Origin of the sequence: Pseudomonas sp. 24 E 13 (assembly GCF_900004715.1) — a bacterium.
GTDB lineage: Bacteria > Pseudomonadota > Gammaproteobacteria > Pseudomonadales > Pseudomonadaceae > Aquipseudomonas > Aquipseudomonas orientalis_A.
Genome location: NZ_CVTO01000117.1, coordinates 1181 through 58851, shown reverse-complemented (window position 1 = coordinate 58851; position 57671 = coordinate 1181). Strand labels below are relative to the sequence as shown.

General features: G+C 57.0%; 49 protein-coding genes and 1 pseudogene (1 of these 50 cut by a window edge). 20 read left to right on the top strand and 30 right to left on the bottom strand.

The genetic code is table 11. The features are described 5' to 3' along the window. From lpxD to rpsB, 11 genes are all read right to left on the bottom strand, one after another. Window positions 1–734, bottom strand: partial view of a UDP-3-O-(3-hydroxymyristoyl)glucosamine N-acyltransferase gene (gene lpxD / locus BFP90_RS13470; protein ID WP_065896975.1) — the 5' portion only. It extends 322 nt beyond the left edge of the window; only the first 734 of its 1056 coding nucleotides appear in the window; the start codon lies at window positions 732–734; the stop codon falls past the left edge of the window. Window positions 735–737: 3 nt separating this feature from the next. Beyond that, window positions 738–1241, bottom strand: coding sequence for an OmpH family outer membrane protein (locus tag BFP90_RS13465; RefSeq protein WP_003189173.1), 504 nt, complete (start codon window positions 1239–1241; stop codon window positions 738–740). Window positions 1242–1286: 45 nt separating this feature from the next. Beyond that, on the bottom strand, window positions 1287–3674 hold the full coding sequence (bamA, locus tag BFP90_RS13460; protein WP_065893371.1) for an outer membrane protein assembly factor BamA: 2388 nt from the start codon (window positions 3672–3674) through the stop codon (window positions 1287–1289). A gap of 74 nt (window positions 3675–3748) precedes the next feature. Next, complete coding sequence (gene rseP, locus BFP90_RS13455; protein ID WP_065896973.1) at window positions 3749–5101, bottom strand: sigma E protease regulator RseP; 1353 nt, start codon at window positions 5099–5101, stop codon at window positions 3749–3751. Window positions 5102–5139: 38 nt separating this feature from the next. After that, entirely contained in the window at window positions 5140–6345 is a 1206-nt protein-coding gene (gene ispC, locus BFP90_RS13450; protein WP_065896972.1) for a 1-deoxy-D-xylulose-5-phosphate reductoisomerase, read from the bottom strand. Continuing rightward, window positions 6342–7148, bottom strand: a complete 807-nt coding sequence (locus BFP90_RS13445; protein WP_065896970.1) for a phosphatidate cytidylyltransferase — start codon at window positions 7146–7148, stop codon at window positions 6342–6344. The genes ispC and BFP90_RS13445 overlap by 4 nt, the downstream gene beginning before the upstream one ends. Beyond that, complete coding sequence (gene uppS, locus BFP90_RS13440) at window positions 7149–7904, bottom strand: polyprenyl diphosphate synthase (protein ID WP_017137143.1); 756 nt, start codon at window positions 7902–7904, stop codon at window positions 7149–7151. 17 nt (window positions 7905–7921) lie between these two features. Next, a complete protein-coding gene (gene frr, locus BFP90_RS13435) occupies window positions 7922–8479 on the bottom strand; it encodes a ribosome recycling factor (RefSeq protein ID WP_065886088.1) in 558 nt (185 codons plus the stop codon). After that, entirely contained in the window at window positions 8476–9219 is a 744-nt protein-coding gene (pyrH, locus tag BFP90_RS13430) for a UMP kinase (protein ID WP_003172271.1), read from the bottom strand. The genes frr and pyrH overlap by 4 nt, the downstream gene beginning before the upstream one ends. A 212-nt stretch (window positions 9220–9431) precedes the next feature. Then, complete coding sequence (gene tsf, locus BFP90_RS13425; protein ID WP_065886087.1) at window positions 9432–10295, bottom strand: translation elongation factor Ts; 864 nt, start codon at window positions 10293–10295, stop codon at window positions 9432–9434. A 204-nt stretch (window positions 10296–10499) separates the two neighbouring features. Continuing rightward, the gene (gene rpsB, locus BFP90_RS13420) at window positions 10500–11237 is read right to left on the bottom strand and encodes a 30S ribosomal protein S2 (RefSeq protein ID WP_003219330.1); all 738 of its coding nucleotides are present in this window, start codon (window positions 11235–11237) and stop codon (window positions 10500–10502) included. A 387-nt stretch (window positions 11238–11624) separates the two neighbouring features. On the opposite strand from rpsB, the gene map reads away from it, so the two are divergent. The 4 genes from map to BFP90_RS13400 all read left to right on the top strand — a co-directional run bounded on the left by map (window position 11625) and on the right by BFP90_RS13400 (window position 17381). Next, window positions 11625–12407, top strand: coding sequence for a type I methionyl aminopeptidase (gene map / locus BFP90_RS13415; protein ID WP_065893367.1), 783 nt, complete (start codon window positions 11625–11627; stop codon window positions 12405–12407). A gap of 63 nt (window positions 12408–12470) precedes the next feature. Further along, window positions 12471–15173: a [protein-PII] uridylyltransferase gene (locus BFP90_RS13410; protein ID WP_065896968.1), complete on the top strand. Its 2703-nt coding sequence runs from the start codon at window positions 12471–12473 to the stop codon at window positions 15171–15173. A gap of 138 nt (window positions 15174–15311) precedes the next feature. Then, the gene (dapC, locus tag BFP90_RS13405) at window positions 15312–16511 is read left to right on the top strand and encodes a succinyldiaminopimelate transaminase (RefSeq protein ID WP_065896966.1); all 1200 of its coding nucleotides are present in this window, start codon (window positions 15312–15314) and stop codon (window positions 16509–16511) included. A gap of 303 nt (window positions 16512–16814) precedes the next feature. Further along, window positions 16815–17381: an acyl-homoserine-lactone synthase gene (locus BFP90_RS13400; protein WP_065896965.1), complete on the top strand. Its 567-nt coding sequence runs from the start codon at window positions 16815–16817 to the stop codon at window positions 17379–17381. Window positions 17382–17532: 151 nt separating this feature from the next. Here the strand turns inward: BFP90_RS13400 and leuS are convergent, their stop codons facing one another. The 13 genes from leuS to BFP90_RS13335 all read right to left on the bottom strand — a co-directional run bounded on the left by leuS (window position 17533) and on the right by BFP90_RS13335 (window position 33523). After that, window positions 17533–20322, bottom strand: a complete 2790-nt coding sequence (leuS, locus tag BFP90_RS13395; protein ID WP_065896963.1) for a leucine--tRNA ligase — start codon at window positions 20320–20322, stop codon at window positions 17533–17535. Between the two features lie 91 nt (window positions 20323–20413). Beyond that, complete coding sequence (locus tag BFP90_RS13390; protein ID WP_065896961.1) at window positions 20414–21778, bottom strand: glutamate-cysteine ligase family protein; 1365 nt, start codon at window positions 21776–21778, stop codon at window positions 20414–20416. A gap of 18 nt (window positions 21779–21796) precedes the next feature. After that, window positions 21797–23008, bottom strand: a complete 1212-nt coding sequence (locus BFP90_RS13385) for an aminotransferase class V-fold PLP-dependent enzyme (protein WP_083203244.1) — start codon at window positions 23006–23008, stop codon at window positions 21797–21799. A 45-nt stretch (window positions 23009–23053) separates the two neighbouring features. Further along, a complete protein-coding gene (locus BFP90_RS13380) occupies window positions 23054–24262 on the bottom strand; it encodes a hypothetical protein (protein WP_065896959.1) in 1209 nt (402 codons plus the stop codon). After that, on the bottom strand, window positions 24252–25040 hold the full coding sequence (locus BFP90_RS13375; protein WP_163003342.1) for a gamma-glutamyl-gamma-aminobutyrate hydrolase family protein: 789 nt from the start codon (window positions 25038–25040) through the stop codon (window positions 24252–24254). The genes BFP90_RS13380 and BFP90_RS13375 overlap by 11 nt, the downstream gene beginning before the upstream one ends. A 68-nt stretch (window positions 25041–25108) precedes the next feature. Beyond that, window positions 25109–26068 (bottom strand): ATP-grasp domain-containing protein, encoded by a 960-nt coding sequence (locus BFP90_RS13370; RefSeq protein WP_083203243.1) that lies wholly within the window; start codon window positions 26066–26068, stop codon window positions 25109–25111. A gap of 71 nt (window positions 26069–26139) precedes the next feature. Further along, window positions 26140–26769 (bottom strand): glutathione S-transferase family protein, encoded by a 630-nt coding sequence (locus tag BFP90_RS13365; RefSeq protein ID WP_065893610.1) that lies wholly within the window; start codon window positions 26767–26769, stop codon window positions 26140–26142. An 11-nt stretch (window positions 26770–26780) separates the two neighbouring features. Continuing rightward, entirely contained in the window at window positions 26781–27659 is an 879-nt protein-coding gene (locus tag BFP90_RS13360) for a nuclear transport factor 2 family protein (RefSeq protein ID WP_065896957.1), read from the bottom strand. Between the two features lie 5 nt (window positions 27660–27664). Then, the gene (locus BFP90_RS13355) at window positions 27665–28033 is read right to left on the bottom strand and encodes a hypothetical protein (protein WP_065893358.1); all 369 of its coding nucleotides are present in this window, start codon (window positions 28031–28033) and stop codon (window positions 27665–27667) included. Window positions 28034–28042: 9 nt separating this feature from the next. Next, window positions 28043–29437 carry a cytochrome P450 gene (locus BFP90_RS13350; protein ID WP_205928376.1) on the bottom strand — a complete coding sequence of 465 codons (1395 nt, stop codon included), beginning with the start codon at window positions 29435–29437 and terminating at the stop codon, window positions 28043–28045. Beyond that, window positions 29434–30624, bottom strand: coding sequence for a cupin-like domain-containing protein (locus BFP90_RS13345; protein ID WP_130138517.1), 1191 nt, complete (start codon window positions 30622–30624; stop codon window positions 29434–29436). The genes BFP90_RS13350 and BFP90_RS13345 overlap by 4 nt, the downstream gene beginning before the upstream one ends. Then, on the bottom strand, window positions 30614–32569 hold the full coding sequence (locus BFP90_RS13340; RefSeq protein ID WP_083203240.1) for a hypothetical protein: 1956 nt from the start codon (window positions 32567–32569) through the stop codon (window positions 30614–30616). Before BFP90_RS13340 ends, BFP90_RS13345 begins: the two co-directional genes overlap by 11 nt. Before the next feature lie 36 nt (window positions 32570–32605). Then, the gene (locus BFP90_RS13335) at window positions 32606–33523 is read right to left on the bottom strand and encodes a radical SAM protein (RefSeq protein ID WP_205928375.1); all 918 of its coding nucleotides are present in this window, start codon (window positions 33521–33523) and stop codon (window positions 32606–32608) included. Window positions 33524–33894: 371 nt separating this feature from the next. On the opposite strand from BFP90_RS13335, the gene BFP90_RS13330 reads away from it, so the two are divergent. From BFP90_RS13330 to BFP90_RS13315, 4 genes and pseudogenes are all read left to right on the top strand, one after another. Continuing rightward, entirely contained in the window at window positions 33895–34602 is a 708-nt protein-coding gene (locus BFP90_RS13330; protein WP_083203239.1) for an autoinducer binding domain-containing protein, read from the top strand. A gap of 199 nt (window positions 34603–34801) precedes the next feature. Beyond that, window positions 34802–35018 (top strand): annotated as a pseudogene (locus BFP90_RS13325) (succinyldiaminopimelate transaminase); the annotation flags it as partial. 126 nt (window positions 35019–35144) lie between these two features. After that, complete coding sequence (locus BFP90_RS13320; RefSeq protein WP_065896956.1) at window positions 35145–35867, top strand: M12 family metallopeptidase; 723 nt, start codon at window positions 35145–35147, stop codon at window positions 35865–35867. Window positions 35868–36040: 173 nt separating this feature from the next. After that, window positions 36041–36784: a M12 family metallopeptidase gene (locus BFP90_RS13315; RefSeq protein WP_065893352.1), complete on the top strand. Its 744-nt coding sequence runs from the start codon at window positions 36041–36043 to the stop codon at window positions 36782–36784. Here the strand turns inward: BFP90_RS13315 and BFP90_RS13310 are convergent. Then, window positions 36777–38420 carry a Na+/H+ antiporter gene (locus BFP90_RS13310; protein WP_065893351.1) on the bottom strand — a complete coding sequence of 548 codons (1644 nt, stop codon included), beginning with the start codon at window positions 38418–38420 and terminating at the stop codon, window positions 36777–36779. The genes BFP90_RS13315 and BFP90_RS13310 overlap by 8 nt on opposite strands. Window positions 38421–38688: 268 nt before the next feature. Here BFP90_RS13310 and BFP90_RS13305 point away from each other — a divergent pair, with 268 nt between their 5' ends. The 4 genes from BFP90_RS13305 to BFP90_RS13290 all read left to right on the top strand — a co-directional run bounded on the left by BFP90_RS13305 (window position 38689) and on the right by BFP90_RS13290 (window position 41747). Continuing rightward, window positions 38689–38997, top strand: a complete 309-nt coding sequence (locus tag BFP90_RS13305) for an arsenate reductase (RefSeq protein ID WP_232790536.1) — start codon at window positions 38689–38691, stop codon at window positions 38995–38997. Between the two features lie 31 nt (window positions 38998–39028). Further along, window positions 39029–40063 carry a 2,3,4,5-tetrahydropyridine-2,6-dicarboxylate N-succinyltransferase gene (dapD, locus tag BFP90_RS13300; RefSeq protein ID WP_065896954.1) on the top strand — a complete coding sequence of 345 codons (1035 nt, stop codon included), beginning with the start codon at window positions 39029–39031 and terminating at the stop codon, window positions 40061–40063. A gap of 68 nt (window positions 40064–40131) precedes the next feature. Next, window positions 40132–41337 (top strand): aminotransferase class V-fold PLP-dependent enzyme, encoded by a 1206-nt coding sequence (locus tag BFP90_RS13295; RefSeq protein WP_065893350.1) that lies wholly within the window; start codon window positions 40132–40134, stop codon window positions 41335–41337. Next, a complete protein-coding gene (locus BFP90_RS13290) occupies window positions 41334–41747 on the top strand; it encodes a SufE family protein (RefSeq protein ID WP_065896952.1) in 414 nt (137 codons plus the stop codon). Before BFP90_RS13295 ends, BFP90_RS13290 begins: the two co-directional genes overlap by 4 nt. Before the next feature lie 54 nt (window positions 41748–41801). Here BFP90_RS13290 and tcdA read toward each other — a convergent pair whose 3' ends face one another. Next, complete coding sequence (gene tcdA / locus BFP90_RS13285) at window positions 41802–42611, bottom strand: tRNA cyclic N6-threonylcarbamoyladenosine(37) synthase TcdA (RefSeq protein ID WP_370671696.1); 810 nt, start codon at window positions 42609–42611, stop codon at window positions 41802–41804. A 217-nt stretch (window positions 42612–42828) separates the two neighbouring features. On the opposite strand from tcdA, the gene BFP90_RS13280 reads away from it, so the two are divergent. The 4 genes from BFP90_RS13280 to BFP90_RS13265 all read left to right on the top strand — a co-directional run bounded on the left by BFP90_RS13280 (window position 42829) and on the right by BFP90_RS13265 (window position 48035). After that, the gene (locus BFP90_RS13280; protein WP_065896949.1) at window positions 42829–45420 is read left to right on the top strand and encodes a glycosyltransferase; all 2592 of its coding nucleotides are present in this window, start codon (window positions 42829–42831) and stop codon (window positions 45418–45420) included. 223 nt (window positions 45421–45643) lie between these two features. Beyond that, on the top strand, window positions 45644–46795 hold the full coding sequence (gene dapE / locus BFP90_RS13275; protein ID WP_065886077.1) for a succinyl-diaminopimelate desuccinylase: 1152 nt from the start codon (window positions 45644–45646) through the stop codon (window positions 46793–46795). Further along, window positions 46795–47604 (top strand): putative RNA methyltransferase, encoded by an 810-nt coding sequence (locus BFP90_RS13270; RefSeq protein WP_065896947.1) that lies wholly within the window; start codon window positions 46795–46797, stop codon window positions 47602–47604. The genes dapE and BFP90_RS13270 overlap by 1 nt, the downstream gene beginning before the upstream one ends. A 53-nt stretch (window positions 47605–47657) precedes the next feature. Continuing rightward, complete coding sequence (locus BFP90_RS13265; protein ID WP_065893346.1) at window positions 47658–48035, top strand: hypothetical protein; 378 nt, start codon at window positions 47658–47660, stop codon at window positions 48033–48035. A 130-nt stretch (window positions 48036–48165) separates the two neighbouring features. Here BFP90_RS13265 and BFP90_RS13260 read toward each other — a convergent pair whose 3' ends face one another. After that, complete coding sequence (locus BFP90_RS13260; protein ID WP_065886074.1) at window positions 48166–48375, bottom strand: cold-shock protein; 210 nt, start codon at window positions 48373–48375, stop codon at window positions 48166–48168. Between the two features lie 179 nt (window positions 48376–48554). Between BFP90_RS13260 and plsB the strand changes: the two genes are divergently transcribed. The 3 genes from plsB to BFP90_RS13245 are packed head-to-tail and all read left to right on the top strand — an operon-like array spanning window position 48555 to window position 52224. Then, a complete protein-coding gene (gene plsB / locus BFP90_RS13255; RefSeq protein ID WP_065896945.1) occupies window positions 48555–51059 on the top strand; it encodes a glycerol-3-phosphate 1-O-acyltransferase PlsB in 2505 nt (834 codons plus the stop codon). 51 nt (window positions 51060–51110) lie between these two features. Continuing rightward, the gene (locus BFP90_RS13250) at window positions 51111–51512 is read left to right on the top strand and encodes a YbaY family lipoprotein (RefSeq protein WP_065896943.1); all 402 of its coding nucleotides are present in this window, start codon (window positions 51111–51113) and stop codon (window positions 51510–51512) included. A 22-nt stretch (window positions 51513–51534) separates the two neighbouring features. Beyond that, window positions 51535–52224, top strand: a complete 690-nt coding sequence (locus BFP90_RS13245) for a DUF4197 domain-containing protein (protein WP_065886071.1) — start codon at window positions 51535–51537, stop codon at window positions 52222–52224. Window positions 52225–52286: 62 nt separating this feature from the next. On the opposite strand, the gene BFP90_RS13240 is transcribed toward BFP90_RS13245, so the two are convergent. The 3 genes from BFP90_RS13240 to BFP90_RS13230 form a co-directional block, all read right to left on the bottom strand. Continuing rightward, window positions 52287–52508, bottom strand: a complete 222-nt coding sequence (locus BFP90_RS13240) for a hypothetical protein (protein ID WP_065893343.1) — start codon at window positions 52506–52508, stop codon at window positions 52287–52289. A gap of 128 nt (window positions 52509–52636) precedes the next feature. Next, window positions 52637–55696 (bottom strand): efflux RND transporter permease subunit, encoded by a 3060-nt coding sequence (locus tag BFP90_RS13235; RefSeq protein ID WP_065896940.1) that lies wholly within the window; start codon window positions 55694–55696, stop codon window positions 52637–52639. Window positions 55697–55702: 6 nt separating this feature from the next. Further along, entirely contained in the window at window positions 55703–56803 is a 1101-nt protein-coding gene (locus BFP90_RS13230; RefSeq protein ID WP_065896938.1) for an efflux RND transporter periplasmic adaptor subunit, read from the bottom strand. A 93-nt stretch (window positions 56804–56896) separates the two neighbouring features. Here BFP90_RS13230 and BFP90_RS13225 point away from each other — a divergent pair, with 93 nt between their 5' ends. Then, window positions 56897–57532 carry a TetR/AcrR family transcriptional regulator gene (locus BFP90_RS13225; protein WP_065896936.1) on the top strand — a complete coding sequence of 212 codons (636 nt, stop codon included), beginning with the start codon at window positions 56897–56899 and terminating at the stop codon, window positions 57530–57532. Window positions 57533–57671: the final 139 nt, after the last annotated feature.

The following is a 57671-nucleotide window of genomic DNA, read 5'->3' as shown; positions in this document are numbered from 1 at the left end:
CCAATCTGCACGTTGTGAGCGATATGGATCTGGTTGTCGAGCTTCACGCCGTTGCCTATGACCGTATCGGCCAAGGCTCCACGATCAACGGCAGTATTCACGCCGATTTCCACGTCATCGCCGATCAATACGCCGCCGACGTGGGCAACCTTGTGCCAAATACCTTTGGAATTGGCAAAACCAAAACCTTCACCACCGATCACAGCGCCCGACTGCAGAACCACCCGCTCACCGATACGCACGTCGTGGTAAAGGGTCACGCGAGGAGCAAGCCAGCCATCGACACCGATTTCACAACGCGCGCCGATAAAGCAATGAGCGCCGACCGTTACACCCGCGCCAATACGTGCGCCGTTCTCGATCACCGCAAAGGCACCAATGCTGGCCGAGGGATCAACCTGGGCATCATCGGCGATCACCGCAGACGGATGAATACCAGCGCTGGCCTTGGATTTTGGAGCGAACAGGTGCGACGCCCGGGCAAAAGCCAGGTAAGGGTCAGCCACCACCAGCGCGTCCCCAGTAAACCCTTCGGCATCGACGGCCGTAAGCAACACGGCGCCGGCTTGGCAGTCGACCAGATACTTACGGTATTGGGGCTTCGCCAGGAAGCTCAACTGAGCTGGGCCAGCCTCCTGCAAGGTGGCTAGCCCAGTGATTTCTTTCTCCGGGGAGCCACACAAGGTGGCCCCCAGGAACTCGGCCAACTCGCCGAGCTTGATAGTCGCAGTCATGGTTTACTTCAGCTGGTTCATGCGCTCGATCACCTGGCGGGTGATGTCGTATTGAGGCTTGACGTCAATCACGGCGCCACGTTCGAACACCAAGTCAAAGGCACCCTTCTTGATGACTTCTTCCACGGCGCTGTCGAGCTTGGGCTTGAGCTGCTTGAGCATTTCACGGTCGGCAACCGCCTTGGCTTCGTTCAGCTCCTTGGACTGGAACTGGTAGTCACGGGCCTTTTGCTTGAACTCAAGCTCCAGACGCTCACGCTCGCCTTGCTGCATCTTGTCGCCACCGGCAACCAGACGGTCCTGGATGCCCTTGGCGCTGCTTTCCAGGGTTTTGAGCTTGGTCAGTTGCGGACCGAATTTCTTCTCGGCATCCACGGCGTAACGCTTGGCCGCGTCAGATTCCAGAAGGGCCATCTGATAGTTCAGCACGGCAATTTTCATTTCGGCGAAGGCCGGGGTGGTTACCAGCACAGTGGCCAGCAGGACCAATTGAGTCAACTTACGCACGATGTACTCCTACAGAATCCGTTGTCGTTATCTTAGGTCAGACGCTTAGAACGTCTGGCCAAGGGAGAATTGGAAAATCTGGGTTTCAGCGTTATCCGGTTTCTTGATCGGCATGGCCAGAGCAAAGCTCAATGGGCCCAGCGCGGTCACCCAGGTCACACCCACACCCACGGAGCTCGCCAGATTGCTGAGACTCACGTCGTTACACTGGGTGTTGGACCGCGAACCGTTCGGGTTGGTGATCTGCTCACATTTGGAGTCGAACACGTTACCCACATCCCAGAAGACCGAAGTACGCAGGGAACGTTGATCTTTCACGAATGGCAGCGGGAACAGAATTTCTGCACCGCCCTGGATCAGAACGTTACCGCCAAATGGCAGCGGCTTGTTGTCGGAGTCCACTCGCGTGCCCTGGTTACCCGTAAAGTCCTGGCCACGGCTCGGCGTACCACGCGGACCCAGGGTGCTGTCCTTGAAGCCACGTACCGAGTTGAAACCACCCGCGTAATAGTTTTCATAGAACGGCAAGCCATCGGTCGAACCATAACCGTCGCCATAGCCCAGCTCGGTGTGCAGGCGCATGGTGTAGTTGTCGCTCAACGGCTGGAACAACTGGCCGCGATAATCGAGTTTGAAGAACGACAGGTCGCTGCCCGGCGTGGTGACTTCCGCGGTCAGGCTCTGGGAATGGCCACGGGTTGCCAGTACGCCCTTGTTCAGGGTCGACTCGGACCAGCCGGCAGACGCCTTGAAGTTCAGGAACTTGTCGCCTTCACGGCGGGTGAAGTCGAAGATCTCGTCCACGGTGTACACACCGGTCTTGATCTCATCCTGCTGCGCGGTCAGGCCGAAGGTGAGACGCGAGGTCTCGCTGATCGGGTAACCCACGTTCACACCGGCGCCGAGGCTGTCGATCGCGTAGCTTGCAACGTCAACGTCGAGGTCTTTGTAGTCGGTGGTGCGATAGAAGGCGTTGTAGCCCAGGCTCACACCGTCTGCAGTCCAGTAGGGGTCGGTATAGCCGAAGTTGTATCGGCTCTGGTATTCGCTTCGGGTCAGGCCGATGGAGACACGGTTACCGGTACCGAGGAAGTTGTTTTGGGTGATGGAACCGCCCAGGATCAAACCGGCGCTCTGTGCGAAACCGACGCTGGCGGTAATCGAGCCCGAGGCTTGTTCTTCAACGGCGTAGTTCACGTCGACCTGGTCATCCACACCCGGTACGGCCGGGGTTTCAACGTTGACTTCCTTGAAGAAGCCCAGGCGCTCGAGTCGGGTCTTGGATTGGTCGATCAGGTAAGTCGACGCCCAGCCACCTTCCATCTGACGCATTTCACGACGCAGCACTTCGTCCGAGGACTTGGTATTGCCACGGAAGTTGATGCGATTGACGTAGGCACGCTTGCCCGGATCCACGACGAACGTGATGTCCACGGTGTGGTCTTCATCGTTCGGGGTCGGCACGCCGTTGACGTTGGCGAAGGTGTAGCCTTCGTTACCGAGGCGACGGGTGATCAGCTCAGACGTGGTGGTCATCAGCTTGCGCGAGAACACCTGGTCCTTCTGGACGAGCAACAGGGACTTGACCTGGTCTTCAGGTACTTTCAAGTCACCGCTGAGCTTGACGTCACGAACCTTGTACTTCTCGCCTTCGTTGACGTTGACAGTGATGTAGACGTGCTTCTTGTCCGGGGTGATGGACACCTGGGTCGATGCGATGTCCATATTGATGTAGCCACGGTCCAGGTAGTAGGAGCGCAGGCGTTCCAGGTCGCCGGACAATTTCTCACGGGCGTACTTGTCATCATTCTTGAAGAATGACAACCAGTTGGTGGTCTTCAGTTCGAACAGGCCGATCAGGTCTTCATCAGCGAACTTGGTGTTGCCCACCACGTTGATGTGCTGGATGGCCGCCACGGTGCCTTCGTTGATGTTGACCTTCAGGCCTACCCGGTTACGCGGCTGCGGAATCACTTCCGTGTCCACGCTCGCCGAGTAGCGGCCCTGGGCAACGTACTGGCGTTGCAGTTCGTTACGCACACCTTCAAGGGTGGCGCGCTGGAAGATCTCGCCCTCGGCCAGGCCCGACTGCTTCAACCCTTTCATCAGGTCTTCAGTGGAGATGGCCTTGTTGCCCTCGATCGTGATACTCGCAACCGAAGGCCGCTCGACGACGGTGATGACCAGGACATTGCCTTCGCGACCCAGTTGGATATCTTGAAAGAACCCGGTTTTGAACAGCGCACGAGTGGATTCCACCAGGCGACGATCATCAGCCTGTTCCCCGACGTTCAACGGCAAGGCACCAAAGACGCTACCCGCGGAAACCCGCTGGAGGCCGTTGACGCGAATATCGGAGATGGTGAAGGACTCGGCGTGAACTTCGGCGATCATCAATACGGTGAGAACCGCAGTTAGCAGCAGACGTTTCATGAAGTCCTTTCTTATTCCAACTGGCAATAAACAAACTGCCGCAAAATGCGGCAGATTCGCAATTCAGCGAAGCGTTACAGTCGTCCCAGATCGTTGACCAGAGCTAACAACATCACTCCGACCACCAAACTGATACCGATCTGTATCCCCCAACCCTGCACCCGATCCGACAAGGGGCGACCACGCACCCACTCGACCAGATAAAACAGCAGATGCCCCCCATCCAATACAGGAATGGGCAGCAAATTCAGAACTCCAAGGCTGATACTCAGATAAGCCAGGAAATTCAGGAAATCCGCGACACCCGACTGGGCAGAAGCGCCCGCCACTTTAGCAATGGTTATCGGTCCACTCAAGTTTTTTACCGAGAGCTCGCCGAACAACATTTTCTTGAGGGATTCGAGGGTCAGCACGCTCATGGTCCAAGTGCGCCTGGCACCCTCGCCAATCGCGGCCAACGGCCCGAAGCTGACCTCTCTCACCATCGATGGCGGCCAATCGACACCTTTGACCCCGGCACCCAGGTAACCCCCGGCGGCCTTGGCCTCCCCACGAACCGACAAGGTCACAGGGACGTCGATTTGAGCACCTTCACGCTCAACTTTCAGCACAATTTTGGTATCAGGACGTACACGCACCAGGTCGACCACTTGCTGCCAGTCACCCAGTGCCTGGCCATCAAGGGCCAACAGCCGATCACCGGTTTTAAGGCCTGCGGCCTGCGCCGGCCCCTTCGGATCCAACTCGGCCAGTACCGGCGGCAGCGCCGGACGCCAGGGACGAATGCCCAGGGATTTGATCGGATCCGGCTCGTCAGCACCTTGCAGCCAACGGTCCAACGCCAGCTCACGCGGGCTTTCGGCGCTGGAGTCCTGCTCGCGCACCACCACATTGACGGTACCGCTTTCACCCAGTCGACGCACCAGCTGCAAATTGACCGCGCCCCAACCGGTGGTGGGTTCGCCATCAATGGAAACAATTTCCTGCCCTGCCACCAGCCCGGCCTTGGCTGCAATACTGCCTGACTCGACCGCGCCGATGACCGGGCGCACCTGCTGGCTGCCCATCATGGCGAGCACCCAGAAAAACACCATCGCCAACAGGAAGTTGGCAATCGGCCCGGCGGCCACGATGGCGATACGCTGACGAACGGTCTTGCGGTTGAAGGATTGGTCCAACTGATCCGCAGGCACTTCGCCTTCTCGCTCGTCGAGCATCTTCACGTAGCCACCCAACGGGATGGCTGCGATCACGAACTCGGTACCACGACGATCATGCCAGCGAACCAGCGGCATGCCGAAACCGACGGAAAAGCGCAATACCTTGACGCCGCAACGACGCGCCACCCAGAAGTGGCCGAATTCGTGGAAGGTAACCAGCACACCCAGAGCAACCAGGGTGCCGACAATCATGTAGAGCGCACTCATCTAATTTCTCCGCATTTCAATCCGATGCCTGAAGGCGCTCACCCGCCCACAGCCTGACGCGCGTTGCGGTCCAGCCATTGCTCAGCCAGGGCCCGGGCCTTGGTATCCGCTTCGAACACGGCCCCCAGATCATTCACAGCCACTACGGGCTCAAGATTCAGAACATCCTCGATGATACTCGCGATCTGCGGAAAGCGGATGCGCCGTTCGAGAAACGCCGCCACGGCGACTTCATTGGCTGCATTAAGCATGGCTGGCGCGCTGTTACCCGCCTCGGCCGCCTGCCGGGCCAGACGCAGGCACGGGAAACGCTGCTCGTCCGGTGCTTGAAAATCCAGGCGCGCAATCGCAAACAGGTCCAACGGCGCCACACCGGAGTCAATCCGTTCCGGCCACGCCAGGGCATTGGCGATCGGCGTGCGCATATCGGGGTTACCCAATTGCGCCAGCACCGAGCCGTCAACGTAATCGACCAGGGAATGAATCACACTTTGCGGGTGAATCACCACTTCCACCTGGTCAGGCCGCGCATCGAACAACCAGCACGCCTCGATCAGCTCCAGCCCCTTGTTCATCATGCTTGCCGAATCCACGGAGATTTTGCGCCCCATGGACCAATTCGGATGCGCACACGCCTGGTCCGGCGATACATACTCCAGCTCATCCAGCGGCGTTTGCCGGAAGGGGCCACCGGAAGCCGTGAGCAAAATCCGGCGCACACCCACCTGACTCAAGCCACGGGCAAAATCGGCGGGCATGCACTGGAAGATCGCATTGTGCTCACTGTCTAGGGGCAACAGGACCGCACCGCTCTTGCGCACGGCCTGCATGAAGAGCGCACCGGACATGACCAGGGCTTCTTTATTGGCCAGCAGGATCTTTTTGCCCGCATCGACTGCGGCCAGCGTGGGACGCAAACCCGCTGCCCCGACTATTGCCGCCACCACCGTATCCACTTCGGCATCCGCCGACACCTGGCACAGCCCTTCCTCACCCACCAACACTTGGGTGGCAAGGCCGGCCGCGCGCAGATCATCCTGCAGGCCACGCGCAGCAGTTGCCTGCGGCACCACCGCAAAACGCGGCGAGTGGCGCACGCACAGCGCCAGCAGCTCGCTGATACGCGTGAAGCCAGTCAGGGCAAACACTTGATAGCGATCGGGATGACGGGCGATGACATCCAGGCTGCTCAGCCCGACCGAGCCCGTCGCGCCCAGCACCGTGACCTGTTGCAGGCGGCTCACGAAGCGATCATCCACAGCAACACGGCAAAGATCGGCAACGCAGCGGTGAGACTATCGATACGGTCCAGCACGCCACCGTGACCCGGCAACAGGTTACTGCTGTCCTTGATCCCGGCCTGACGCTTGAACATGCTTTCGGTGAGGTCACCCACCACCGAAATGAATACGACCACGGCAGTGCCCAGCAAGGCCAGGAAGATCTGCTTCACCGACCAGTCACGCAGCACACCGACCCCCAACGCAATCAGCAGCGTAAACGCCAGACCGCCGTATACGCCTTCCCAGCTCTTGCCCGGGCTGACGGCCGGCGCCAGCTTACGCTTGCCAAAGGCACGGCCGGAAAAGTAGGCGCCGATGTCAGCGCCCCAGACCAGCACCATGACGGCCAGGATCAATTCGTTGCCGTTCGGGAAACGCTTGATTTCCACCAGTCCTTGCCAGGCCGGCAGCAGGATCAGCAAACCAATTACCAGCTTGCACGCGACACTGGACCACTGGCCGCTGGTCCGTGGATAGGTGAGCACCAGGAACGTCGCCGTGGCCCACCACAGTACCGCCGCCCCCAGCACCCAGGGCGCGATATCGGGCAGGATGTACATCAGGAACAGCAACAGCGCAACGATGGCGGCGTACGCGATACGTGGCAATTGGTCGCTGAACCCCGCCAGACGCGCCCACTCCCATGCTCCGAGCGTGACGACCAGGCCGATGAACAGCGCAAAACCGGAACCTTCAAGCAGGAAAAAACCGCACAAGGCAATCGGCAGCAGGATCAGTGCCGTGATGATTCGTTGTTTAAGCATTTAAACCCGGGCTCCAGCTTCGATCTGCTCGCTCGTTTTACCGAAGCGACGCTGACGGGAAGCGAAATCGGCCAGCGCATTGCGCATGGCATCGTGTTTGAAGTCCGGCCAGAACAGGTCGGAGAAGTACAGCTCGGTATAGGCCAGCTGCCACAGCAGGAAATTGCTGATGCGGTGCTCACCACCGGTACGAATGCACAAGTCCGGCAACGGCAGGTCGCCGGTCACCAGGCAGGTTTGCAACAGTTCGGGCGTAATGTCGTCGGGACGCAGATGACCGGCCTGCACTTCGCGGGCCAGTCGCTGCGCAGCCTGGGCAATGTCCCACTGGCCGCCGTAATTGGCTGCGATCTGCAGCACAAAACGGTTGCTGCCGGCAGTGATGGCCTCGGCTTCACGCATGGCCGCCTGCAACTCCGGGTGGAAGCGGGAGCGGTCACCAATGATACGCAGGCTGATGTTGTTGTCATTGAGGCGCTTGGCCTCGCGACGCAGCGCCTTGAAGAACAGGTCCATCAAGGCGCTGACCTCTTCGGCGGGCCGTTGCCAGTTCTCACTGGAAAAGGCAAACAGCGTCAGCACTTCAACCTTGGCTTCGGCACACACTTCGATGACAGCGCGCACCGCATCGACACCCGCTTTATGCCCGGCAACACCCGGCATAAAGCGTTTTTTCGCCCAGCGATTATTCCCATCCATGATGATCGCGACATGGCGCGGCACCACAGAGGGCACAGTCTGCTTGGTCTTTTCCATGAAGGCGTCCTGACCCCTTATACGGCCATCAGGTCCTTTTCTTTTTCCTCGGTGGCCTTGGTGATCTGGGCCTCCGCATCCTTGGTCAGCTTATCGATATCGGCGACGGCGCGACGCTCTTCGTCTTCGCTGATTTCCTTGTCCTTGACCAGCTTCTTCAGATCACCCAAGGCATCGCGACGGATATTGCGCACGGCCACGCGTGCATCTTCAGCCGCGCTGCGCGCCTGCTTGGTGAAGCCCTTGCGGGTTTCTTCGGTCAGGGCAGGCATGGAAATCAGCAGCAACTCGCCCAGGTTGGTCGGGTTGAGGTTCAGGCCGGCGCTCTGGATGGCTTTGTCGACAGCACCGAGCATGTTGCGCTCGAACGCTACGACTTGCAGGGTGCGCGAGTCTTTTACGGTGATGTTGGCCACCTGGGTGATGGACGTGTCCGTGCCGTAGTACGGCACCATCACGCTGCCCAGGATGCTCGGGTGCGCCTTGCCGGTACGAATCTGGCCGAACGCGTGGTTCAGAGACTCCAGGGATTTGTGCATACGCTCTTGAGCGTCTTTCTTGATTTCGTTGATCATTGTTGGCCTTCCTCGATCAGAGTCCCTTCCGCGCCGCCGTGTACGATATTCAGCAGGGCGCCGGGCTTGTTCATGTTAAATACGCGCAGCGGCATCTTGTGGTCGCGGCACAGGCAGATAGCCGTCAGGTCCATCACACCCAGCTTGCGATCCAGCACTTCATCGTAGGTCAGATGATCGAACTTCTCGGCATGCGGGTCTTTGAATGGATCTGCAGTGTATACGCCATCCACCTTGGTCGCCTTCAGCACCACGTCGGCGTCGATTTCGATAGCGCGCAGGCACGCGGCCGAATCGGTGGTAAAGAACGGGTTGCCGGTGCCTGCGGCAAAAATCACCACTTCCTTGGCGTTCAGGTGGCGCATGGCTTTGCGGCGATCGTAGTGATCGGTCACGCCGACCATGGAAATCGCCGACATCACGATGGCCGAGATGTTGGCGCGCTCCAGGGCGTCGCGCATGGCCAGGGCGTTCATCACAGTGGCCAGCATGCCCATGTGGTCGCCGGTGACCCGATCCATGCCGGCAGCACTCAGCGCCGCACCGCGGAACAGGTTGCCACCGCCGATCACCAGGCCCACCTGAACACCGATACCGACCAATTGGCCGACTTCGAGCGCCATGCGGTCAAGCACCTTGGGGTCGATCCCGAACTCTTCCGAGCCCATCAGGGCCTCGCCGCTGAGCTTGAGTAGAATGCGTTTATAGCGAGCCTGATAACCACTGCCCTGCTGAGCCATTGCGAATCTCTCCTGCGGCGTATGTTCTAAAAAATTCTTGGCGAGCCGTTTACGGCTTGCGTTCACTCTAGCTGGACGCTATCACAGCGCCATCGGAACACGGCTTTGTAAGCCAGTTCCGAGGGGAAGCCAAATAAAATTAGCGTTCCCATTTGAAAAGAGGCTGCGCGCGTGAGCGGGCAGCCTCTTTCGGGCGACAGTTGAAAACTGTCTTATTGCTTGGCGGCAGCCAGCTGGGCAGCAACTTCTTCAGCGAAGTTGTCGACCGGCTTCTCGATACCGTCGCCTACTTTGAAGTAGGTGAAGGAAACGATTTCAGCACCGGCTTTCTTGGCCAGTTCGCCCACCTTGATTTCAGGGTTCTTGACGAACGCCTGCTCAACCAGGCTTGCTTCAGCCAGGAACTTGCTGATACGGCCCTTGACCATATTTTCAACAATGTTTTCCGGCTTGCCTTTGATTTTTTCTTCGTTCAGCTGCAGGAACACAGCTTTTTCACGCTCGATCGCTTCGGCAGACACTTCCGAAGGCAGCAGGAACTCAGGGTTGCTTGCAGCAACGTGCATGGCGATGTCTTTAGCCAGCTCAACGTCGCCGCCTTTCAGAACAACCGCTACACCGATTTTGTTGCCGTGCAGGTAACCACCAACAACATCACCTTCCACACGGGTCAGGCGACGGATGTTGACGTTTTCGCCAACCTTGCCGACCAGTACCAGGCGTGCAGCTTCCTGAGCTTCGATCAGCGGAGCGACGTCAGTCAGCTTGTCGGCGAACGCTTTATCAACGCTGGCAGCAACAAATGCCTTGAAGTCGTCCTGCAGAGCCAGGAAGTCGGTCTGCGAGTTCACTTCCAGCAGAACGGCGGATTTGCCGTCTTCTTTCAGAGCGATAGCGCCTTCAGCAGCTACGTTGCCTGCTTTCTTGGCAGCCTTGATCGCGCCGGAAGCACGCATGTCATCAATGGCTTTTTCAATGTCGCCGTCAGCCTTTTCCAGGGCTTTCTTGCAATCCATCATGCCTTCGCCGGTACGCTCACGCAGTTCTTTAACCAACGCTGCAGTAATTGCTGCCATTTTCAAATTCCTCTTGGATAGGTTTTCAACCATTCCACCCGATCGAACGGGGGATCAATTCTTCCCGAACCACCGTTGTAGGCCGCTGCACGTTACAGTTGCCATGTTGCGCTGCCACAAGTGGGCGCCGACAAACGGTTTTCGAGGTGGCAAAAAGGGGGCCAAGCCCCCTTTTTGCTTACTGAGTCAACGCCAGGGCGTCAGTTACTCAGCGGCAGCTACCGGAGCTTCTTCAACGAACTGCTCGGTACCACCAGCAACGTGGTTGCGACCACGGATTACAGCGTCAGCCATCGAACCCATGTACAGCTGGATAGCGCGGATTGCGTCATCGTTGCCTGGGATGATGTAGTCAACGCCTTCCGGGCTGCTGTTGGTATCGACTACGCCGATAACCGGGATGCCCAGCTTGTTGGCTTCGGTGATCGCGATGCGCTCGTGATCAACGTCGATAACGAACAGTGCGTCAGGCAGACCGCCCATGTCCTTGATACCACCCAGGGAACGATCGAGCTTTTCCAGGTCGCGAGTGCGCATCAGCGCCTCTTTCTTGGTCAGCTTGGCGAAAGTACCGTCTTCGGCTTGCACTTCAAGGTCACGCAGACGCTTGATGGAAGCACGGATGGTTTTGAAGTTGGTCAGCATGCCGCCCAACCAGCGGTGATCGACGTACGGCGAACCGCAACGTGCTGCTTCTTCAGCAACGATCTTGCCAGCGGAACGCTTGGTGCCGACGAACAGAATCTTGTTTTTGCCCTGAGCCAGGCGCTCTACGAAGGTCAGCGCTTCGTTGAACATTGGCAGGGTTTTTTCAAGGTTGATAATGTGGATCTTGTTACGTGCGCCGAAAATGTACTTACCCATTTTCGGGTTCCAGTAACGGGTCTGGTGACCGAAGTGCACACCGGCCTTCAGCATATCGCGCATGTTGACTTGGGACATGATAGTTCCTTAATAAGTCGGGTTTGGCCTCCACGTATCCCAATGACCAACCAGCGGCTTCAAGGCCTCCGGCACCCAGGTCATCGTGTCGACACGTGTGTGGATTTAAGCTCTGCGGGGTATCCCCGGAAAGCGGCGCATTTTATACCACAGCATCGACAAAAACGGAACACGCATTCACGTTTGCCGCGCGACGCGCTCACGTAACCCCTTGAATAGAGCCGACCTACCCCTACCTTATAGAGAGAAGCGATCATCAGAGGCTCATGATTTGACGCCATCGTCTGCTAGAATCGCGTTTTTTGTGGCTTGTGCGAATTCCGCAACCTTTTGTCGCACGCCCGTCAACCGAATTGATTTCAGCGTATTGCGCTAGAGAGAGCCTGTATGACCGTGAGTTTGAAAACCGCCGAAGACATCGCCGGCATGCGCATTGCCGGAAAACTGGCTGCCGACGTGCTGGAAATGATCGCCGAGCACGTCAAGCCCGGCGTCACCACCGAGACACTGAACCAGATCTGCCACGACTATATAGTCAACGTGCAAGGCGCCATCCCTGCGCCGCTGAACTACAAGGGCTTCCCCAAGTCGATCTGCACCTCGGTCAACCACGTGGTCTGCCACGGGATTCCGGGTGACAAGCCGCTGAAGGATGGCGACACCCTGAACATCGACGTCACCGTGATCAAGGACCGTTACTTCGGCGACACCAGCCGCATGTTCCATGTCGGCACCGTGGCGCCGTGGGCCGAGCGCCTGTCCCAGGTGACCCAGGAATGCATGTACAAGGCCATCGAGATCGTCAAGCCTGGCTGCCGCCTGGGCGATATCGGCGAAGTGATCCAGAAGCACGCCGAAAAGAACGGTTTCTCGGTGGTACGCGAATTCTGCGGCCACGGCATCGGCACTGTGTTCCACGAAGAACCGCAGATCCTGCACTACGGCCGCGCCGGCACAGGCATGGAACTCAAGGCGGGCATGACCTTCACCATCGAGCCGATGATCAACCAGGGCAAGGCCGATACCAAGGTGCTGGGTGACGGCTGGACCGCCATCACCAAGGACCGCAAGCTCTCGGCGCAGTGGGAACACACCTTGCTGGTCACCGAGACCGGCTACGAGATCTTTACCCTGCGCGCCGATGACACGATTCCACGCGTATCGGCGTAAAGGCCGGGCAGGTTTTCCCAACGGTGTAATGACTGACTGACAGATAGAAAGGAAAGCCGATCGATGCCCCAGGTGGATCCAGAACTCTTCGACCGTGGCCAGTTCCAGGCCGAACTGGCGTTGAAGGCAAGCCCCATCGCTGCGTTCAAGAAGGCGATCCGCCAGGCGCGCGACGTGCTCGACGCGCGCTTTCGCAGTGGCCGCGACATACGCCGACTGATCGAGGACCGTGCCTGGTTCGTCGATAATATCCTGCAAAAAGCCTGGGAACAGTTCGACTGGAGCACCGAGGCGGATATCGCCCTGGTGGCGGTCGGCGGCTACGGGCGCGGCGAGCTGCACCCCTACTCCGACATCGACCTGCTGATCCTGCTGGACAGCGCCGACCATGAGATATTTCGCGATTCCATCGAGCGCTTTCTGACCCTGTTGTGGGACATCGGCCTGGAAGTCGGCCAGAGCGTGCGCTCGGTCGAAGAGTGCGCCGAAGAGGCCCGCGCCGACTTGACGGTCGTCACCAACCTGATGGAAAGCCGTACCATATGTGGTCCCGAGCGCCTGCGCCAGCGCATGCTCGAGGTCACCAGCACCGCGCACATGTGGCCAAGCAAGGAGTTTTTCCTGGCCAAGCGCGCCGAGCAAAAGGCACGGCACCACAAATACAACGACACCGAATACAACCTGGAACCCAACGTCAAGGGTTCGCCGGGCGGGCTGCGCGATATCCAGACGATTTTGTGGGTGGCCCGTCGTCAGTACGGCACCCTGAACCTGCGCGCCCTGGCCGGCGAGGGTTTTCTGGTGGAGAGCGAAAACACCCTGCTGGCCTCGTCCCAGGAGTTCCTGTGGAAGGTGCGCTACGCCCTGCACATGCTTGCCGGGCGCTCCGAAGACCGCCTGCTGTTCGACCATCAGCGCTCCATCGCCACCCTGCTGGGTTTTGAAGGCGAAGATGCGAAGACCAGCATCGAAAGCTTCATGCAGCAGTATTACCGGGTGGTGATGAGCATCGCCCAGCTCAGCGACCTGATCATCCAGCACTTCGAAGAAGTGATCCTGGCGCCCGAAGACGAAGCGCCGCCGCAGCCGATCAACGCACGCTTCCAGCTGCATGATGGCTATATCGAGGCGCGCAACGACAACGTGTTCCGCCGCACGCCGTTCGCCATGCTGGAAATCTTCGTGTTGATGGCCCAGCAGCCGGAAATCAAAGGCGTGCGCGCCGACACCATCCGCCTGCTGCGGGAAAACCGTCATCTGATCGACGACGCGTTTCGTCACGACATCCGCAACACCAGCCTGTTTATCGAACTGTTCAAGTGCAAGATCGGCATCCACCGCAACCTGCGGCGGATGAACCGCTACGGCATCCTCGGGCGCTACCTGCCGGAGTTCGGCTTTATCGTCGGGCAGATGCAGCATGACCTGTTCCACATCTACACCGTGGACGCGCACACCCTGAACCTGATCAAGCATTTGCGTAAGTTGCAGTACACCCAAGTGTCAGAGAAATTCCCGCTGGCCAGCAAGCTCATGGCCAAGCTGCCCAAGCCGGAACTGATTTACCTGGCCGGCCTCTACCACGACATCGGCAAGGGTCGACATGGCGATCACTCGGAGATCGGCGCGGTCGATGCCGAAGCGTTCTGCCAGCGCCACCAGTTGCCGGTGTGGGACAGCCGCCTGATCGTCTGGCTGGTGCAGAACCACCTGGTCATGTCGACCACGGCCCAGCGCAAGGACTTGTCCGACCCGCAAGTCATCCACGACTTCGCGCAGATCGTGGGCGATGAGACCCACCTCGACTACCTCTACGTGCTGACCGTTTCCGACATCAACGCCACCAACCCCACGCTCTGGAATTCCTGGCGCGCCAGCCTGTTGCGCCAGCTCTATACCGAGACCAAGCGCGCCCTGCGCCGCGGCCTGGAAAACCCGGTGGACCGCGAAGAGCAGATCCGCCGCACCCAAAGCGCGGCGCTGGATATCCTGGTGCGCGGCGGCAACGACCCGGATGACGTCGAACAACTATGGTCGCAACTGGGTGACGATTACTTCCTGCGCCACACCGCCGGCGACGTCGCCTGGCACACCGACGCCATCCTTCAGCAGCCGGCCGACGGTGGCCCACTGGTACTGATCAAGGAAACCACCCAGCGCGAATTCGAAGGCGGCACGCAGATCTTCATCTACGCGCCGGACCAGCACGACTTCTTCGCCGTGACCGTGGCGGCCATGGACCAGCTCAACCTGAACATTCACGACGCCCGGGTGATCACCTCCAGCAGCCAGTTCACCCTCGACACCTATATTGTGCTCGACACCGATGGCGACTCGATTGGCGATAACCCGCTGCGCGTGAAGAAGATCCGCGAAGGCCTGACCGAAGCCCTGCGCAACCCGGATGATTATCCAACCATCATCCAGCGCCGCGTACCGCGCCAGCTCAAGCACTTTGCCTTTGCACCCCAGGTGACTATTTCCAACGACGCCCAGCGCCCGGTCACTTTGCTGGAGCTCAGCGCGCCGGATCGCCCGGGCCTGCTGGCACGGATTGGCGGGATTTTCCTGGAGTTCGACCTGTCGCTGCAAAACGCCAAGATCGCGACCCTCGGCGAGCGCGTGGAAGACGTGTTCTTCATCACCGACGCCGATAACCAGCCGCTGTCCGACCCTGAGCTGTGCCGCCGCTTGCAGGAAGCGATCGTGGAGCAATTGAGCGTGACCCAGGAACCCGGCGTCGAGCTGACACGCTTGACCCTATGAACATCGGCTCTGTGGGAGGGGGCTTGCTCCCGATAGCAGTGGATCAGATAACAATCAGCTGACTGACACACCGCAATCGGGAGCAAGCCCCCTCCCACATTTAATTTTCGCCGGCAACTGAATTTGACGAGACTTTCGATGAACAACGCCCTGAACCAGCTGCAGCCCTACCCGTTCGAGAAACTGCGCGCACTGCTCGGCAGCGTCAAACCAAACCCGGACAAACGCCCGATTGCGCTGTCCATCGGCGAGCCCAAGCACAAATCTCCGACGTTTGTCGCTGAGGCGCTGAGTAACAACCTCGATCAGATGGCCGTGTACCCGACCACGCTGGGTATCCCCGCACTGCGCGAAGCGATTGGGGCCTGGTGCGAGCGCCGCTTCAACGTCCCGCACGGCTGGCTGGACCCGGCGCGCAACATCCTGCCGGTCAACGGTACGCGAGAGGCGTTGTTTGCCTTTACCCAGACCGTGGTCAATCGCGGTGACGACGCGCTGGTGGTGAGCCCGAACCCGTTCTACCAGATCTACGAAGGCGCCGCGTTCCTCGCAGGGGCCAAGCCGCATTACCTGGCATGCCTGGACACTAATGGTTTCAACCCGGACTTCGATGCCGTGTCACCGGACATCTGGAAACGTTGCCAGATCCTGTTCCTGTGCTCCCCAGGCAACCCGACCGGTGCGCTGATTCCGCTGGACACCCTGAAAAAGCTGATCGCCCTGGCCGACGAGCACGACTTCGTGATTGCCGCCGACGAATGCTACAGCGAGCTGTACTTTGACGAACAAACCCCGCCGCCGGGCCTGCTCAGCGCCTGCGTTGAACTGGGTCGCCAGGACTTCAAGCGTTGCGTGGTGTTCCACAGCCTGTCCAAGCGTTCCAACCTGCCGGGCCTGCGCTCCGGGTTTGTGGCTGGCGACGCGGATATCCTCAAGGCCTTCCTGCTGTACCGCACCTACCACGGCTGCGCGATGCCGGTGCAAACCCAACTGGCCAGCATCGCCGCCTGGCAGGACGAGGCCCACGTGCTGGCCAACCGTGACCTGTATCGCGAAAAATTCGACGCCGTGCTGGCGATCCTCAAGCCGGTGCTGGATGTGCAAAGCCCGGACGGTGGCTTTTATCTGTGGCCGAATGTGAATGGCGACGATGCAGCGTTTTGCCGCGATTTGTTCGTGGAAGAACACGTGACGGTGGTACCGGGCTCGTATCTGTCGCGTGAAGTGGACGGTTTCAACCCGGGCGCGGGGCGCGTGCGCCTGGCGCTGGTTGCGCCGCTGGCGGAGTGTGTGGAAGCGGCTGAACGGATTCGTGCCTTTATTCAGCGTCGCCGATAATGGCCAGGGGGGGGCACTTCAAGTGACCCGAATTCGCTTCACTCACATTCAGATCCACCCACACGTGTGCTGAAACGTTTTCTCTCATCCGGTGATGACGAATCAGGCTGTATAACCGCAATTGCTGAGGGGGCAATTTTCGCTCGTACGGGAGAGGCTCGGCATAGGAGACTTCTCCTCAAACAGAAGACATTGGGTTGTGTCCAACGCAGGAAACGTTCGCCCACCTACCGATAATGGTAGCCACCCGGACCGCTTATCCACTATAAAATCGCGCGATACTCTAAATGCCAAGGATGGATGATGCGTATTATTTCTGGAAATGGCGGAGCATTAGGCACCGCGCTCAAACAAGATATTGCTTCTTACCGCTATAAAGTATTCGTGGAAAAACTCGGCTGGCCATTGGATTGCCCTAATCAACTGGAGTTGGACGAGTTTGACCGGGATGACACGTTCTATATCACGGCCAAAGATGAGGCAGGCAAAATCGTTGGCACCGCGCGCCTCCTGCCGACGACCAGTCCCTATCTTTTATCAGAGATTTTCCCGTACTTGTTAGGCGCAACCCAACCGCCGTCACAAAAACATGTGTGGGAGCTTTCCAGATTTGCGGCAGTGGCGCTCGAAAAGGACACTGACGCGCTTAGCACCTACTCCTCCTCCCATTCAATGTCTCTGCTGCTTGCAGCCATTGAATACGCCAAGTCTCTGGGAGCTCGCCAACTGCTGACCGTTTCGCCGAGCGCTATAGCAAGACTACTGCTTAAAAAGAACTTCAGCATTCGTCGACTCGGCCCTTCCAGCATCAGCGAAGGCGTTAGCATCATGGCCCTGGAAATCGACCTGGCTGCGACGCGCCGCCATTAAGCGGGTACTTGCCAGGGCCGGATGCCGGCTATATCAGCGGCGCCAGCCTTCCCGCCGACAGTGGCTTTGACGCCTGATCCACGCAGCCGAAAACAACGCCGGACCCGCCGCGATTACTGGGCCAGACGTTGTTTTTAACAGGCGCTTCGCCTTATTCGGCGCCCGAAGAGCACACGATGTTGACGATACGATCCGGGACGAAGATGAACTTATCCACGCGCCCCCCCGACAGCCAGCGCTGTACTGTTGCATCCAGCAATACCAGTGACTTTACCGCGTCTTCGCTCATACCGCGCCGAAGCATGATGCGGGTCCGCAGCTTTCCGTTGATGGACACCGGGCACTCGAATTCAGCCTCATACAGCAAGCTTTCATCGGCGGTTGGATAACCGGCGTCCAGAATGGATACCTTGTGACCAAGGGCCTCAGACCACAACTCCTCGGTAATGAATGGAGCATAGGGATGCAGCAACTTGAGCAACAGCTCCAACACTTCCCGCTTATGGCAGTGCAATGCGCTGAGCTGATTCACGCAGATCATCAACGCTGCAATAGCGGTGTTGTAGGATATCTCATGGGTCGCTCGGCGCACCTTGGCGATGGCCGTGTGCAGCACCTTGAGCTCTTCGCCAGTGGCAGCGAGGTCCTGCACGATGGCAGCACCGTGCTCATCCTGAAAAAGCCGCCATATCTTCTGCAAGAACTTGTGCGGCCCATCAATGGATTGCGTCGACCAGATGGCGGTCTGATCAATCGGACCGAGAAACATCTCGTGGAGGCGGAAGGTGTCGGCCCCATACACATCGATCAAGTCATCCGGGTTGACTACGTTGTATTTGGACTTGGACATCTTTTCCGATAAACGATCACACAGAAAGGTACCGTTCGAATAGATAAACTCGCCCTGGGTATATGTCTGACGCCATGAACGAAGCGCCTCGACATCAACCTGGTTCTTGTCATTTACAAAGCTGATATCCACATACAGCGGCTGGAGATCGCGCGCTCCCTTGAGATCGGCGGACACGAACTCATGGGTCGATTTGTCTCGGTAAATGATCGCCGAAACCCCAAGAATCATGCCTTGGCACAGGACTCTCTTGAACGGCTCATCAAATGTGATGAGACCGCGGTCCTTAAGAAAGTGAGTCCAGAAACGCGAGTAAAGCAGATGGCCATTAGCATGCTCGGCACCGCCCACATAGAGATCCACGGACTGCCAATAAGCCAACGCAGCCTTCGAAACGGGTTCGTTGGTATTGGACGGATCCATATACCTGAGAAAGTACCAACTGGATCCGGCCCAACCCGGCATCGTGGTCGTTTCATACTTATGACCGCCATAACGCCAGCTACTGGCGCGCTCCAACGGCGGCTCACCCTCACTGGTCGGCAAGAAGGCCTCGACATCGGGCAACGTTACGGGCAGGTCCTCCTCAGGCACTGCGCGAGGAACACCCTGCTCGTCGTAATAAATCGGAATCGGCTCACCCCAATAACGCTGGCGTCCAAAAATCGCATCTCTGATGCGATAGCTGAAGGCGCGCTTACCTACCCCGCTCGACACCAAGCGGTTCAAGATCCACTCGGTAGCCTCTGTACGAGACAGGCCTGTGACCTCACCAGAGTTGATCAGCTTGCCCTCGGTTACCAAAAACGGCTTGCTCGCCTGCTCTGCCCCCTCGTAGATATACGTGATGGGCAGATCGAATGTTTGAGCAAAGTTGAGATCGCGCTGATCGCCGGACGGTACCGCCATGATGGCGCCAGTCCCGTAATCGGCCAGGACATAGTCAGCAATCCAGATCGGGAGGTTCTCGCCGGTCAACGGGTGGATCGCATAGGCACCGGTAAATTGGCCCGTCACACGATCTGTCTTGGCCATGCGATCACGCTCGGAACGCAAGGCTGCCTCATTGCGATAGCCCGTCACCTCGCTCTTGAATGATTGAGGGGTGATCGCCTCAACGACTTCGTGCTCGGGCGCCACCACCAGAAAAGTAGCGCCGAAAAGCGTATCAGGGCGCGTCGTGAAGACCTTGATGGAACACTTAGAGTCGCGAACCTGAAAATCTATTTCAGCGCCCTGTGACTTGCCAATCCAGTTGCGTTGCATATCCTTGAGCGCTTCAGGCCACTCCAGCCCGTCGAGGCCTTCAAGCAGCCGGTCGGCATAAGCTGAAATGCGCAACATCCATTGTTTCATCATCTTTTTCTGAACGGGGTGACCGCCGCGCTCGGAAAAACCTTCCTTGATTTCATCATTGGCCAAAACAGTGCCCAAGGCCGGGCACCAATTGACGTAAGAGTCGGCACGATAAGCCAATCGGTAGTTCATCAGAAATGCCGATTTTTCCAGTGCCGAGAAGCTGGCCCATTGCGCCGCGGTAATGACTGAAGTCCGAACATCCGACCAGGCATTGACTGCTGTGTTGCCGGCGTGCTCGAACTTTTCAATCAGTACACTAATAGGAAGAGCCTTCTGGGAATCAAGGCAGTACCAACTGTCGAACAACTGGCAAAATATCCATTGTGTCCAATGATAATATTGAGCGTCGGAGGTTTTTATTTCACGATCCGTATCGTAACAAAAACCCAACTTCCTGAGCTGCGCCTTAAAAGTCGCTATATTTTTGTCGGTGGTAATCCTGGGGTGCTGTCCGGTCTCGATCGCATATTGTTCTGCGGGCAATCCAAACGAGTCGAAGCCCATCGGATGCAATACATTGAACCCTAACATCCGCTTGAAGCGACTGTACACGTCGGTGGCAATATAACCCCGGGGATGGCCAACGTGCAGGCCTGCACCCGATGGGTAAGGAAACATATCAAGGCAATAGTATTTAGGCAGCGAAGTGTCTAGTTTAACGGAGTAATGTTTTTCATTTTCCCAGCGCGCGAGCCATTTTTCTTCAATCTTCCTTATACTATCTATTTGCATGAACAACTCCTAAAAACCCGCAGACACCCAATTTTCCGAGAGGGGAAATATATTACAATCGAGCGCTATTCGCAACGCGCTGCGGGTTAATTTAAGGAAGGCATATATCGTTTGGGTCACCCCGTTTTCGGGCTGTAGAAAACCATAATGGCGCCCCGTCTTTGAGCATTAGGTCAGCCGGGGAATAGCCCGCCGAAATCATCCGCTGCAATGATCGTAGATACTCCCTCTCCGTATCCGCCGCCCCCTGGCAATCCAACCCTTCAGAGGCAAGCTCGACAAGTCGCTGTATACCCGAGGCGAGTGAGATTCCGGAAGAGTCGACGCCCTTCATGCCAAACTCCGCGGCCTGAGCATATTTTATATTCAACTCATTCAGCGCTTGCCCCCCTAGAAAATCCAATGCGCCATCCAGGGCTTCCTCGCTATAGGCCAACCCCTTCCAGAACGCTGCAAGTGAAGCGGCAAATGGCGACGCACAGGTATCGGCAGAACGAAACTCGACGACATTTTTCAGCCGTGCCTCTGGATACAGCGTGCCTAGGTGCATGACCCAGTCCTGGAGTGTTGCGCCACCTGAGCGAGCGCCTAGACGAATGTAATCCCGAAAAATCAAGTCATTCATATGGATCAGCTCGCCCTCACGTTGAATGAACAGAACCGGCTTATCCAGTGCCCATTCGACATAGTGTTCAAAGGCGTTTGGAACGAACTCGGCGCTCAACATGAAATCCGGGATACCTGCGCGTTGTTGATCAAATAATGTCCACGCATGCATACGGTGACTTTTATAGCGGCTGGACACGGCAGCAGAATAAGGTGAGTTGGCAAATAGCGCGACAATATAGGGTTGGCACGCAACCCCCAATTTCAAGAGTTTTCCGGCATGTCGTTCAGAGAAGTAATCGACAGATACCTGCATTGACGCTGTCATCTTTTGACCCGCCGATGCGCCCGTGACTTTCTCCAAAATGGGCATCATATGCAGGTAGCGTTTACGCGGCACCGTCGCAACCGACGACACATCGCCGAACGGTCTAAACCCAATGGGTAATAAAGAAATGGCCAGCCTGTTACAGACCTCATCAAGTTCGCGCAAGAAAATCTCGAGTTCAACAAGGATGTCAGAAACAAGACGAAGCGGAGAAGAAGAAAACTCCATCTGCCCGCCGGGTTCGAGGCTTACAACCGTGGCCCTGCGCTTCAACCCAACAATCAGGCCGTCGTCATGAACAGGCGCATATCCGTAGCTTAACAAGCCTTTGAAGATACTCGACAAGCTGCGCACGCCAAAAAAAGGCACGCTCAACGAGGTCGTTCGATCAATCAGGATCAACTCATATTCAAGCCCAATCAACGACGACGTCCTGGACTTGATGTGCCGATGAAAATAGGCAACACAATCGTCCTTTATTATGGTTCTCTCATCCTGCACTTCAAGCAGCTCACCGGCCATATTGATTGTCCACTCGCACTACGCCAACAGGTCTTCAAGATCACGCAATGCTGTCATCAGCCTGTCGATATCTTGCCGGGTATTGTAAAGATGCATCGAGACACGCAAAGCACCGTTAATACCGCTACTTCTATACAGCGGCTGATTGCACTGAAATCCGGAACTCACTGCGATGTCGTAACGATCGGAAAGAATCCTTGAAACAAACCCGAGCTCCACGTTGCCTGCGGGAACGATAGGGAAAATCGGCAGGTGTTGAGGCGCTAAAGGGAAAGCCATCTCAATATTGCGCACCGTACGAATCTGCGACGAAAAATAACGCTCCAAGTCCTTATCGTGGTCATGAACCAACTGGACACCCAAGCTGTTTATATAGTCGACTGCGGCCCCCAGACCTATGGCGCCCTCAATGTTCGGCGTTCCAGCCTCGAAACGGCCGGGCCCGGATTGAAAGCTGATATCGTCACTGCCCACTTTATTGACCATGCCACCGCCGTAGCGATGACACTTCATGGATGCCTGCAAGTCCCGTCGAACGTAAAGCACCCCTATTCCTGATGGCCCAAACATCTTGTGCCCGGACAGAGCGAGAAAATCACAGGCCATATGCCCTACGTTGACCGGGATATGACCAACGGTCTGCGCAGCATCAACCAAGCTCAACGCTCCTCGTGCCCTGGCGATAGCACACAGTTGGCGCACCGGCTGCACATTACCGGTGACATTCGAGGCGTGACAAACGGCAACCAACTTCGCAGGGTCAGCGGCGAGCAGCGAATCCAGATGATCAAGGTCTATGCAACCGCTTTGATCCAGCCTGGCCACGGTCACTCGGCATCCAAACAGCCAAGGCAACAGATTGGAATGATGCTCCAGGGGCGAAACCACGACATGGTCGTCCTTCCCCAGCGACAGCGCATTGGCCACCAGATTGATCGAGTCCGTACAATTAGCGGTGAATATCACTTCATCAGCACTGCCGCCTAGAAAACCAGCAACTTTATTTCGAGAAGCCTCATAGAGCTGAGAGGACAACTGGGCATATTGATGATTCGAACGTCCGACGTTGCTGGCAGCATTCCGATAATAATCAGTGATGGCCTCAATGACCGGCGTCGGTTTTAACGATGTTGATGAGCTGTCGAAATAAATACGCTGATTATCTTGAAGAAACGGAAAGTCATTACGCGGATCGGGCAACACCAGGCTTCTCATATTTGACGTTTGCATAACATATTCTCTTTATAAGCACGTCATTTTTAATCCCGAACAGGATTATTTGACGATCGCAAATTTACCCGATGATTCAGGCGCTATACTTGGAACAGCAAGCAGTTCAACCACACGCTGACGGCCAAACCAATGGCGTAGTGAGGCATGAACGACTGACATATCCACCGCGTCATTCGAGGCATTCATCACATAGAGCAACGTGACGCAGGCGTCGGTTACCTGCAGTTGATACTGCCGTACCCAGGGTGCGCAAACCGTAAGCACTTCATCGAGGTCAGCAAGCGTCTTGATATCGCCCTCATCGGTCACGATCGCATCCTTGACCCTGCCGTGTAACTTTAATAGAGGAATAGCCTCTGACGGCTTGAAGGCATGCCCTGCCCAGTCTCCATCGGCTAGCTCAACCAAGTCTCCGGTGGCGTAACGCAAAAAAGGCATAAGCGGGTTTTTCCAGGATGTGACAATCAGCTCGAATATATTGCGCTCAGGTAAATACGGTTTGAGCTCTATAATGGTTTCATGGCCACAGCGCACAAAGGTGCCCGCCCGATTTTGCATAAACATAACGCCTAATTCCGTAGAGCCATACATGCTCAATACTGGCCTACCGTAAGCGCGTTCAATCAGCCTGCGCACAGTAGCGGTCAGGTACTCATAAGAAGCGGCGATGTAATCAGGGATATACAAGGGCTCATCGATTTTATACTCAGCCCGTTTGACCAGGAAAATTGCCAGGTAAGTTGGATCTATCTCCAGCAACCTTGGAGCAAACATCCACAGTTCCGCGCCGATCCGCTTGATGTCGGTCATGGTCCAGCGGGTAGGGTCCGGGTGAGTGTTAAGGTTCAGTACGCCGTTGTGTATTCTTTCGTTATAGTCAGGATTATCCAAAAAACACGAGACCGCAGAACATGCCGCGGTGGTCAACACTGCTTTTTTATCATGCTGTATTGAGTAGCCGGCCATATCACTCACGCATTGATAGGCATACGTGAACTCACGGCTCCACCAGCCTTTATATCGAATGATCTGAAGAATTTGATGGCTGCTACCCGATGTACTGGCGAACTCAACATCTCCTCCCTCAATGCCCATGCGCATCGCATCCGTCATAAAGTTTTGCGGAAATCCGGAAATGATTTCCTGTTTACTCAATAACGGAATATCACCGGGCTCGCCCTTTTCAAAAAAGCGACCAAGGTTCCCGACCACGCGCTGATAGAGGGGGACTTGAAAATGGTTAATCGACATCCCTTAGGCTCCTTTTAGCAGCTTCACTGACGAAACGTTTCCATATCTGCATGTTTTCCGGGTGATTAACTAATGTCTTTTCAATATGCCCCTGCAATCCCAGAACGAAATGATCATCACCGTTAAGTTCCAAGCCCTCTATCAACCCGTCGTCCGATATCGCATTGGCCTTCAACGAAGGTGCCAAACGCTTGACTGCTTGATGGTGCACAGATGAAATAGTGAGCGTGCTTCTCTGCGTGATCGCGTAAAGCTGGCTGGTGGGGTCCACGTCAACAGGGTGATAGTTGATCCAACCGTCATTATCTATACTGTGATCGACGCCCCGATAAGGAATCTCCTGAAAGAGCGTTCCCCCTTCTGCAACGTTAATCAGTTGCATGCCCCTGCACACCCCTAGAATGGGAAGCTTGCGGGCCTTGGCTTCCCGATACAACAGCAGCTCCAGTGCGTCACGGTCTTTGTCGGGACTCAACATCATGGGGCGCTTGTAGGCCTCTCCTACGCCCGTAACCTGGGAGGTATAAGTGACTTCGAGCGCCTCTCCATAACTACTGGGACACAGATCCTGACCGGACGGTAACAGCAAGCCGCTTGCCAGTTCAAACAAGCGCTCGACACACTCGGTGGACATGCCAGGCGAAAGAATAAGAGGCAGGCACTTCAACGAAATCAGAAGATCGATAAAGCTGCTATTGACCACGTTCACTGACAAGGCAGCCGAGTGATTTATTGCTAATCGCTGGCGCGCGGCGCTGATGAGAATGACGGGCTGCATCATTCACCTCCCTGGATAAGTGGACTGTTTAATAGTAAGCACGTTGCGAAAGGCGCGCAGTATGGAATTTATCGATCAGCGCGGACCGGCAATGTATCAATGTAATCGGCGATGGAGTCCAACTTTAACCTGTCATATGAATAGCGTTGATCCGGCTCGGTATCAGGCATCTTGGTGCCTGCACGCATTGCCGACTCTACAAAAATCCCTAGTAGAGGATTCACCTCAAGCACATAGAATTTCCCATCCACAGCGGATTGCACCATATCGACGATAGTTCCATTTATCCCCAAGACCTTGGCGGCCTCAAGCGCCACTTCCACTTCGCCTCCCAGAATTCGAGGCGTCATTTCGCCGCCGGCAGATATATTTGTTTTAAAACTGTGTTTCTTCTTGCGACTGTAGCCGCCCATCAACTCGCCGTTGAAAATTTCGACACGGCGATCGTAATCACCGAACTCTATGTATTGCTCAACATAATAATCGGACAGAAAATGGCCGGTGGCCTGAATAAAATCAATGAACTGCTCGGCATCCACGAAGCGCATGATCCCCACCGCACCGTGCCCTGAGCGCGGTTTGTAAACGAGACTCCCCCAGCGCGCAAACAACTCATGAATAACAGAATCCGCAACCGACGTTCCCAGCAACGCAGCATCCGGAACGGTAACACCCTGCTTGCGCAACAACTGATTGGCTTTGAATTTATCACGGCAATTGAAAAACGAAACGCATTCATTCACCACTGCCACCCCACTATCTTGGAGTGCCCGAAGAATATCCGCCTGGTAGGCAGATTGTTCATCGGCATTCATATGAAACAGTGCATCAAAATCACTAAGGCAACGCCCACAGGCTGAATAAACCTTGCCTGAGATCACATAACACTCGCGCATATCAAACTCGGAAAAAACGACAAACCCTTTGTCCTCAAGCAACTGACACAGCACTCGCTTGGGAACATGGCCGTTATCATTTTCATACATCCACAGGATGACCGAACGACGAGTGCTGACTGAAGTATTCATCGCAGAATCTCCGCGCTTATATTTAATGATTCATCATGAGTATGGTGCGCTGAAAGCGCACCAAGGGCAGTTCAGAGAATGACCGACAAGGGGTCCTTGTACGAATCACGCTGAGTGAGGTTGTACCACCAGCGACGAACATTTTCATATTTAAATACAATGCTTTCGCTTTGCGCCTTGAGGATGTAATCCGTGTATTGAACAAACGCCAAGTCTGCCAGCGAAAGCGAATGCCCCACAAGAAACGTGCCCTCCTCACCAATGGCACGATCGATGGCGGCGTAAATAGCGTCGAGCTTTTCCTCCGCCTCTTTCACCACCGCTAAATCAGTCTCTCCACCATACATGGGTAAAAAGATTTTCTGCCATACCACCGCGAAAGCCTGCGGTGTGAAATAGCTGGAATCTACACTTAACCACTGATCCATCCTGGCAATATCTTCCTGCGCTTCAGGTACCAATGGAGTGCCGGGCAATATGGCAGCCAGATAACGATTAATGGCCTGCGACTCGTAAAGCGTCAGGTCACCGTGCACCAGTACCGGGACTTTACCGAACGGGTTCAAGCCCAAATGTTCATCCGACTTATGCGCCCCCGTGCTCAAGTCGATGCTGATAAATTCAATCGGGATGTTCTTTTCCTTCAGCACCATAAGAACACTGCGCGTACAGGCGCTATTTTCGTTACCGATCAACTTCATAGTGGTGTTTATCATTTACCCAACCCCATTTGCGAACCCATATCCAATGTATTGCCGAACGTCCATCCCTTGCGGATCACATCGCCATCGAAATAAGCGATATCCATGTTGTCCACGTTGACGACACGATGTGAGGCGGGAATGCCTTTGAGCGGGCCCTTGTGAGTAGCGGTGAAAATGCCTTGGTGAATGACGAAGCTCCCCACCGACCACATATTGGTCATGTTAATGGACGCATCGGGAAAAGCTTCGGCAAGCATCACGAAATCATCGCGCGAATGCTCCCTGCCTACAGCCAGACCTGGAACCATCTGGTCATCCCACTCAATGTCTTCACTCATGCAATCGAGCCAGGGCTCCAATTGCTTGCTCAGTAACAATTCGTTGTAATGACGCATTTTTGCCAGGTTCTCAAACTGCGGTTTCAGCGTTTTGCAGTCGTATATCTGGCACGGCTCGGTTAACGAAGGCACCTCACGCCCTTGGTCGTCAATAGCACCCAGCTGAATAAGCAAGGTGTAAGGGTCTTCATAAGTGTGTTCTTTGGTAATCCTTTGGTCGCTATCAAACCAGAACAGACTTGCCGCGATCAGTCCAACTTGTTTTTGCTCAGGCTCCACCCCCATGTAAGCTTGGACGTGTTTACCCTTCCAACCCCAAACCGCGATGAGCACATTGTCCTTCAGAAACAGCATCTGATCAGCCAATTGCATATCCACAAAGGTATTCTGCCAGTCCTCGTAGTGTTCAAGAATCTGTGAGACACCAATACGATCCGGCTGCCCAGGCGATTTGCGAATCGCATCGGCAGCGTATAAAGACGCCAGAGACTTATAATCTTTAGCGCGCACAGCGGCCAGGTAACGTTCTCGAATGACTGTCAGGCTCATGTTTATTACCAACTGAATGAATGAACGGGGTTAAGTCGACACTGAAGTAAAACTTCAGGCATCGGATCCTCGCTGGGTGACTCAAAGTCCATACCGAAGATTTCTTTATTCTCCTGCTTTATCCATTTATCGAAGGGATGCTGGGAGACGGCCAACTTTTCAAAAGCAGCCTTCAAGTCGGGTGAAGCCAAATAACAAATAAAAAGCTGCATCTCGCCAAACTGTTGCAAAAACCAGTGTTCCTCGGTGGTCTCCATGCGCCCCAGAAAAGCGCGAAATTCAGCATTGCGTTCATCTCTGATCAACTTGGCGAAATTCAGGAATCTCTCCTTTTTATCGCTGGACAAGGGAACGGCAAAAGCGATTGTTTGCATACAGTTACCTCAGGTACGTTTTATAAACTCAAGGGACACGCCCGGCTCGGACGTCATAAATAACCGAGCTTTCAAGACCGGCTCTGACCCTGCCACTGCACGAAGCTCGTAACGTTGTGCAATCCGCACCAGAATCGTCTTACCCTCTGCCTCTGCCAAATGAACGCCAATACACTTTCGCGCCCCGGCGCCAAAGGGTAAATACGCATATTTATGCACTCGCTTGATTCGTTCCGGCGTGAAACGCTCCGGGTCGAATTTCAAGGGTTCATGCCAATATTCGGCACTGCGATGTAAGCCCCATTGAGCGACGATAAAGTCAGAGCCTTTAGGAAAAAGGTAATTCTTGTATTGATAATCTTCCAGCACCACCCGACTCATGCCCCATGAAGAGGGATAAAGCCTTAGCGATTCCTTGAACACGCAGTCCGTGTAGTCCAGGCGTTTTAAATCTTCCAATGTACAAATACCATTGCCCAGGGCCGCCTCGATCTCGGACCAAAGTCGCTGTTGCTCTTGCGGATGTTTTGAGAGCAGATATAGCGCAAATGCGACGCCATTGGCTGTTGTTTCATGGCCGGCCAAAAACAGGTTCATGACCTCGTGCCTGAGTTGGATATCCGTCATCCCCTGCCCGGTATCCTCATAGACAGCAGACATATACATCGACAACAAGTCGGTGTGCTGAACATCTTTATGTTGATGACGATCGCGAATAATTTTGTAAATAATCGAGTCTATTTTTTCCTTGGCACTTTCATAAGCCTCTTCATTAGAGGCGGTAATGCTGGCTGGCGACCACAGTTTTAACAGAGAGTACTCCTGCAAAACCTCAAGGGCGTTTGTTACATCATTTGTAAAACGCGAGATATCGGTGGAAAAAAGGCATTTGATGACAATCCTCAGAGTGAGTTTTTTCATCTCTTGAGTTGCATCGAGTACGGCGGCACCTTGAGCGTCCCATTCATCAAACATTTCATCGATGCACTCATGAAAGACGTCGCCGAATGCGTCGACACTGCGTTTGCTGAATGAGGGGTTGGCAATTTTTCGTTGGCGCTTCCACTCGTCACCGATCAACGTTGAAAGACCATTACCAATGGCGGGGCTAATCTTTTCCATGGTTTCAGCGCTTTTGGAAAAAAAGCGCTCATGGGTGATCAACATATCCTCGATAAACGGGGCATCCGCAATGAGGTAACCCTCTATACCCGGCAAGTAAACGATATTTCCATATTTTTCCAAGGCGAGTGTGGTCACCCCCAAGGGGTCCTTCAGCATATAAGACGGATCGTTTAGCTCGGGAGAACGGTCCAGGCTGCCAGGCACGACATCAAATCCAGCCTGGGTCGACAGTGCCACCTCCTTAGAATCCATCAAGTCGCCGTTATTCACGCTCTTCATAGCTGCACACTCTCATAGTTACCACGATTAACCGACAGCACTCTGGGCTCGCCATTCACGGCGAAGAAGTTAAGTGACCAGGACACTTCAAGATTCAATACGTGATGCCACCAACCCGCCGGTAAATACAGCATATCGCCTGGTTCCAATTCGCATACTGTATAAACAGCCTGTTTGAAATCTGGAAACTTCTCTGTCGAATAATGATCAGGATCCACTCGACTAGGCTCATACATCAGGTTTCCGCCAACGGTCGCAGGGTAGAGAAAGCGCGTTTCACTGGGTGAATATAAGCGTATTCTTTTTCGACCCTTAAGTTGTACGAGAAAATTGTCCACCATATCCCTGTGCAACTTCAGCCCCGTATTGGCTGGACCAATCCACCACCGTGGGCTATTAAATACTTCGCGTTCAAAAACGCTTGGAAAACAATAAGTATCTTCGAGTACCGACGGCACGGTATTGGCCGCCATGTAGCCGTCAGCCGCGCATGCGGAGGTATACAAGCTATTAATATATTCGGCAAACGTGGCTTTCAGGTACTTCGGTGGATTGCCTTTTTCCAAATCATATTCTTCAACAAGAACACTCACATCCAGCATCCCCACCGTGTCCACCAGTTGCGCGACAGACATATTGAAGATGGGCCAGGTAACGCCTGCCTTTTTTACAATAACGGGTTCGCCACGCGCCAGATAGGGTTCAATCTTATCTTCGCCTGTAATCGAACGACACATTGAAAAATCTTTGCCTTGAACGCTGTGAGTTTCTAACTGTGCAATACGCTGACGATCAACAACCCCGCTATTGAATATCAGATTCAACAGTTTCATCACATCGACTTCAACATCCTGATCGTCGATGTTACCCACGATGTTCAATTTACCGGTATTGAACAGGGTTAAGGGATCATCCGCCTTATTCGCCAACGCATGAAAGGCATCTTCGCTCACTATAATCCTAGCTCGTGAGGGGCTATCCGCGCCCTGCGCCGTCCAGCAAAGCGTGTCAGTCACATCAACAGTGCTCAGCCTGAGCCCCGTTTCCAGTTGCCAATGATACCGCCCCTGCAGACCGTTCAACGCCCACGCTGGAACTCTTTCGCTCAGTTGCTCAATCAGTCGCAGAGACGAGACAGTATTCACTAACATCACATAAGCTCCATGCCAAGCCATATCAAAGCTCAAATAATAAATTCCTGTATTCTTTTCTAAACACAAGACCTATTGCATATTCGATGTAACGCATAAAGAGAGGTGCGTAACCAAGCTTTAGTGGATCTGTCTTCACAGCGACACTCAGCCAATCCCCCGAACTGGAAAACTTTTCATAAAACAGTTGGGTAAACCTATAGTCACTGGACTTAAGCCCGGCCCCGGTGAAGTGCTGCTGCCCAAACAACGAAATGATCGGTTGCAGGCTATCAAGGTGCTCAGAGAACAATTCAAGCAGCCAGGCATGGTAGATACCCTCCTGTGATGCTCTATCATCTTTAGCCACCGCGACCAGTCTGGCCTTAACCTCACTGGCTGTAAGCTCAACTTGCGTGTCCTCCTCCAGCAATCGACCCAGGGCTTTCCAATGCATTGAACAGTCATCGATATACTGATCCAGGTACAACACCAAAAACTCGCTGAAGGATTTGTTTTTTCGGTGTGCCTGGCACATCAACGTGTTCGAGACATAGCTAAAGAAGCTGTAAATCTCTTCTCGGCTTCCCAAGGCGTCCACCAAAAAACTTGGAAAATGGAACGTGGGCCACTTCGAGTCCGTTGCAATAACCCCTTCACGGTCAAATGAATAGGTGGTGTCCCTTTGAACAAATTCCGTTGTTCTGCCGATACCAAATACCCGCGTGCTCGGAATGACGTAGCCGGCTTCGTATTTATTGGTTAAGCCACTTTCCTCCAGGAATGACAGCGTGCGCGCTATCGTATATTTATCAGCATGAGCATTCCCGAGAAAAAAGGATATGAGGTTTGAATATTCTATCGGCGCGCTGGCGGTGAATTTCGTATCTTGGTTTACCTTACGATTCTTTTCTTCATGAATTTCTGCACGAATCGAAGACAGGCTTTTAAGAAACGTTACTGCCTGTTCTCTTTTGTAAGGCACCGTCGCCCGCCTTAGATTGGCCTCGTCCAAAGAAAGAATATCGTTCATTGCACCGGTGTAACCGGCACGCATCATCGTCTTCAGTTCGTCGTAACCCAAGGAAGGTAGGGAATACCCCGACCACTTGATCTGACGTTTTTTATAACGTTCATTGAGTCTAATGACGCGCTCAGCCAGTTCCAAAGCAAAACCGGCACCGCCGATATTTAGCTCCGAGCAAATGAACCAAAAATCATACAGGTCATTTTTTAACAGAAACTCTAAGTCGGCCTCAACGACATCAAGATTGCGCTTATCAATTCGCTTGCCCTTGACGTCGGGCTCGACACAAAAATAGCACTGAAAAGGGCACCCACGTGATACTTCCACGGCGATTGTCGGCGGCGTTTTAGACAGCAAAGCGGGGCCATAAAACGCCTTGATCTCACTGACGATTTCAGGCCGATACTCTGTGGTTTCAGCGGGTTTATAGAAGCCCACATCGTTATAGATATACTCGGCGCCGTTCTTGTGAATCAGCCCAGGTATTGTCCCAAGATTGCGACCGGATAGCGTGTCATTAAAGGCACGGAAAAAACCGTCCGGACATCCCTGCAACCCAAGATCAATCTCAAGGTAATTAGCCAACTTCCTGGCATGGGTAGTAAAACCAAAACCGCCCATGATAATAGGTGCATCCGTCAGTTCCCTGACTAAGCGAATCAGCCTTTTACTGTCTTCAACCGGGAAGTAGGTTCTAAAGAAGCTGCCCGGTGCTCCGTCAACCACATCATAATTGGAGAGGTCAAGCGAATCTCCTTGTCGCAGGTGTATCCCAATCATTTTTGGGCGCTGGGTCTTTATCACGTTTTTCAGGTATTCATACCAATGCTCAACGTATAACAGATCAATGCGTCTGACACTGAGGTCAAATCGTCTGGCGATTTCACTGATCTGTACAAAGGCGTACGGATATATTGGCCGCCAAGGCAAGTTGCAACAGTTTAACAATAGAAAATCAATTTCCTGGTTTTTCACAGCGTATCGCCTTGTCTACCGGTGCCTATGCACTGACTAATTGGTCAAAAACATCGGTAACTTGAACACGGCCTTGCGTGAATTACATCCTTGGCAAATAGCCATATTGCCGAGCTGTTTGACTCTGCTTTTAACTATTTTTTTCAGGTTGTCGTTGTCGATATGGCCGATATTGGACACGTGTCCAAAATCCTGGAAGCAGCCGAGGATGTCGCCTTTATAGCTCACGCTGACACTGCCGTCGCCAATGGCACAGAAGTTCCTGTTTTCCAAGGTTCCCAATACGGCATTCAGCATGAACTTGACCTTGCCCATACCGGTTTTGTATTCGCTTTCAGACAAATTCAAATCCAGTTCATGCACCAGCTTTTGCCGATATTCACTTTCCAGTTTTGCATTGATGTCCCCTCCTCTATTCCACAGAGGAAACAAATAGATCCGCTTGAAACCAAGGGCGCGCAGGTGTGCCACGGTTTGCGGCAAGGTGCTGTAGATCAACGGTCCGCCCGTTAAGTGGACGATGACTTTATCGGCAGCGGCCTCAGCCAACGCTGCGATATTTCTCCAGATTTTTTCATGGTTCAGGCCGATATGGACCTTGTCGAACACTTCTTTTTGAATGGAGCTGACAGACAATCGTATGACATCAACATTCTGTACGCACGCGTCCAGATTGCGCTGATTGAAAGTAACGGCGGTGGTCGTCACATCAGTTAATACCCCCGAGCGCCGCATCATTCTCAGAAGTTCATGAAACTCGGGGTGTATGGTCGGCTCACCTCGGCCGGCCAGGTCCAGTTCCCATACATAGGATGGATCTACTTGAGAAACGATCTTATCCATGGTCTCCAGCGAGATAAAACCATAGTCCTTGATCACCGAACGGGGACACATACTGCAGGCAGCAGGGCACGATGGAGTCGCCTCAACATTGACAAGTACTTTCTTAAGCACGGGCAGGTCCCTCCATTGAATCGTTCATATTCCATTGGCCGCACATCCGGACTTTCGACTCTTCCAGGCGTCGCGGTGCATCGACTCATCGGCAATCTATAGAAAGTGGATCCCTTCTGTAACTACCACTATTGGTAGGTACACTAATGATCCGAAATCATTATTCTTCACCCAATAAAGCGCTGTCAGCCAAGTTGACCGTCGAGTTCAAATAGGGAGCATTTCCACTCAAAATAATTTTATGGCGTCAGGATTATGCCTCTTTAGCAGCTTGTGTATTCATTTGATTTCTATCGTAAAACTGATCAGATTTACGGCGCTGCTTGGCGTCCCCCGATGCGTGGCAAGGTAAAACTACGATGAGTGCATTGATGAACAACTGGCAAGAAGATTTACTGATGATAACGGACGCAAAGTTGTCCGAATCACAGATAATCAAACACATTCAAGATACTGCAGTGAAGCTTGAGTTCGAGTATTGCGCTTACGGGCTACAGCTTATTTTTCCCGAGGAAAAAGTCGTCATGTTCAACAACTATCCTCAGCAGTGGCAAAGGCGCTACGAGTCCGAAAACTATTTGGCTATCGACCCGAGCGTTGCTAAAGGGAGACAGAGCCAGGAACCGTTGATATGGAGCGATGAACTCTTTCGCAACACCAAGGCTTTTTGGGAGGAGGCCCGTGCGGCAGGGCTGAAGGTCGGGTGGGCACAATCGATCACTGACGCGGCGGGTGTTGCCAGCATGTTAACGCTCAGTCGCTCTTCACAACCCATCACTCGCCTGGAACTGGAGGCCAATGAAATAAAAATGCGTTGGTTGGTTAATGTGGCTCACATCACACTTTCGAGACGCATATGTACCCGACTCGCCAATCCCCACGAAGTGAAGCTCACGTCTCGTGAAAAGGAGGTTCTCAAATGGACAGGCAGTGGAAAAACCTCTTTTGAAATCTCCTGCCTATTGGCAATTTCAGAAAACACCGTTAACTTTCATATCAAAAACTCCATATTAAAATTGAGCGCATCGAATAAGACTGCCGCCGTTGTTCAAGCTTTCCTGACCGGATTATTAAACTGATACTCCCTATGATAAAAAAATCAATACATGCCTTCGCCCACCACATTCATTTGCGTCGTTCTTATTCCGTAGTAATCAGATCTGGATACGCCACCAGGGTATCTACCAGAGCAACGTGGTCAACCGAATAGTTTTGTCGGCGAACAAGACATCATCCGTACCTGGCTCTTCTCGACACTGGTACGCAGCCATTTTGAAGCAAAGCCCGGACGGTGATTTCTATCAGTGGCCGAGTGTGAATGGCGACGACGACGCCTTTTGCCGCGATTTGTTCGTGGAAGAACACCTGACTGTGGTACCGGGCTCATACCTGTCGCGTGACGTGGACGGTTTCAACCCTGGCGCTGGTTGCACCGCTGGCGGAGTGTGTGGAAGCGGCTGAACGGGTCAGGGACTTCATTCAACGTCGTTCCTGAACACCCAGCCCGTGTTTACCTCAGATAAACGCGGGCTTACATACTCTAACAGTACGTTAGGAACGTTCCTGCGACGTGGATGAATAAGCCAATACATTCGTCCATTCTCATCGCAGGAAAGATCACATGATAAATCCCGCTTCCCAGCCCGTTTTTCTACACCACCAAACCACCCCGTCCATCGAAGATGATACGGGCAGCGCACACTCCCTTTCCAGAAACCGACGAAATATTGGTGAGCCCGCCAAATACTGGCCCCAAAACAGCACGATAAAAATCGCCATGTACGACTACGATATGGACGATGAATATGTATTGGCCGTCAAAAAAGCCGCCAGCGAATGGCTGCCCCATATCAATCTGAAGTTCGAGTTCGTAGCTGGAGAAGAGGGCAATGTTCGTATCACACAAAATGTGAACAACAACTCCGAAGGCAGCTCAGCCATAGGCACGGACGCACTCGACAGATCTCCAGCGCACCCCACCATGGCGCTCCCACGGGACCATAGGCATCCCAGATTCGCTTACATAGTGAGGCACGAGTTCGGCCATATGCTTGGCGCTCATCATGCTCATCAACACCCCGACGCCAACATTCCATGGGATATGGAGAAGGTCAATCGTATGGTCGGACTCAGCCAGCAAGAGGTAGAACGCAACTTGCTTCCCTTGCCTCGGTCCAGCAAATACGACTTCACGACCTACGATGGCGACTCGGTCATGCACTATGAAATCAATCCCGCCCTCACCCATGGAGGCTGGGGCCAATCCGAAAGCTGGACGCTGAGCGACGAAGACATAGCCTGGGCCAAAAAGGCCTACCCAAAAACGACGCCTGCTATTTCTTGAGCCCAAGGTTCGCCTCACTCATCCATCAGCCGCGTCTTGATCTAAGCGCATGGGTCGCCGCTCCCACAACGTGGGGCGGTCATGGCTGATGTATCTTGCAACCCATAAATGGGAACAAAGCTTCTTAAATGTTCCACCCACGCTCATCTGGTACACACACTCAGGTGAACGACATGCCCCTCACGATTCCAGCCAACCCCGCCCCTGCGCACGTCATGAGCGCACCTCTGAGTAGAAGTAAACGCGGCGTCGCCATGCCGGACAAACTATGGCCTCAACATTCGGTGCTGACCATCTCGCGACTGAACATGACGCAGGAACAAAAGGATCTGGTAAAGCACAACATCAACAAATGGGCCCCGCACACCAATCTCTACTTCAAGTTCATTGACAGTCCCGACGGCGATATACGCATCACGGTAGACAATGACACCGGCCCTGGATGGTCAAAAGTGGGTACCGACGCCAAGAAGGTTCCATTGTCCAGGCCCACCATGGGCATCAGCTTCACACGGTCTGACGCTAGTATTGCCGCCACAATCCAGCATGAATTCGGCCATGCCCTGGGCCTCAAACATGAGCATCAGCACCCTGACCGGACATTGGACTTAAACAGGGAGAACATCTACGACGAATACGAAAAACGGGGGCGATTCAGCTATGAGGCCGATAACGATATCGTCAGGACTTTTTCACGTCACCAGGTACAGGCCTCTGCAAACTATGATGACAAATCCATCATGCACTATGGCTTTTCTGCTTCAAGACTCAACAGTGCCCCCCCCATCCCGCGTAACTTCAAACTGTCTGAAGACGATAAAACGTTCATCCAGTCGCTTTATCCAGAAGATAAAACCTTCGTGGGCAAACTGCTCAATTCAAGCATCCTGGCAATGATCAGCCCCACCACTACTTGACACTTCCCAAGTTCGCTTCGCTCATGTCCAGGTCCGCCAATACTTCGCGCAGTACATCGTCGCCAATCTGGTGCTGGCGACTCAAACGGTAGAGCTCCAGGCGCTGCGCGCGTAGTGCCTTGAGCCTCAGCCTGCGCTCCAACTGATCCATTTGCAGCGCCAATGCCTGAGCCTCGGCCGAGTCATTGAATACGTCCAACTGATGACGATACTCCGCCATCAGTCGAGCCTTGAGCTCGGTGGCCAATGCCGCTTGAGCGGCGTCCGGCGTTTCGGCTTCGGCGGGTTCTTCGACCTCCAGCGCATGGATCGCCGCCACGGCGGTCTTTTTCCAGGCCTCGCGCACTTCGTTATGGCGCCTCTCATCCGGACCTTTCTCGACACCCCGCAGCAGCAATGGCAGGGCGATACAGGCCGCGACCAGGGACAACAGGATGACCCCGGCAGCGATAAAGATCAGCAGGTCACGCTCGGGGAAATTCTGGCCCGGTGCCAGCAGCAAGGGCACCGACATCACACCCGCCAACGTCACCGCACCGCGGACACCGCCAACGGTCAACAACCAGCAGGAACGGGCCGTCGGTACCAGGGTCAGCGCACTTTTGCCGCGCAGCCTGCGCAGCAGACCCGACAGCCGCCAGATGCTCTGCACCCATATAAAGCGCAATACCACCAGCACCAGGAAGATCGCCATCACCTCCAGGCAGCGATACATCAAGGTGGGCCACAGCGTGGTTTCATGGCTGACCACCGCCTTGATGATGTCCGGCAGCTGCAGGCCGAGCAGCAAAAAGATCAAGCCGTTGAAGGCAAATTCCAGCAACGACCATACGCTGCGGTTGAGCAGGCGCGTGCTGGTCTGGCGCGGCAACAGATCGAGCCAGCTTTGCATCATGCCTGCCGCCACCGCCGAGAGAATGCCGGACGCGCCCAGGCGCTCAGCCAGTACGTAGGCAGCAAAGGGCAGCAACAACATGAACACCACATGGGTCGCCGGGTCATCCCAGCCCCGCGCAATCATCCAGGCGCGCAGGCGGCCGACCAGCCAGCTCAACGCCACCCCGATCGCCAGCCCGCCTACAGCCACCAGCACAAAAGTCAGGCTGGCATCAGCCAGCGAAAACACACCGGTCAACGCCGCCGCCAGGGCAAATTTGAAGGTCACCAGGCCCGATGCGTCATTCATCAAGGCCTCGCCCTGAAGCATGTGCATCAGCGGCTTGGGCAAACGATTCTGCGAAATGGCGGACACCGCCACGGCGTCCGTGGGCGACAGCACCGCTGCCAGGGCAAAGGCCACGGGCAACGGAATCGAGGGCAACAGCCAATGAATGAAGTAGCCGGCACCGACCACGGTGAACAGCACCAACCCCACCGCCAATGTGAGGATCGGCCCGCGCAAGCGCCACAATTCACGCTTGGGCATGCGCCAGCCATCGGAAAACAGCAACGGCGGCAAGAACAGGAACAGAAACAGCTCCGGGTCCAGCGCCACGTGCAGGCCCAGCGTAGGCCAGGCCAGCAGGGCTCCGGCGGCAATCTGCAGCAACGGCAACGGCAGTGGGATAATGCGCCCGACCAGGCGCGAAACGCTGACCAGCATCAGCAGGATAAGAACGGTGTAGGCGGTTTGCATAACGCGGGGTTCCCGGACAATCGACTTGCAATGACACACATCAGGCAACAACTGGCCGTTGAAGTGCCTTATTACTCCGCTATGTTACCCGCCTGTACCGCGCACTGGCGCTTACACAAACGTCGCATCCTGCTGACGAGCGGAGCCGAAACGCGCCGGGCGTGGCATAATCCGCGATCTTCCATTTTTCATTCGTCCAGAGGAGGGCAATTCCTTGACTGCTTCAAGCAAAACCTTGCACCTTTTCGGCATCAAAGCCTGCGACACCATGAAAAAGGCGCGCACCTGGCTCGATGAGCATGCGGTGACCTATGAGTTCCATGACTACAAAACGGCCGGTATCGACCGCGAACACTTGACTCAATGGTGCAACGAGCACGGTTGGCAGGTGGTGTTGAACCGTGCAGGCACCACCTTTCGCAAACTCGAAGACGAACGCAAAGCCGATCTCGATCAGTCGAAAGCCATTGAGTTGATGCTCGCACAACCCTCGATGATCAAGCGCCCGGTGCTCGATCTCGGTGACAGAACCCTGATTGGCTTCAAGCCAGATAGTTATTCGGCGGCCCTCAAGTAGGCCAGCCTTCCATTTTTGTAGAGGTAACAGCATGTCCCATTCCCTGTTCAGCCTGGGCTTCGGCGTCGGCACTCAGAACCGCCAAGGTGCTTGGCTGGAAGTGTTTTACGCACAGCCCCTGCTCAACCCGTCGGCTGAAATCGTCGCGGCCATCGCGCCGATCCTGGGTTACACCGAAGGCAATCAAGCGATCACGTTCACCATCAGCCAGGCGCTGCAATTGGCTGATGCGCTCAAAAATGTCGATGCGACCCAAGCCGCGCTGCTCAATCGGCTCGCCGAGAGCCACACCCCGCTGGTCGCGACGCTGCTGGCTGAAGACGCCGCACTGACCTCCACGCCTGAGGCTTACCTCAAGCTGCACCTGCTGTCCCATCGCCTGGTCAAGCCTCACGGCTTGAGCCTGGCCGGTGTGTTCCCGCAGCTGCCGAACGTGGCGTGGACCAGCCAGGGCGCCATCGACATCGCTGAACTGGCCGAACGCCAGCTGGAAGCGCGCCTGCGAGGCGAGCTGCTGGAAGTGTTCTCGGTGGACAAGTTCCCGAAAATGACCGACTACGTGGTGCCGAGCGGTGTGCGTATCGCTGACGCAGCCCGCCTGCGCCTGGGCGCCTACGTCGGCGAAGGCACCACCGTGATGCACGAAGGTTTCGTCAACTTCAACGCCGGCACCGAAGGCCCGGGCATGATCGAAGGCCGTGTATCGGCGGGCGTGTTCGTCGGCAAGGGTTCCGACCTGGGCGGCGGCTGCTCCACCATGGGCACCCTGTCGGGTGGCGGCAACATCGTGATCAAGGTCGGCGAAGGCTGCCTGATCGGCGCCAATGCCGGTATCGGTATCCCGTTGGGCGACCGCAACACCGTGGAGTCCGGCCTGTATGTGACCGCCGGGACCAAAGTGGCGTTGCTGGACGAGAAGAACCAACTGGTCAAAGTGGTCAAGGCGCGTGAACTGGCCGGCCAGCCGGACCTGCTGTTCCGCCGCAACTCCGAGACCGGTGCCGTGGAGTGCAAAACCCACAAATCGGCCATCGAACTGAACGAAGCGCTGCACGCTCACAACTAAGCAGCCACTCGATGCCCCTGGCGGGTCGCACCTTTGGTTGCGGCTCGCTTATACGAGTTTTGAACATCATGCTTGTGCCCTCCCCCTGGCGCGCTGACTTTCCAGCCATCGCCACCCTGCAACGGCAAGACCAGACCTACCTGGACAGCGCCGCTACCACGCAGAAACCTCAAGCCCTGTTGGACGCGATCAGCCATTACTACGCCAATGGCGCCGCCAATGTGCACCGTGCCCAGCATTTGCCGGGGGCCCATGCGACCCAGGCGTTTGAGGACAGTCGCAGCAAGGTGGCGCAGTGGTTGAATGCGGGCGACAGCGGGCAGGTGGTGTTTACCCACGGCGCAACCTCTGCGCTGAACCTCCTGGCCTATGGCCTGGAGCATTTATTCAATGCGGGCGATGAGATTGCTATCAGCGCCCTGGAACACCACGCCAACCTGCTGCCCTGGCAGCAACTGGCAAAACGTCGCGCGCTCACGCTGGTGGTATTGCCCCTGGACGATGACGGCGTGATTGACCTTGAAGCCGCCGCCACCTTGATCGGCCCGCGCACGCGGTTGCTGGCAGTGAGCCAGTTGTCCAACGTGCTCGGCGCGTGGCAGCCGCTGGAAGCCTTATCAAAAATGGCTAAGACGCACGGCGCCCTTACTGTGGTGGATGGCGCGCAAGGCATCGTCCATGGTCGCCACGACGTGCAGGCCCTGGGCTGCGACTTCTATGTATTTTCCAGTCACAAACTCTACGGCCCAGACGGTGTCGGCGTGCTATACGGTCGCCACGAAGCCCTGCATCACCTGCGCCACTGGCAGTTCGGCGGCGAGATGGTGCAACAGGCGGACTACCACAGCGCCAGCTTCCGCCCTGCCCCACTGGGGTTTGAAGCCGGCACGCCGCCGATTGCCGGCGTGATCGGCCTGGGGGCGACGCTGGATTACCTGGCTTCGCTGGATCAACAGGCGGTGGTCAGCCATGAAGCGGCGCTGCACGACTATTTATTGCGCGGCTTGAAAGCGCGCAATGGCGTGCGCGTATTGGGTACGCCGCAAGTGGCACTGGCCAGCTTTGTGGTCGAGGGCGTGCACAACGCCGACCTTGCGCACCTGCTGACCGAGCAGGGGATTGCCGTGCGTGCCGGTCATCATTGTGCGATGCCGTTGCTCAAGACATTGCAGCTATCGGGCGCGATTCGTGTGTCCCTCGCGCTGTACAACGATTCCGATGACCTGGAGCGCTTCTTTGAAGCGCTGGACCAGGCGCTGGACATGCTGCGATGAGCTTGCCTGAACAGGCAGCCACCGCACTTGAGGCGTTCCAGGCCGTAGGCGGCTGGGAGCAACGTGCACGCCTGTTGATGCAATGGGGCGAGCAACTGCCGGCGCTGGCGGAGGCAGACAAGGTCGACGCCAACCTGGTACACGGCTGCGAAAGCCTGGTGTGGCTGGTGGGCCACTTGCAGGACGGCCATTGGCAGTTTGCCGCCAGCAGCGATGCGCGGATGATTCGTGGGTTGGTGGCATTGCTGCTGGCCCGGGTCAACGGCTTGTCGACTGATCAATTGCAAGCGGTTGACCTGCCTGACTGGTTCAATCAACTGGGCTTGTCGCGCCAGTTGTCGCCGTCGCGCAGCAATGGCCTGAATGCGGTCTTGCAGCGGATGCGGGAATTGAGCCGTACACAATACTAAATGTGGGAGGGGGCTTGCCCCCTCCCACATTTTGAACCCTGTAAAGTCTGCGATTCAGTTGGGCTTGATGCGCTCCGACGGCCTGCGCACCCCGGCCACAATCTTGTCCACCGCCTTGGTCGCCGCCACCATGCCGAAGGTCGCGGTGACCATCATCACAGCGCCAAACCCTCCCGCGCAGTCAAGCTTGACCCCATCGCCGACAAAACTCTTCTGCAAACAGATGCTGCCGTCCGGCTTGGGATAGCGCAGTTGCTCGGTGGAAAACACGCACGGCACGCTGTAATGGCGGGTCACCGTGCGTGAGAAACCGTAGTCACGGCGCAGGGTGGAGCGCACTTTCGAGGCCAGCGGGTCGTTGAAGGTGCGGTTGAGGTCGCACACCTGGATCAGCGTCGGATCGATCTGCCCGCCGGCGCCACCGGTGGTGATGATCTGGATCTTGCGGCGCTTGCACCAGGCAATCAGTGCCGCCTTGGCGTTGACCGCGTCGATGCAGTCGATCACGCAATCGATGTCTGGCGTGATGTATTCGGCCATGGTGTCACGTGTCACGAAGTCCGCCACCGCATGCACCGTGCACGCCGGGTTGATGCCGCGCAGGCGTTCGGCCATTACTTCAACCTTGGGTTTGCCTACGGTGCTGTCCAATGCATGCAACTGGCGGTTGCTGTTGCTGACGCAGACGTCGTCCAGGTCAAACAGCGAAATCTCGCCCACCCCGCAACGGGCCATGGCTTCCGCCGCCCACGAGCCCACGCCGCCGACACCGACGATTGCCACATGGGCCGCTTTCAAGCGTTCCAGGCCTTCAATGCCATACAAGCGGGCGACGCCTGCAAACCGCGGATCTTCTGTGCTCATGACCATTACCCTAAAAACCGGCGCGCATTATGGGCTACGCAGCGACAAGTTTTAAGCCATCAGCTACAAGTTAAGAACTTAGATGCACTTTCGCTGCCCAATGTCCGGTTTTTCTCGGCTTGCTGTACGCTCAGTGAAAGGCCAGTGTAGGATGCGCGCCGGTTGGCGTAGGCCGACACCTCTTTTCGTTCCACACCCTTTGGAACCCGACATAACCATGGCATCGCGTAAATTTGGACTCAACCTGGTGGTGGTGCTGGCAATTGCCGCGCTGTTCACCGGTTTCTGGGCGCTGATCAACCGCCCGGTCACCGCTCCCAACTGGCCCGAGCAGATCTCGGGGTTTTCCTATTCGCCGTTTCAACAAGGCCAATACCCGCAGAAAGATCAGTATCCGACCGACGAGCAGATGCGTCAGGACCTTGCGATCATGAGCAAGCTGACGGACAACATCCGTACCTACTCGGTCGATGGCACTCTGGGGGACATCCCCAAGCTGGCGGAAGAGTTCGGCCTGCGCGTGACCCTCGGTATCTGGATCAGCCCGGACCTGGAACGCAATGAACGCGAGATCCAGCGCGCCATCGAGATCGCCAACACGTCGCGCAGCGTCGTGCGCGTGGTGGTCGGCAACGAAGCGTTATTCCGCGAGGAAATCACCCCCGAAGCCCTGATCGTGCTGCTCGACCGCGTGCGTGCCGCCGTGAAAGTACCGGTGACCACCTCCGAGCAATGGCACATCTGGGAAAAGAACCCGCAACTGGCCAAGCACGTCGACCTGATTGCCGCGCACATCCTGCCGTTCTGGGAATTCATTCCGATGGACAAGGCCGGCCAGTACGTACTCGACCGCGCCAGGGATCTGAAGAAACTGTTCCCGAAAAAGCCGCTGCTGCTGTCGGAGGTTGGCTGGCCGAGCAACGGGCGCATGCGCGGTGGCAATGAAACGTCGCCAGCGGACCAGGCGGTTTACCTGCGCACACTGGTTAACAAACTGAACCGGCAAGGGTTCAACTACTTCGTCATCGAAGCCTTCGACCAGCCCTGGAAGGTCAGCGACGAAGGCTCGGCCGGCGCCTATTGGGGCGTGTTCAACGCCGCGCGCCAGCAGAAATTCAACTTTGAAGGCCCGGTGGTCGCCATCCCGCAATGGCGCGTACTGGCCATCGGCTCGGTGGTGCTGGCCCTGCTGTCCCTGACGCTGTTGATGATCGACGGTTCGGCCCTGCGCCAGCGTGGCCGCACCTTCCTCACGTTTATCGCATTCCTGTGCGGATCGGTACTGGTGTGGATCGGCTACGACTACAGCCAGCAATACAGCACCTGGTTCAGCGTCACCGTCGGCATCCTCCTGGCCCTCGGCGCCCTGGGCGTGTTTATCGTGCTGCTGACCGAAGCCCACGAACTGGCCGAAGCGGTGTGGACCCACAAGCGCCGGCGTGAATTCCTGCCGGTTAAAGGGGAATCGGACTACCGACCCAAAGTGTCGATCCATGTGCCGTGCTACAACGAGCCGCCGGAGATGGTCAAACAGACCCTCGACGCCCTCGCGGCGCTCGATTACCCGGACTACGAAGTCCTGATCATCGACAACAACACCAAGGACCCGGCGGTGTGGGAGCCGGTGCGCGACTATTGCCAGACCCTCGGCCCGCGCTTCAAGTTCTTCCACGTCGCGCCCCTGGCCGGTTTCAAGGGCGGCGCGCTGAACTACCTGATCCCGCACACCGCCAAGGACGCCGAAGTGATCGCGGTGATCGACTCCGACTACTGCGTGTCGCCCAATTGGCTCAAGCACATGGTGCCGCACTTCGCCGACCCGAAAATTGCCGTGGTGCAGTCGCCGCAGGATTATCGCGACCAGAACGAAAGCACCTTCAAGAAGCTCTGCTACGCGGAATACAAAGGCTTTTTCCATATCGGCATGGTCACCCGCAACGACCGTGACGCGATCATCCAGCACGGCACCATGACCATGACCCGTCGCTCGGTGCTCGAAGAACTGGGCTGGGCCGACTGGTGCATCTGTGAAGACGCCGAACTTGGCCTGCGCGTGTTCGAGAAAGGCCTGTCGGCGGCGTATTACCACGACAGCTATGGCAAGGGCCTGATGCCGGATACCTTTATCGACTTCAAGAAACAGCGTTTCCGCTGGGCCTACGGCGCGATCCAGATCATCAAGCGCCACACCGCCAGCCTGCTGCGCGGCAAAGGCACCGAGCTGACCCGTGGCCAGCGCTATCACTTCCTCGCGGGCTGGCTGCCGTGGGTGGCCGATGGCATGAACATCTTCTTCACCGTCGGCGCGCTGCTGTGGTCGGCGGCGATGATCATCGTGCCGACCCGCGTCGATCCGCCGTTGCTGATCTTCGCGATCCCGCCGCTGGCACTGTTCGTGTTCAAGGTGGGCAAGATCATCTTCCTGTACCGCCGTGCGGTCGGGGTGAACCTCAAGGATGCATTCTGCGCGGCCCTGGCCGGCCTGGCGTTGTCGCACACCATCGCCAAGGCGGTGCTTTACGGTTTCTTCACCACCAGCATTCCGTTCTTTCGTACACCGAAAAACGCCGACAACCATGGCTTCTGGGTGGCGATTTCCGAGGCCCGCGAAGAAATGTTCATCATGCTGCTGTTGTGGGGCGCAGCCCTGGGCATCTACCTGGTGCAAGGCCTGCCGAGCAATGACATGCGCTTCTGGGTGGTGATGCTGCTCGTGCAGTCGCTGCCGTATGTGGCCGCGTTGATCATGGCGTTCCTGTCGTCGCTGCCCAAACCGGCACCGAAGGCCGAGCCTGTCACGGCGGTGTAAAAACTTGCGTCATGCACTAAACGGCGGCCTCTGGCCGCCGTTTTGCTATAAGATAACGGCCGTTTTACACGCCTTGCACACATTACTGTAGGAGCGAGCTTGCTCGCGAAAATCGTTAACGATGAAGCGGGCACCCTGAATAAACGCGGTGCCCTTGCGTTTTTCGCGAGCAAGCTCGCTCCTACCATTAGAACGTCGCTGTCTCGATTTCCGGAGTTTCCCCATGACGGCCCATGCCGACCTTTCGCCGACCCTTCAACTCGCCATCGACCTGATCCGTCGCCCATCGGTCACGCCGATCGATGCCGATTGCCAGAAGCTGATGATGCAGCGCCTGGGCGACGCCGGTTTCGCGCTCGAGCCGATGCGCATCGAGGACGTGGATAACTTCTGGGCCACCCATGGCCAACATGACGGCCCGGTGCTGTGCTTCGCCGGCCACACCGACGTGGTCCCCACCGGCCCGGTGCAGGCCTGGCAGAACGACCCGTTCGACGCGCTGATCGACGAGCACGGCATGCTGTGCGGGCGTGGCGCGGCGGACATGAAAGGCAGCCTGGCGGCAATGCTGGTGGCGTCGGAGCGCTTCGTCAGGGATTACCCGGACCACAAGGGTTCGGTGGCTTTTTTGATCACCAGCGATGAAGAAGGCCCGGCGCACCATGGCACCAAGGCTGTGATCGAGCGCCTGGCCGCGCGCAAGGAGCGCCTGGACTGGTGCATCGTCGGCGAACCGTCGAGCACCACCCTGGTGGGCGACGTGGTCAAGAACGGCCGTCGCGGCTCCCTCGGCGCCACCTTGACGGTACGCGGTGTACAGGGCCACGTGGCCTACCCGCACCTGGCGAAGAACCCGATCCATCTCGCCGCGCCGGCCCTGGCTGAACTGGCCGCCGAGCATTGGGATGACGGCAACACCTTCTTCCCGCCGACCAGTTTCCAGATCTCCAACCTCAATTCCGGCACCGGCGCCACCAACGTGATTCCCGGCGACCTGACGGCGGTGTTCAACTTCCGATTCTCCACCGAGTCCACCGTGGAAGGCTTGCAGCAGCGGGTCGCCGCGATTCTGGATAAACACGGCCTGGACTGGCATGTGGACTGGGCGCTGTCGGGCCTGCCCTTTCTCACCGAGCCGGGCGCACTGCTCGACGCGGTATCGGCCAGCATCAAGGCGATCACCGGGCGCGAGACCAAGGCGTCCACCAGTGGCGGTACGTCCGACGGCCGTTTCATCGCGACCCTGGGCACCCAGGTGGTCGAGCTGGGCCCGGTGAATGCGACGATCCATCAGGTCAACGAGCGCATCCTTGCCAGCGACCTCGATGTCTTGACCGAAATCTACTACCAGACCCTGATCAAGTTGCTCGCCTGATGCTTGCCTGCCCCCTCTGCACTGCCCCGCTCACTGCGGTGGACAATGGCGTGGCCTGCCCCGCCGGGCACCGTTTCGACCGCGCACGCCAGGGTTACCTCAACCTGCTGCCGGTGCAGCACAAGAACAGCCGCGACCCAGGCGATAACCTCGCCATGGTCGAGGCACGCCGTGATTTCCTCAACGCCGGCCACTACGCCCCGGTGGCCAGGCGCCTGGCTGAACTGGCCGCTGAACGCGCACCGCAACGCTGGGTGGACATTGGCTGTGGCGAGGGTTACTACACCGCGCAGATCGCCGAAGCCCTGCCCCACGCCGACGGCTACGCCCTGGATATTTCCAGGGAAGCGGTCAAGCGTGCGTGCAAGCGCAACCCGGCGCTGACCTGGTTGATCGCCAGCATGGCCCGTGTACCGCTGGCCGACGCCAGTTGCCAGTTTCTCGCCAGCGTGTTCAGCCCGTTGGACTGGCAGGAAGCCAAGCGCCTGCTCAGCCCGGGCGGCGGCCTGATGAAGGTCGGTCCGACACGTGGCCATCTGATGGAGCTGCGCGAGCGCTTGTACGATGAAGTGCGCGAGTACACCGACGACAAACACCTGGCCCTGGTGCCGGATGGCATGCACCTGGCACACAGCGAAACCCTTGAGTTCAGCCTGAGCCTGGCCGAACCCGGGGACCGCGCCAACCTGCTGGCCATGACCCCGCACGGCTGGCGCGCCAGTGCCGAGCGGCGCAGCGAGGTCATCCAAGCCGCCGAGCCGCTGCAGGTCACCGTGTCGATGCGCTACGATTATTTCGTGCTTCAATAACCTTTTTTCAGCATCCGCGAATGGATTTTCGAATCCCGCAACGAGGAACATCCATGCGCCAACCCGATATCGAGATTTACCTGAAGGACGCCGACGTCGACCACAAGGCCATCGCCGCCTGGCTGGGCGCCGCCCTGGGCCCATGCACCGACTGGGTACAGAAGGGCCAGACCTACAAGTGCAAGGCCGGCAACGTCCCAGTGACCTGGCTGCCAAAAGCCGTGGGCAAGTGGAACAGCCTGTACCTGGAAAGCGACCAGACCCCATGGGACGACGACATCGCCTGCGCCCGCGCCGCGTTTGCCGCGCTGAACGTTGAAGTGCGCTGCGCACCGGGGACCTGGGTCGAGGAAGAGGGTGAGGAAAGTGCTGACCGCTGGATGCGCATCAGTGCCGACGGTGAAGAAGAGATCACTTGGAAAACCGCCTGACCTGAGCTGCGAACCCAATCAAATGTGGGAGGGGGCTTGCTCCCGATAGCAGTGGATCAGTCAATATAGCTGGTGACTGACACACTGCAATCGGGGGCAAGCCCCCTCCCACAGGGGTTCAGTGGTGAACTTACAGGCCCACCACATCCTCGGCCTGCAAGCCTTTCTCACCGGTCACCACGGCATACTCCACCTGCTGGCCCTCGGCCAACGAGCGGTGCCCGTCACCACGAATGGCGCGGTAGTGCACGAACACATCCTTGCCATCTTCACGCTGTATAAAGCCGTAGCCCTTTGCATCGTTGAACCACTTCACGTTGCCGGTTTCGCGCGTTGTCATCTGTTCACTCCCACTGGTTTTTATTATTGAGTCGCTGGCGTTGAACTGCCGAGTATAAGACAGGTTCAAAAACCATCAACTCAACTTTACATCGCTGCTTTTTTGCCGATTTTCGGTGAATACGGCACACTACCCGCCCGAGCGCCTGCTCGGTTTTTTCCACTTGAAGCAGTTCGCCTATGACCCGCTCCCCGTTCCGCCGTCTGGTGTTTGGCACCTTGCGCCGACTGTTGTATCTCTGGGTTCGCTCGGAGACGATCAACCAGTCGTCCCTAACCCTTAACCTGGACCGCAGCCGGCCGGTGTTCTACGTCCTGCAATCGCCCTCAATGACCGAATTGGCCGTGGTCGATGCCGAGTGCACCAAGGCCGGCCTGCCGCGCCCGGTGCTGCCCGTCTCGGTGGGCCCGTTGATGGAACCCGCGGCGTTCTTCTACCTCACGCCCGACCCGGACTGGCTCGGCCGCCAGGACAAGCGCGGCGCACCACCCACCCTGACGCGCCTGGTCAACACCCTGAGCGAACATGCCGAAGAGAATGCACAAATCATTCCGGTCAGCGTGTTCTGGGGCCAATCCCCCGAAAGCGAGTCCAGCCCCTGGAAGCTGTTGTTCGCCGACAGTTGGGCGGTCACCGGGCGTCTGCGCCGGTTGTTGAGCATCCTGATCCTCGGTCGCAAGACCCGCGTGCAATTCTCCGCGCCCATCAACTTGCGTGAATTGATCGAGCACAATAAAGGGCACGAACGTACCGTAAGAATGGCCCAGCGCATCCTGCGTGTGCACTTTCGTAACCTCAAGACCGCTGTGATCGGCCCCGACCTGTCGCACCGGCGCAACCTGGTGAAGGGTCTGGTCAATATGCCCCTGGTGCGCCAGGCGATTGCCGATGAAGCCGAGCGCGAAAAGATTTCGCCGGAAAAAGCCAAGGCCCTGGCCCTGCGCTATGGCAACGAAATCGCCTCGGACTACACCTACACGGCGATCCGTTTTCTGGAAGTGGTGCTGAGCTGGTTCTGGAACAAGATCTACGACGGCATCAAGGTCAATAACATCGAGGGCGTGCAACAGGTTGCCCAAGGCTACGAAGTGATCTACGTGCCGTGCCACCGCAGTCATATCGACTACCTGTTGCTGTCCTACCTGCTGTTCAAGAACGGCCTGACCCCGCCGCACATTGCCGCCGGTATCAACCTGAACATGCCGGTGATCGGCAGCCTGCTGCGCCGTGGCGGTGCGTTTTTCATGCGCCGTACCTTCAAGGGCAACCCGCTGTACACCTCGGTGTTCAACGAATACCTGCACACCCTGTTTACCAAGGGCTTCCCGGTAGAGTACTTCGTCGAAGGCGGACGCTCGCGCACCGGTCGCATGCTGCAGCCGAAAACCGGGATGCTGGCCATCACCCTGCGCAGTTTCCTGCGCTCTTCGCGCATGCCCATCGTGTTCGTGCCGGTGTACATCGGTTACGAACGCGTGCTCGAAGGCCGCACCTATCTTGGCGAACTTCGTGGTGCGAGCAAGAAGAAAGAGTCGATCTTCGATATTTTCAAAGTGGTGGGTGCGCTCAAGCAGCGCTTCGGCCAGGTGGCGGTCAACTTCGGCGAGCCGATCAAGCTGGCGGAGTTTCTCGACCACGAGCAACCGGACTGGCGCGCCCAGGAACTGGGGCCGAACTTCAAGCCGGCATGGCTGAATGAAACCACCCACCGCCTCAGCGAAAAGGTGGCCCGCCACCTCAACGAAGCCGCCGCGGTCAACCCGGTGAACCTGGTGGCGTTGGCGCTGCTGTCGACCACCCGCCTGGCCCTGGACGAACAAGCCATGGCCCGCCAGTTGGACTTGTACCTGGCGCTGCTGCGCCGCGTGCCCTATTCGCCCCACACCACCCTGCCGGAAGGCGATGGCCTGGCGCTGATCAAGCACGTCAAGGACATGGACCTGCTGTCGGAGCAAAGCGATGCCCTGGGCAAGATTGTCTATCTGGATGAGCAAAATGCCGTCCTGATGACCTATTACCGCAACAACGTGCTGCACATCTTCGCCCTGCCGGCGCTGCTGGCGAGCTTTTTCCAGAGCAGTTCGCGGATGAGCCGCGAGCAGATCCTGCTCTACACCCAGGCGCTCTATCCGTACCTGCAATCGGAGCTGTTTATCCGCTGGTCACTGGAAGAGCTCGATGGCGTGGTCGACCAGTGGCTGGAGGCTTTTGTCGAACAGGGCCTGCTGCGTTTTGAAAACGGCGTGTATCTGCGCGCGGCGCCGAGTTCGCGGCATTTTGTACTGCTGACGCTGCTGTCCAAGAGCATCGCCCAGACCTTGCAACGCTTCTACATGGCGATTTCGCTGTTGCTCAACAGCGGTCAGAACAGCATCAGCGCCGAAGAGCTGGAAGACCTGTGCACAATCATGGCCCAGCGCCTGTCGATCCTGCATGGCCTCAATGCCCCGGAATTCTTCGACAAGAGCCTTTTCCGACATTTCATCCAGACCTTGCTGGAGCAAGATGTGCTGCGCCGCGACGAAGCCGGCAAGCTGAGCTATCGCGACCTGCTCGGCGAACTGGCGGAAGGCGCGGCCAAACGCGTACTGCCGGCGGACATTCGCCTGTCGATTCGCCAGGTGGCGCTGCATCGCGTCGATGGCGCGGCCGAGCAAGCGGTGGACCCCGCGCAAACCCGCTAGATTGAACAAGGCGCCGGGAAGTTTGCGGCGCCGTTGAAAAGGAGCTGCACCATGAAAAAGTTCATCCTCCTGGGCCTCACGGCCCTGCTCGGAGCCTGCCAATCCATGACACCCGCCCCGAAGGCCAGCCTCGACGGCGAAGTGTTTTACCTGCAACGCATCGCGTTGCCGCCTGCCGCCACCTTGAGCGTCAGCCTGCAGGACGTATCCTTGATGGACGCCCCGGCCGTGACCCTCGCCGAACAGAAAGGCCCGATCAAGGGCCAGGTGCCGCTGCCGTTTCACCTGAGCTATGACCCGGCGCAGGTCAAGCCTGGCCACAGCTACTCGGTGAGCGCTCGCATCGAGGTGGATGGCAAGCTACTGTTCATCACCACGCAGCGCCATGCGGTACAGCTCAATGGCCAGGACCCACAGCCACTGCGCTTGCGCGTCGACGCGGTAACCCACTGAATTCAATCATAAGGAAGCGCCCATGCTCCGTAACCCTCTTCGCCTCACTGCCCTGTTCACCGGACTGCTGCTGGGTGCCAACGCGATGGCGCTGGACCTTGGCAGCCTGTCCCAGGGCGACGCCAGTGGCGGGCTGAAGGATGCCTTGACCCAGGGCGCACAGATCGCCGTGAAACAACTGGGCACGCCAGGCGGTTTCAGCAACAACCCCGAGGTCAAAATCGGCCTGCCGGGCAAGCTGGGCAAGATCGCTGACAAGCTGAAGATGTTCGGCATGGGCGATCAAGTCACCCAGCTGGAAACCAGTATGAACAAAGCGGCTGAAACCGCCGTAACCCAGGCTCAGCCGATCCTGGTCAATGCCGTGAAAAACATGAGCGTGACCGATGCCAAGGGCATCCTCAGCGGTGGTCAGGATTCCGCCACCCAATACCTGAACACCAGCAGTCGCGAACAGATCCGCGCCAAGTTCCTGCCCATCGTCAAGGCTGCAACCGACAAGGTCGGCGTGGCCCAGCAGTACAACGCCCTGGCCGGCAAGGCGGCGGCGTTTGGTGCAGTGGACGCCAAAAGCGCCAACGTTGAAAACTACGTGACCGAACAGGCGCTGGACGGCTTGTTCAAGATGATCGCGCAGCAGGAAGAAACGATTCGCAAGAATCCGGCAGCTGCCGCCACCAGCCTCGCCAAGAAAGTGTTCGGCGCCCTGTAGACGCCTCTGTGCACCCGAGCAGGTGGGGAAGGATCACCTGCCCGGGAGCGCTTACCACACCTTTAAAACAGCTTGGCGCCCAGCCCGCCAAAGATCACCGCGCCCAGTGGCATCACGCTTACGCCGAACTTGATTGCGCCGCCTACGCCCCCGCCATTGCAATCGGGCTTGGGTTTGCATTTGTCGTTGCAGTCATCTGCCGGTGGCTTGGGTTTGGCGCAGTTGCCGGCACCAAAGCTGCTGTTGACCGAAACGCTCAACGACTTACCGATGAATAGTCCCATGGGTTACTCCTTGAATCATCAGATTTGAGATCCGGCCAGACGGCGTGAAGACCGTCGGACCGAATACCTGTCATCAGGTAGTCCATGAGTGGCGAAACGTTAAGAAACGTTCCTCGCCATAAGCACCGTCATTCCTGTTTGACCCTGAACCACGCCGCGTAAAGCGCCGGTAGAAACAGCAGCGTCAGCGCCGTCGCCACAATCAGCCCGCCCATGATTGCAACCGCCATCGGCCCGAAGAATACGCTGCGTGACAGTGGAATCATCGCCAGCACCGCCGCGAGTGCCGTCAGAACGATCGGGCGGAAACGCCGAACAGTCGCTTCAATGATCGCCTGCCATGGCGTCAGCCCCGCCTTGATGTCCTGTTCGATCTGGTCCACCAATATCACCGAGTTGCGCATGATCATCCCCGACAGGGCAATCGTGCCGAGCATGGCCACGAAACCAAACGGCTGACGAAACACCAGCAGGAACAACGTGACGCCGATCAAGCCCAGGGGCGCGGTCAGAAACACCATCGCCGTGCGTGAGAAACTGCGCAGTTGCAGCATCAGCAAGGTCAGCACGACCACGATGAACAATGGCACGCCGGCCTTCACCGAGTTCTGTCCGCGCGCAGAGTCTTCAACCGTGCCGCCGACTTCCAGCAAATAGCCGTCCGGCAACTCGGCGCGCACGCCCTCCAGGGTCGGCAGGATCTGCTGGACCAGGGTCGCAGGTTGTTCCTTGCCGTAGATATCGGCGCGCACGGTCACTGTCGGCAAGCGGTTACGGTGCCAGATGATGCCCTCTTCAAAGCCATACTCAAGGGTTGCAATCTGTGCCAGGGCCACACTTCTGCTGTTGTCGGTCGGTACCGCCAGGCTTGGCAGCCGCGACAACTCGGTGCGTTCATGCACGGTGCCGCGCAGGAGAATCTCGATCAACTCGTTGTCCTCCCGGTACTGGCTGACGGTGGAGCCGGTCAGGGAGCTTTGCAGGAATTTCGACAGGTTGGCGGTGCTTACGCCAAGCGCCCGGGCGCGGTCCTGGTCGATATTCAGATAAACGATCTTGCTCGGCTCTTCCCAGTCCAGGTGCACATTGACCACGTGGGCATTCTCGCGAACCCTGGCCGCAACTTTGCGCGCCAACGCGCGAACTTCTTCGATGTGCTCGCCGGTCACGCGAAACTGCACCGGATAGCCCACGGGAGGGCCATTCTCCAGGCGGGTAACGCGTGAACGCAGGTCAGGAAACTGTTCGTCAAGGGTTTCAATCAGCCAGGTGCGCAGGCTTTCGCGTTCTTCGATGGTGTGTGCCAACACCACGAACTGCGCGAAGCTGGCAGCCGGCAGTTGCTGGTCGAGCGGCAGGTAGAAACGCGGCGAACCGGTGCCCACGTAGGCGACGTAGTTGTCGATGCCTGCGTGTGCCTTGAGCAAGGTCTCGAGGCGTTTGACCTGGTCGGCGGTGTTGCTCAGGGAAGCGCCTTCGGCCAGTTTCAGGTCGACCATCAGCTCCAGGCGACCCGAGGCCGGGAAGAACTGTTGCGGCACGAAACGAAATAGCCCAACCGAGCCGATAAACAGCAACAGGGTCAGGACAATCACCGTCTTGCGCCGACGGACACACCACTGCACCAAACGTCTTACACGCTGGTAGAAGGGCGTGCCGTAGGGGTCCGGACCGTCGGTGCCGTGCTTGGCCGCATGTATTTTCGCCAGGTCCGGCAGCAGCTTTTCCCCCAGGTACGGTACAAACACCACCGCAGCGACCCATGAGGCCAATAAAGCAATGGTCACCACCTGGAAGATCGACCGGGTGTACTCGCCGGTACTCGATTGCGCGGTGGCAATCGGCAAAAAGCCTGCGGCGGTGATCAACGTGCCGGTCAGCATGGGGAAGGCGGTGCTGGTCCAGGCGAAGCTTGCGGCTTTGATCCGGTCGTAGCCCTGCTCCATTTTGATCGCCATCATCTCCACCGCGATGATCGCGTCATCCACCAGCAAGCCCAGGGCCAACACCAGGGCGCCCAGGGAAATTTTGTGCAGGCCAATCCCCAGGTAGTACATGGTGGCAAAGGTCATGGCCAGCACCAGCGGAATCGCCAGTGCCACTACCATGCCGGTGCGTACCCCCAGGGAAAAGAAGCTCACCAGCAACACGATGGCCAAGGCTTCGGCCAGCACCTGGACGAATTCGCCGACACTGGTCTTCACCGCGGCGGGCTGGTCCGAAACCTTGCGCAATTCCATGCCCGCCGGAAGGTTCTTCTGCAAGCGTGCGAATTCACGCTCCAGTGCCTTGCCCAGCACCAGAATATCGCCACCTTCACGCATGGCCACCGCCAGGCCGATGGCGTCGGCGCCCATGTAACGCATGCGCGGTGCCGGTGGGTCGTTGAAACCACGGTGGATATCGGCCACATCGCCGATCCGGAAGGTTCGGTCCGCCACCCGAATAGGGAAGTTACGGATCTCTTCCACGCTCTTGAAGTTGCCCGACACCCGCAGTTGCACCCGTTCACTCGGGGTTTCAAAGAAGCCGGCGGTCGACACCGCATTCTGCTCCTGCAAGGCTTGCTGCACAGCGGCCAGCGGCAGGCCGAGGGTGGCGAGCTTGAGGTTGGACAGCTCGATCCAGATCTTCTCGTCCTGCAGGCCGAGCAACTCGACCTTGCCCACATCCGGCACCCGTTGCAGCTGAATCTGGATGCGGTCGGCGTAGTCCTTGAGCACGGCGTAGTCGAAACCGTCACCGGTCAAGGCGTAGATATTGCCGAACGTGGTGCCGAATTCATCGTTGAAAAACGGCCCCTGGATATCCGGTGGCAAGGTCTGACGGATATCGCTGATCTTCTTGCGCACCTGGTACCACAGCTCGGGAATCTGCGCCGAGTGCATGGCGTCGCGCGCGATGAAGGTCACCTGGGACTCGCCGGGGCGCGAGAACGAGACGATGCGCTCGTACTCGCCGGTCTCCATGAGCTTTTTCTCGATGCGCTCGGTGACCTGGCGTGACACTTCCTGGGCGGTTGCCCCTGGCCAGTTGGTCTTGATCACCATGGCCTTGAAGATGAAGGGAGGGTCTTCGCTTTGTCCCAGTTTGGTGTAGGACAAGGTGCCGACGACCGCCAGCAGGATCATCAGGAACAGTACAATCTGGCGATTACGCAACGCCCACTCGGAAAGATTGAAACCCATCGGGGACTACTCCTTGGCCGCCAGATTCACCACGCGGTTGGCGCGATCCACCGGGCGCACCTGCTGGCCCTCATGGAGCACATGCACGCCCGCCGCAACCACCCAGTCGGTGGGCGCCAGGCCTTCCAGTACCGGCACGCTCTTTTCGCCAAACGCGCCGATGCGCACGGGGGTGCGCTTGAGGGTGTTGTCCGGCGCCACACGCCAGACATAAGACGTGCCGTTCTCCGCACTCAGGGCAGACAGCGGCACCGACAACGGCATCACCCCGTCAACCGGGATGAATACCCGAGCGCTCTGCCCGAGTTCTGCCGGGACTTTGCCGCCTGTGAACGCCACCCGTGCGGCGAAGGTGCGCGACCTCGGATCGGCGGCGGGCGACAGCTCGCGAATGCGTCCGGCAAAGCGTTGATCCGGCTGGCTCCACAGCTCAACCGAGACCGGCTGGCCGATCTTGAAGCGGCCGAAGCCTTGCTCCGGCAGGCTGATCACCACTTCACGCTCGCCATCGGTGGCCAGGGTGAACACGGTTTGGCCGGCGGCGACGACCTGGCCCACTTCCACCGCACGCTTGGCGACGACACCGTCCTGAGGCGCACGCAGCACGGCATACCCGGCCTGGTTGCTGGACACGTCGAACTCAGCCTTGATCTGCTTGAGGCGTGCCACACCGGCTCGATAGAGATTTTCGGAATTGTCGTACTGGGATCGGCTGACCATCTGACGGTCCATCAGGGTCTTGTAGCGGTCACGCTCGGCGCGCACCAGGCTCAGGTTGGCCTCGGCGCCGGCCACTTGGGCACGGGTGGCTTCCAGTTGCAGGCGTACATCCTGTGGGTCGAGCTCGGCCAGGGGCTGGTTGGCCTTGACCCGCTCGCCCTCCTCCACCAGGCGCTTGCTGACTTTGCCGGCGATGCGAAAAGCCAGGTCCGGCTCATAGCGGGCGCGCACTTCACCGGGATAGCTGTCCACCGACTGCGCCAGGGGCTGGGGTTGCACCACCATGGCTGGGCGAGGAGCAGTGGGGGCCGCTTCTTCATGGCCGCACGCGGCCAACAGGAAGATCAGACTGACAGGCAACGCAAAGGGCAGGAAAGTGCTGCGCATGCTGTGGGACCTTTCGCAAATGAGGCTTGGAATAATTATACTGGCCGGTATGTTATTAATACCAAACTCGCCAGTCCAGTATTAAAGGTGAAAATGTCCGACAATCCTGTAAACACCAATAGCCCCGGGCGTCCCAAGGACATGGCAAAACGCCAGGCAATCCTCGATGCCGCCAAATCGCTGTTCCTGGGCAAGGGTTACGCAAGCACCAGCATGGACGCCGTCGCCCTTGCGGCCGGGGTATCGAAACTCACCGTCTATAGCCACTTCACCGACAAGGAGAACCTGTTCACCGCGGCGGTGGTGGCCAAGTGCGAAGAGCAATTGCCGGTGATGTACTTCGAGCTGCCTGCAGGCATGCCGGTGGACACCGTGTTGCTGAACATTGCGCGGGGCTTCCACCGGTTGATCAACAGTGAGGAGTCGGTGAACCTGCATCGCTTGATGATGACCACTGGCAATCAGGACGTGAAACTCTCACAGATCTTTTTTGAAGCCGGTCCCATGCGCATGCTGCAGGGCATGGAGCGCCTGCTCGGCAAGATTGACCAGGGCGGCGCCCTGAGCATCGACAAACCCTTCAAGGCTGCGGAGCACTTTTTTTGCCTGCTCAAAGGCACGGCGAATTTCCGTTTGCTGTATGGCTGCGGGGGGCAGCTGAGCGAAGAAGCGGCCGAAGAGCATGTTCGGGAGGTGGTGGGGTTGTTTATGCGGGCGTATGGGGCGTAGGTATCTACGCAGCTTTGATATGACACCGGCATGTGGCGAGGGAGCTTGCCCCCGATGGCGGCATCCGGACCGACCAGGATGTTGGATCAGATCGAGTACATATCCGTTTCTGCGGTAACGGCCACTTAGGGTTCCGCCC

Excerpts from the sequence above, each read along its gene's own strand:
- bamA (WP_065893371.1), bottom strand. The coding sequence starts at position 3,674 with ATGAAACGTCTGCTGCTAACTGCGGTTCTCACCGTATTGATGATCGCC.
- rseP (WP_065896973.1), bottom strand. The coding sequence starts at position 5,101 with ATGAGTGCGCTCTACATGATTGTCGGCACCCTGGTTGCTCTGGGTGTG.
- BFP90_RS13445 (WP_065896970.1), bottom strand. The coding sequence starts at position 7,148 with ATGCTTAAACAACGAATCATCACGGCACTGATCCTGCTGCCGATTGCC.
- uppS (WP_017137143.1), bottom strand. The coding sequence starts at position 7,904 with ATGGAAAAGACCAAGCAGACTGTGCCCTCTGTGGTGCCGCGCCATGTC.
- frr (WP_065886088.1), bottom strand. The coding sequence starts at position 8,479 with ATGATCAACGAAATCAAGAAAGACGCTCAAGAGCGTATGCACAAATCC.
- pyrH (WP_003172271.1), bottom strand. The coding sequence starts at position 9,219 with ATGGCTCAGCAGGGCAGTGGTTATCAGGCTCGCTATAAACGCATTCTA.
- tsf (WP_065886087.1), bottom strand. The coding sequence starts at position 10,295 with ATGGCAGCAATTACTGCAGCGTTGGTTAAAGAACTGCGTGAGCGTACC.
- rpsB (WP_003219330.1), bottom strand. The coding sequence starts at position 11,237 with ATGTCCCAAGTCAACATGCGCGATATGCTGAAGGCCGGTGTGCACTTC.
- map (WP_065893367.1), top strand. The coding sequence starts at position 11,625 with ATGACCGTGAGTTTGAAAACCGCCGAAGACATCGCCGGCATGCGCATT.
- BFP90_RS13410 (WP_065896968.1), top strand. The coding sequence starts at position 12,471 with ATGCCCCAGGTGGATCCAGAACTCTTCGACCGTGGCCAGTTCCAGGCC.
- dapC (WP_065896966.1), top strand. The coding sequence starts at position 15,312 with ATGAACAACGCCCTGAACCAGCTGCAGCCCTACCCGTTCGAGAAACTG.
- BFP90_RS13400 (WP_065896965.1), top strand. The coding sequence starts at position 16,815 with ATGCGTATTATTTCTGGAAATGGCGGAGCATTAGGCACCGCGCTCAAA.
- leuS (WP_065896963.1), bottom strand. The coding sequence starts at position 20,322 with ATGCAAATAGATAGTATAAGGAAGATTGAAGAAAAATGGCTCGCGCGC.
- BFP90_RS13390 (WP_065896961.1), bottom strand. The coding sequence starts at position 21,778 with ATGGCCGGTGAGCTGCTTGAAGTGCAGGATGAGAGAACCATAATAAAG.
- BFP90_RS13385 (WP_083203244.1), bottom strand. The coding sequence starts at position 23,008 with ATGCAAACGTCAAATATGAGAAGCCTGGTGTTGCCCGATCCGCGTAAT.
- BFP90_RS13380 (WP_065896959.1), bottom strand. The coding sequence starts at position 24,262 with ATGTCGATTAACCATTTTCAAGTCCCCCTCTATCAGCGCGTGGTCGGG.
- BFP90_RS13375 (WP_163003342.1), bottom strand. The coding sequence starts at position 25,040 with ATGCAGCCCGTCATTCTCATCAGCGCCGCGCGCCAGCGATTAGCAATA.
- BFP90_RS13370 (WP_083203243.1), bottom strand. The coding sequence starts at position 26,068 with ATGAATACTTCAGTCAGCACTCGTCGTTCGGTCATCCTGTGGATGTAT.
- BFP90_RS13365 (WP_065893610.1), bottom strand. The coding sequence starts at position 26,769 with ATGAAGTTGATCGGTAACGAAAATAGCGCCTGTACGCGCAGTGTTCTT.
- BFP90_RS13360 (WP_065896957.1), bottom strand. The coding sequence starts at position 27,659 with ATGAGCCTGACAGTCATTCGAGAACGTTACCTGGCCGCTGTGCGCGCT.
- BFP90_RS13355 (WP_065893358.1), bottom strand. The coding sequence starts at position 28,033 with ATGCAAACAATCGCTTTTGCCGTTCCCTTGTCCAGCGATAAAAAGGAG.
- BFP90_RS13350 (WP_205928376.1), bottom strand. The coding sequence starts at position 29,437 with ATGAAGAGCGTGAATAACGGCGACTTGATGGATTCTAAGGAGGTGGCA.
- BFP90_RS13330 (WP_083203239.1), top strand. The coding sequence starts at position 33,895 with ATGAACAACTGGCAAGAAGATTTACTGATGATAACGGACGCAAAGTTG.
- BFP90_RS13320 (WP_065896956.1), top strand. The coding sequence starts at position 35,145 with ATGATAAATCCCGCTTCCCAGCCCGTTTTTCTACACCACCAAACCACC.
- BFP90_RS13315 (WP_065893352.1), top strand. The coding sequence starts at position 36,041 with ATGCCCCTCACGATTCCAGCCAACCCCGCCCCTGCGCACGTCATGAGC.
- BFP90_RS13310 (WP_065893351.1), bottom strand. The coding sequence starts at position 38,420 with ATGCAAACCGCCTACACCGTTCTTATCCTGCTGATGCTGGTCAGCGTT.
- BFP90_RS13305 (WP_232790536.1), top strand. The coding sequence starts at position 38,689 with ATGAAAAAGGCGCGCACCTGGCTCGATGAGCATGCGGTGACCTATGAG.
- dapD (WP_065896954.1), top strand. The coding sequence starts at position 39,029 with ATGTCCCATTCCCTGTTCAGCCTGGGCTTCGGCGTCGGCACTCAGAAC.
- BFP90_RS13295 (WP_065893350.1), top strand. The coding sequence starts at position 40,132 with ATGCTTGTGCCCTCCCCCTGGCGCGCTGACTTTCCAGCCATCGCCACC.
- BFP90_RS13290 (WP_065896952.1), top strand. The coding sequence starts at position 41,334 with ATGAGCTTGCCTGAACAGGCAGCCACCGCACTTGAGGCGTTCCAGGCC.
- tcdA (WP_370671696.1), bottom strand. The coding sequence starts at position 42,611 with ATGAGCACAGAAGATCCGCGGTTTGCAGGCGTCGCCCGCTTGTATGGC.
- BFP90_RS13280 (WP_065896949.1), top strand. The coding sequence starts at position 42,829 with ATGGCATCGCGTAAATTTGGACTCAACCTGGTGGTGGTGCTGGCAATT.
- dapE (WP_065886077.1), top strand. The coding sequence starts at position 45,644 with ATGACGGCCCATGCCGACCTTTCGCCGACCCTTCAACTCGCCATCGAC.
- BFP90_RS13270 (WP_065896947.1), top strand. The coding sequence starts at position 46,795 with ATGCTTGCCTGCCCCCTCTGCACTGCCCCGCTCACTGCGGTGGACAAT.
- BFP90_RS13265 (WP_065893346.1), top strand. The coding sequence starts at position 47,658 with ATGCGCCAACCCGATATCGAGATTTACCTGAAGGACGCCGACGTCGAC.
- BFP90_RS13260 (WP_065886074.1), bottom strand. The coding sequence starts at position 48,375 with ATGACAACGCGCGAAACCGGCAACGTGAAGTGGTTCAACGATGCAAAG.
- plsB (WP_065896945.1), top strand. The coding sequence starts at position 48,555 with ATGACCCGCTCCCCGTTCCGCCGTCTGGTGTTTGGCACCTTGCGCCGA.
- BFP90_RS13250 (WP_065896943.1), top strand. The coding sequence starts at position 51,111 with ATGAAAAAGTTCATCCTCCTGGGCCTCACGGCCCTGCTCGGAGCCTGC.
- BFP90_RS13245 (WP_065886071.1), top strand. The coding sequence starts at position 51,535 with ATGCTCCGTAACCCTCTTCGCCTCACTGCCCTGTTCACCGGACTGCTG.
- BFP90_RS13240 (WP_065893343.1), bottom strand. The coding sequence starts at position 52,508 with ATGGGACTATTCATCGGTAAGTCGTTGAGCGTTTCGGTCAACAGCAGC.
- BFP90_RS13235 (WP_065896940.1), bottom strand. The coding sequence starts at position 55,696 with ATGGGTTTCAATCTTTCCGAGTGGGCGTTGCGTAATCGCCAGATTGTA.
- BFP90_RS13230 (WP_065896938.1), bottom strand. The coding sequence starts at position 56,803 with ATGCGCAGCACTTTCCTGCCCTTTGCGTTGCCTGTCAGTCTGATCTTC.
- BFP90_RS13225 (WP_065896936.1), top strand. The coding sequence starts at position 56,897 with ATGTCCGACAATCCTGTAAACACCAATAGCCCCGGGCGTCCCAAGGAC.